Raw genomic sequence first — 57,671 nt, 5'->3', positions numbered from 1 at the left:
AAGCTGATGCCATCCTCATTTCCGGTCACTCTGGCGGCACAGGGGCCAGCCCGCAGACATCCGTGAAATATGCGGGCCTGCCGTGGGAACTGGGTCTGGCGGAAGCGCATCAGGTGCTGATGCTCAACCGTCTGCGCCACCGCGTGAAGCTGCGCACGGATGGCGGTATCAAGACCGGGCGTGACGTGGTGATTGCCGCCATGCTGGGCGCCGAGGAGTTTGGTATTGGCACGGCCAGCCTTGTGGCCATGGGCTGCATCATGGTGCGGCAGTGCCACTCCAACACCTGCCCGGTGGGTGTGTGCTCTCAGGATGAAGAACTGCGCAAGAAGTTTGAAGGCACGCCGGAGAAGGTGATCAACCTGTTCTCCTTCATTGCGGAAGATGTGCGCAATATTCTGGCGTCTCTGGGCTTCCGCACCCTGAACGAGGTGATCGGCCGGACCGATCTGCTGCGGCAGGTCTCCCGTGGTGCGGATTATCTGGATGATCTGGACCTGAACTCTCTGCTCTCTCAGGCAGATCCGGGGCCGTTTGCCCGTTACTGCACGCTGGATGGCCGGAACGAGGTGCCGGACACGCTGGATGCGCAGATGATCAGTGATGCCAAGCCGCTGTTTGACCACGGGGAGAAAATGCAACTGCACTACAATGTGCAGAACACGCAGCGCGCCATTGGCACGCGCATGTCCTCGCTGATTGTGCGGCAGTTTGGCATGAAAACGCTGGCACCGGGCCACCTTACGGTGCGGTTGCGTGGGTCTGCCGGGCAGTCTCTGGGGGCGTTTGCCGTGCAGGGCATCAAGCTGGAAGTGCTGGGCGACGCCAACGATTACGTGGGCAAGGGCCTCTCCGGTGCCACCATCAGCGTGCGGCCGTCTCCGTCCTCGCTGCTGGTGTGCAACCAGAACGCTATTATCGGCAATACAGTGCTGTATGGCGCCACGGCGGGCGAGCTTTACGCCGCAGGCCAGGCCGGTGAGCGCTTTGCGGTGCGTAACTCTGGCGCGGTTGCCGTGATTGAAGGCTGTGGGTCCAACGCCTGTGAATACATGACAGGCGGCACGGTGGTGATCCTTGGGCCTATTGGTGACAATTTTGGCGCGGGCTTTACCGGCGGCATGGCCTTTGTACTGGATGATGACGACAGCTTTGAACGCAAGGTGAATCCGGAGTCTCTGCTCTGGACGCGCGTTGCACAGGGCGAATGGGCCGATAAACTGAAAGCATTGGTGGAACGCCACGTTGAAGAAACGGGCTCCCCCTACGCCACCATGCTGCTGCACAAGTGGGATGAGGTTCTGCCGCGCTTCTGGCAGATTGTCCCGCAGGATTATGCGCGGATTATCGGCTTTGAGGTGCCGCAGGAAGCGCAGAAACAGTCTGCCTGAACAGGCCGCAAGGCACACTGAACAGGCCAGCCGCAAACGGGCGGGGCAGGGGGCGAAAGCCTTCTCCCCGCCCGTTCTGTTTGCAGTGTGATCCGTCTTGCATTCTGTGGGGTCGCGCGTAGCAAAATTGCGCGTTACAGTGGCCCCATGCAACACATGACGCTTCTCCCCCGTTTTCAGCAGTTTCCGGCTCTGGCCGCTGAAACGGCTGTGTCTTCTCCCGCCTCCGCCGAGGCTCCGGCGCTCCCCCGGTGGGACCTTTCCGCGCTGTATGCCGGGATGGATGATCCCGCCCTGACGCAGGATCTGGCTACGGCTGAAAAACAGGCCAAAGCCTTTGCTGCCCGGTATCAGGGCAAGCTGGCAGACCTGTCTGGCGCGGATCTGGCCAAGGCTATTGCGGAAGGGGAAGCCATTGAGGAGCTTCTGGGCAAGGCAGGCTCCTACGCCTCCCTGCTGTTTGCCGCCAATTCATCCGATGCGGCCATTAGCCGGTTCAGTCAGTCCATCAATGAAAAACTGACCGATATCTCTGCTTATCTGCTGTTCTTCACCTTGGAGTTGAACCGCATTGAAGATGCGGATCTTGAGCAGAAGTTGCAGGACCCCGCACTGGCGCACTGGAAGCCTTTCCTGCGTGATACGCGCCTGTTCCGCCCGCATCAGCTTTCTGATGAGGTGGAAAAGGTACTGCTGGAAAAATCCGTTACCGGAGCGCAGTCCTGGTCCCGCCTGTTTGATGAGACCATTGCCGCCCTGCGTGTCACGCTGGATGGTGAGGAGGTGACGGTTGGCGATGCGCTGAACCGGCTTTCCGATTCTGACCGCGGTGTGCGTGAACGCGCAGGCAAGGCCGTTGGGGCCGTATTCGGGGCCAATATTCGCCTGTTTGCGCTGATTACCAATACACTGGCCAAGGATAAGGCTATCTCTGATGGTCTGCGTCATTATGCGCGGCCCACATCCTCCCGCAATCTCTCCAACATGGTGGAAGACGAGGTGGTGGATGCGCTGGTTTCCGCCGTGCGGCAGGATTACCCGCGTCTGGCGCACCGCTATTACGCGCTGAAAGCCAAATGGATGGGGCTGGACAAGCTGGAGCACTGGGACCGCAATGCACCGCTGCCCGGCTGTGAAGACCGCAAGATCCCGTGGGACGAAGCCAAGCAGATTGTGCAGAAAGCCTATGATGGGTTTGACCCGCGCATGGGCAAGGTGATCAACACCTTCCTCACCCATCCGTGGATTGACGTGCCACCTGCCCCCGGCAAGTCACCGGGTGCGTTCGCGCACCCCACCGTGCCGTCCGCGCATCCCTTCATCCTGCTCAACTATCATGGCCGCACGCGGGATGTGATGACGCTTGCGCATGAGCTTGGGCATGGCGTGCATCAGGTTCTGGCAGCCAGGCAGGGTTACTTCCTGTCCAACACGCCGCTTACACTGGCTGAAACGGCCAGTGTGTTTGGTGAAATGCTCACTTTCCAGTCCCTGCTGGATGCTGAGCAGGACCCTGCCCGCAAGCGCACCCTGCTGGCTGGCAAGGTGGAAGATATGCTCAACACCGTGGTGCGCCAGATTGCGTTCTACGAATTTGAAACCCGCGTGCATGATGAACGCAAAAGCGGTGAACTGCTGCCCGAACGCATTGGCGAGATCTGGCGGCAGGTGCAGACGGAAAGCCTTGGTCCGGCCTTCAACTTTACCCCGGACTATGATGTGTTCTGGGCCTATATTCCGCACTTCATCCACTCACCGTTCTATGTGTATGCCTACGCGTTTGGGGACTGTCTGGTGAACGCCCTGTATGGTGTGTTCACGGATGGCGCTCCGGGCTTTCAGGACAAATATATTGCCATGCTGGAAGCCGGTGGCACGCTGCGCCACAAGGAACTGCTGGCACCCTTCGGGCTTGATGCGTCCGACCCCAATTTCTGGCGCAAGGGGCTGGATGTGATTTCCGGCTTTATTGACCAGTTGGAGCAGGCCTGAGCAATGGCAGAACGTGATCTTGATAACAGCGGCATGTTCGGGGAACTGCGCCGCATGGTGCAGACCACGGGCACGGTAGGCGGCATTGCCGCCCGCATGGCCGGACACAAGATAGGCCTGCGGTCTGGCGGCGCGTCCCACGCGGAAGATCTGAAATCCATGCTGGGGGGGCTGAAAGGCCCGCTGATGAAGGCGGCCCAGCTTCTGTCCACCATTCCCGGTGCCCTGCCGGAGGAATATGCCAAGGAACTGGCCGAACTTCAGGCCAACGCCCCGCCCATGGGCTGGAACTTTGTGCGCCGGCGTATGGCAGCGGAACTCGGCCCGGGGTGGGAAAAACATTTTCGCTCCTTCGGGCGGGAAGCAGCGGCGGCTGCCAGTCTGGGGCAGGTGCATCAGGCCGTGCTGACAGACGGCCGCCGTGTGGCGTGCAAGCTGCAATATCCGGACATGAAAGCCGCCGTGGAGTCCGATCTGCGGCAGTTCCGTATGGCCATTGGTGTGTATCACCGGCTGGATAACGCCATCCGACAGGATGATGTGGTGGAGGAACTGGCCGAACGCCTGCGGGAGGAACTGGACTACACGCGGGAGGCCGCCAACATGCGGCTGTATCGCGCCATTCTGGCAGACTGCCCGGAGATCACGGTTCCTGCGCCGATTGATGAACTTTCCACCCATCGCCTGCTGACCATGGAGTGGGTGAGCGGCCGTAGCCTGAACGCCGCGATTGAAGCAGGACTGACCGAGGAGCAGAAAAAGAAGATTGCCCGCTCCCTGTTCCGCGCATGGTATCTGCCGCTGTATCAATATGGCGTGGTGCATGGTGACCCGCATATGGGCAACTTCACCCTGCGCGATGATTACGGGCTGAACCTGCTGGATTTCGGGGCGATCCGTATTTTCCAGCCGTCCTTTATCAAGGGGAACATTGACCTCTACCGGGCCTTGCAGAGTGGCGATAAAGCCATGGCGACCGAGGCTTACGCCGCCTGGGGCTTTACGAACCTGACGCCTGAAAAGGTGGACGTACTGAACGAATGGGCGGGCTTCCTGTACGCTCCGCTGATGGACGACCGTGAACGGTTCATTCAGGAAGACAGCAACCCTGTGTTCGGGCGCGAAGTGCTGACAAAAGTGCATGAAGGTCTGCAGCGCACGGGCGGCGTTCGCCTGCCGCGCGAATTTGTGCTGGTGGACCGTTCTGCCGTGGGGCTTGGTTCAGTCTTCATGCGCCTGAAGGTGAAGATGAACTGGTATCAACTGTTCCATGAAATCATTGCGGAATTTGATGAGCAGGCCTTGGCTGAACGCCAGAAAGCTGCCGTGGTAGCCGCACGTTTTCCTGAAACGCCGATAACGTAATAGGTTAGCTGGCGCAGGAGAGACGGCAAAGGCCCGTGCTCTTTCAGTCTCTCCTGCCAATCGGGTTCTGCCTTCTTCATGCAGGTTTGTTTGAAACGTCAGCCAGATCAGCCGGGCCACGTTTCTGGGGGCTGAGTGTGTTGGATGAGTATCCCAACAACGTTTCATCAAGCCTCCAAATTTTCTGTTTTTGATTCCCCAAAAGCCCGCAGTAATTTCCAACCATTGAGTTTTTAACCAGACTTTTACGGGAGGAACGGCAGGAATATTGGCTCACCCGTAAAAAGAGGGGGACCATATTTCGAGGTGGACTGGGGTGCCCCCATGCGAAATTTGATTCGCTGGTGGTAAGGGTGGCTTACAGGTTTGCCGTGCTGCATTGCCGGGAAGAAAACGGCGTGGCTCATAAAATCCAGTCCGGCCTGATTGAAATAAGGGTTGGTCCCTTTTTCAATGTGGCAGCCATGGGCTTTCCCTTTTTCATCAATGTCGCATCCCACTATCGCCATACCGGTAATGTTCCGTTGCTCCATGAGCGTCGGGTAATAGGGTGGGGGGGTGGCTAGTTTGTTGAGGTGTGGTCCACGGTTATCATCCACAAAGCCATTATACTGTGTAGGCGGGGGCGGCGCAGGGTGTGGTGTCGGCTGTGTCATCCCCATCACCAGCACATACAGCCCGCAGCATGCCGTTGCGGCGGTCAGTATCCAGCTTTTGGCATTGGGGGCCTCTTCCTGCTTCTGTAACAGCGGATGCGCGGCTGGTTCTGCCGGAGGCGGCTGATGTTTTTGGGTTTCATCAGGATCAGGCGGGGCAGAAGCCATGAAGCAGCCTCGTCAGGAGAGCGGAGCAAGAGGACAGGCTACCGGCAGAGACTACTCTGTTTCAATAAAAAGCGTACAGGGCCATCCTCACGTTTTCTATAGTTCCGTTTTTACAAAGAGCACTCAAGAAAATCGGTCTGGGTGGGCGAGTGGCTCTTTCTTCTATGGGCTGCACCTGATTTCTTGTTTCTTAAATACTCGTGCTTTTCGCAGACTTTTTTTCACGGAAGATAAGGCAGGAGAGTGGAGCCGCCGGTAAAAAGCGGTGGTCCATATTTGGCGAAGGACTGTGCCTGCTCCGGCTTTATGCCGAAAAACAACCGCATACGAAAATGCCGTGTAACCGGTTTGCCGTGCTCCATGGCAGGAAAGAAAACCGCGCGGGCCATATACTCCATGCCCGCGCGGTTGAAATAAGGATTGGTGCCCCGTTCTATACGGCAGGCATGGGCCTTGCCATCTTCGCCAATATCGCACCCTACAATACTGATGCCGGAAATACCTTTGTCCCTCATTTCTGGTGGAGCGTGCAGGCGTGGTGTTTCTACTCTGTTCAGGACAGGCTTGTGATTGTCATCCAGAAAGGCGTAGCTGCCGGATGATGCGGATGTCTGGGTTGGAGACGTATCGGGCCGATGGGCGATACCCATAACCAGCATATAAAGACCACAACAGGCTGCGGCAGCGCTAACAATCCAGCTTTTGGCATAAACCGCTTTCTTCTGCTTCTGGGTCTGGGCAGAGAGCACAGGCTGCTCATCCTCCTGCGGAGAACGGCCAAGGGAAGGCGGTGGATCAAAAGGCGCGGGAGCCATCGACAGGCCTTATGCTGGTAAGATGGACGTGAGACTACAGGAAGAGATCAGTATTTTCCAAATGAAAGCATCGTGCCACAGGTATACATATATGAGGATGATGATCTTGCAAGGAAGGTGGCCTTTGTCAGTGAAGGGGAGTGACAGGTTAACTCCAACGTCTGCTTATAGCAGGCGTTTATGATTCAGGTGTGGACTCTTATATCCTGTAAAGAATGTTATTAAAAACGAGCATCTACAATGTGGCTTTCAAGATAAGGCAAAACTTGAGAAAGGAATGGGTGATTTTTCTTGTAAAAGTCTGTTTTTACGTTTGGTCTGTTTAAAATTGACATGATTTCTCGTCCCAGGTCATGGTCGGAAGCGTCTAAGCCTACATGTATGAATGCTTCCGCAGTCTGGCCAGCCCAGCCCTGACCTGTCCAGGTTGTCGGCTTCATTTGAAAGCAATCAAAAAGCATATTCATATTTAAGAGGGTATCTTTTGATGACGCTTTATTGACTTTCGGCCCAAAGGCTTCTGAAAGTCTGGTTTTAAGAAGGTCATGTGCCAGCTTATGCCGCTCATTTATTTTTACAATAAATGCATGAGGATAAGATTTTCCATCCCACAGACACTCATAATCATGTACTTCCATCAAGACTTTTCTGGCAGCTGACCCAAGTTGACTTTCCAAGCAAGGTTTAGGCAGAATAGGCCACTCGACATCAGGATCGTCGAAAGCTGGAGCTGCCAATCGGCCGGTTATGAAATAACAGTATTTGTTCATATATATCGAAATAGACCGGGGTTGAATAACCCCTTTGTAAGTATGATAAGGGTTTAATATTTTGCTTGCTGCGGGACGGGCAACAAGCTCAAAATTATTTAAACGAACTGGCCATTTGTCTTCTTTCCATAGCCCATTTTTTTGTTTGTAGGCAATGATGCCAAAAGGGGAATCTTGCCTGTGGGCTGTTTTGCGATGCAGTAGAAGAACGGGAGATCTATTCAAGAAATACGAACCATGAAGATCTCTCAGTAAAGTTTTATTTTCGTGAGGCAAGATTTTTCTTGCGCGCAAGAGGTCTCCTACCAGGAAAACTTCGGGATTACTCAAATGGACCTCCTGATTTCTCTTTTGAAGAGACAATAACGTTATGGGATAATATACCGTCTATAGAAATTTTATCCTAAATTTTTCCTCGATAAATAGAAAAATTTCATTGTTGTTAGGAATATGTATAGTCTGTGGGTAGCGTATTCTGCTTATAGAGATAACCTTCCCTATGAGGCGTAAGTCTGATTGATAGAGGTAGAAACACGTTTTTAATAATATTGTAATAAAAATATATAATATTTTTCGCCCTAGAAAAATGTTACTATTCAACTGCTAAATATTTTTACATGCTTCTACACGATGTGTTAGAAAATTTTCTTTGCGCCTTATTTAATATACGAATCATTTTTTGGGGAGCCCGAATAGAACGGGAGAGCGCAGATAATGGCAATAGATATGATTGATTCTGATCTGGCTATAACACGCATGGTTCTTTTTGAAGTCGGTCAACTCGAACGCCCTTTGGTTCGGTGGATTGCTGAAATGAAACAGGTTGACCCGCGGGTTTTTGATAAGCTCCAACAAGCCTGGCTTGAGCGTTATGAGCAGAAAATATCCTCATGCTATAAGATAACCCAACAGCCTTTATTGCAGAATGTAACGTTGGCGCACATGCCACTGGCTGCAGCCATGATGCCGGAATTGCTCAATAGACAGAGTCTGCCTCGGCCGCCTGCATGGTATAGAAGTTTTGCGCGTACGTATCAGACAAATGCGCTTGGTTTCATAACGTCAAGTTTTTTGCCAAAACCCGTCCGAATGTCGGATGGCTCATATTATAATAGAACGCCAAACAATCTGCGTGAGTATTTCTACAGTTTCAGTGATTCAGGTACGAGCCTGCCTGATGAAAAATGGTTTGATCAGGCGTTGCAGGATTGTGAGAAGATGGAACGGGATATACCACATCTTCTCTGGTTGGCGCGTGAAATGGTTTTGCGGGAGGATGCCGCAAGTTCCACAGAGTCAATGGATTCACGGTTGGAGCTTTTCCAGGTTCCAGAAGCCCCTCAACCATCGTTAAAAACGCTTGCACGTTATAAAGAGCATCTCGCAAAACCAGAGGGGATAAAAGATCTTGAATTTGCAAGATCGTTTGTTCGAGAAGCTTTTGAGTCTTCAGAAAAGATATTAACCTCTTGGCACTTGTTGAAACAGCCATCCCTTTATCGGGCTGCTATTTTGCCAAGATTTGTTCGGTTGGTTACAGGAGCAGTTTCCAGAACACAGTCTGTTCGGAAGGTTGCTGAAGCATTTCTTCTCTCCCCTTCGCTTTATTCATTTCGTTTTGGTGGTGGCGAAAATAACGGCATAATGAGGTTAGGGCGTCAAAAGGGACTGCGCTATAAAAATCCACCTCCCGTCAAATCTGTAAAGCCAGATTGTCATCCATGTTCCTCTTCATTGTCATCCCCGACAATTTCCTCTGATATCATAGCAGGTTGTTTGTGGATGATCGCCGCTGCTGCGGATGCTGTGGATCTTGAATGGCTTCTTCCAGCCTGTAAAAAGGCTTTGGCAGCGGAAGATGTGGCTATTTTCAATCGTCTGGTTGCAACGGTAGGTCTGATTGGAACACCCGACGCCATTCGGGGAATGGTCCGCTTACGCGCGCGTGTCAGGCATGCCACAATGTTCAATGCTCTGGAAAGATCTTTGGCAAAAGCGGCCGCAGCTTCAGGGCTTACGACAGTTGAGGCGGAAGAACTTCTTGCTCAGGAATACGAACTCGATTCAACAAGTTGTCATCGGTTGAACTTGCCGGACGGTTACGCGGCCGTCCTTTCTATTGCTGGTTCCGGTCAGGGTTCGATTTATTATGAGGGGGAAAAGGGAGATCGCATTTCAAAACTGCCGCCATTTGTTCTTGAACAAGAAAAATGCAAGGCGCTCCTGAAAAGTATGCGGTCAGATGCCAAGGCAATTTCGGCGGATATGCTGGTGCATCGTTACAGGTTGGAGCGTTCATGGCTGACCGGCCAAACCTGGACTTTGAGGGCGTTTATCGAAAGATGGTTAAACCACCCGCTTCTTGGTTGGCTGGCGCGTCGGCAGATATGGCTTGTTGCTGAACCGGGAGGTTCTATTAGAACATGTCTGTTTGGAAGGGAGGCGACCACAGTATATGATCCAGATGGTAATAAAGCGTCTCCGCTTCATCCCGATACTCTTCTTAGCTTGTGGCACCCACTTCAAAAAATGAGCGATGACTGCAAGGGGAGTGTTGTTGCACGGTGGCGGGAGACACTGGAGCGTTTGGATATCCGGCAACCTATCCGTCAAGTATGGCGTGAGACCTACACAATAACCCAAGCGGAGCGAGAAAGCTCTCCTTCCTCCTACCGTTATGCACAACGTATTCTTGGTCAGGCTCAGGTAATAGAAATTGGGCGTAAACGCGGGTGGCGCATCCGAACCCTTACCGCGCATATTCCATCCAGCGAGGGCGCCCCGTGGTCTTTAATCATCCCGGCGCATGGCATTTATGCGGAATTCCGAACAGGAGGAGTAGGGTATAATGACCTCGGTCGATCTGCTCCAGCTTTTACGCATGTCATGACTGATCGAGTAAGGTTCTGTATTCTTAAAGATCGTGGAGACTGGCGATTTGATGGAGGGCGAAAGCTGACGCCCATGAAAAAACCAGTTCGACTGGCAGATATAGATCAGATCGTATTTTCGGAAGTTATGCGAGATCTGGATCTTATGGTGAGTGTTGCCGCAAGTAACCTGAAGTTTGATGCATCTTCTATTCAGGCTGTGCCAGAACTAGGAAAATGGAGACGCCAGCAGGGTTTGTCAGATATAGCATTGCCAGATGAACCCCATTATGGTGGGCTGGCCCAAAGCAGGCGGCAGATTATCGAAGCTCTGCTGCCTTCTTTACAAGAAAAGGGGGCTGTAACACTGGACGACCGGCATGTTATCGTTACCGGTAGGCTTCACCAGTATCGTATTCATCTTGGAAGCGGTGAAGTCATTATGGTCCCTCAGTATCGCCACCTCACATTAGAGACACTCTCGCACTCGACACGTGAAGAAGATATTGGGGATTATCAGCCTCTATATGATGACGATATCCTGAATTCCATTCTCTATCGGATCGCCTTGTTGCAAAAAGATCATAAGATTAGAGATAAAAATATTTTAGAACAACTTCGTGACGGATGAAAAATATAAACTATTCTTTCTCATCGTGTCATAAAATTTGTGATGATATCAGTCAGCTTTCCAAACGGGGGCTGGAGGAGGGTTGCGGCGTTGAAGCGGCCCTGTTTGTAAATGCCACGTGGGTGGGTGAGGGCCATGAAGCCTTCCTTTCCGTGATAGGCTCCAATGCCGCTTTCTCCCACGCCGCCAAAGGGCAGATCTTCCTGAGCGTAATGCAGCAATGTGCCATTGACCGTGACATTTCCTGAAACGGTATATTTCAGAACCCTGTTGAGTTCATGGCGCTTTTTCCCAAAATAATACAGTGCCAGCGGGCGAGGGCGTTCGTTGATGAAGGCGATGGCTTCATCGGGATGCCAGTATGTCAGAACAGGCAGGACAGGCCCGAAAATTTCTTCCTGCATGACGGCCATTTCGGGTGTGGCGTCCAGCACAAGAACGGGGGCGAGGAGATGATCGGCAGGTGAATCATCTCCCAGCCGGATAACACGCGCCTTAAGCGTTGTGGCGTCCTGAATCAGGCGGTTCAGCCGTTCATAATGATGCTGGTTGAGGATGGCTGTATAATCGGGAGATCCTGCATAGCCGTGTGGATAAAGCTTTTTAGCGGCCGCCTGAAAGGCTGCGGCAAAAGCGTCCTGATCCGCTTTATGGACCAGCACATAATCCGGTGCGATGCAGGTTTGTCCGGCATTGGTCAGTTTGCCATAGGCGACACGCTCCGCCATGTCCTTCATGGAAAAAGCGGGTTCTATAATCACGGGAGATTTGCCGCCCAGTTCAAGTGTAACCGGGGTCAGGTTGCGGGCCGCTGCCGCGGCAACCTTCTTGCCAACTGCCGTGCTGCCAGTGAACAGGATATGATCAAAGGGCAAAGCGGAGAATGCAGCCCCCACCTCGGCATCTCCCGTGACCACGGAAACCTGATCTGGTGGGAAGATGGCCTGAATGATTTTTTCGATAACTGCTGATGTCGTCGGCGTAAGTTCCGAAGGCTTGAGCATGACGCGGTTGCCGGCGGCAAGTGCCGTAGCCAGAGGAACAAGGGCGAGAGAGAGCGGGTAATTCCACGGTGCGATAATGCCCAACACCCCAAGCGGCTGACGGATGACCCATGCGCGGCCACATTGGAAATAGGGTGCGACATGCCGACGTTCCGGCTTCATCCAGTGCCTTAGATTTCGGATGAGATAGGTGATTGAATGCAGCAGAGGGATCAGCTCCACAATGGCGCTTTCCCGCACGGAGCGATGCCCAAAATCCGTATTCAGCGCCTGAAGAATCTCTATTTTGTGCTTCAGAATTTCCGCTTTCAGACGGCGCAGATCGGCGCGCCTCTGCTCCAGCCCCGGTGGTCCATCATTGAGGAAGGCAGCCCGCTGGCGGTCGAGAATGCGGGAGAGATCAGATGGCTGCGCAGGCGTTGAAACAGTATCGGACATTGCGCCCTCCATGTTTACAGGAGAAACTTATCTTGGCAGGATATGAAGCAGAACGATTGAGTGTCAATGAAAGTTTCTTGTGTAAACATGGACCTCACGAATGAGTGACATAAAAGAGCGCCCTTATCATCATGGTGATCTGCGCCGCGCATTGATTGAGACAGCGCTTGCCATGCTGGCTACGGATCAGAACTGGGCCTTCACATTGCGGGAAGTGGCGCGGCGCACGGGGGTGAGCCATGCTGCACCCTACAAGCACTTTCGTGACAAAGACGTTCTGCTGCGTGAACTGGCGCGAATTGGTTTTGAACGGCTAGGGCAGACCATGGCCGAGGCAACGGCTTCCGCCCGTGGGGCTATGCGTGGAAAATTTGTTGCGGGTGCGCAGGCGTGCATCGAATTCGCTCTCCATAACCCCGGTCTGTATCGTCTGATGTTCAGTTCCGATGCGGACAAGGCAGCGGACCCCAACTTGCATGACGCCGCCATGAACACATTCGGGATTCTTCTGCGCCTGCTGGAAGAGGGCCAACGGAGCGGGAGCTTCCGTCCGGTTGCCATCAATGCGCTGGCGGCCGCAAGCTGGGCGCAGGTGCATGGTCTGGCCATGCTGGCTATCAATGGTCAGCTTCTTGAAGAGAAGGTCGGACCGGAACCGATCCGTGCTGCTCTGGACGTGCTGCTGGATGGCGTGTGTTGCGGAGAGTGAGAGGTTCTGCGGCTCCTTCTCATCCGTCTCTTTCAGAGTGGCTTCTGTTGCGGTGCGTGGCCGAAATTTTCTCCACGATTAAAAGCCAACTGGTGCCTGATGTACTGGCGGGTACGCTGGAAATTCCTACGGCATATATGCGTCCCATTGGCGAGGCGCTTGCTCTGCGTGAGGCACGTTTCCTCTGGTGATAATCGGGGTGGTTGCGTGTTCACAGGTCGTTCTTGTGAGGCCACGTAGTCACGCAAAAGTGGCTGGGGTCAGGGAGCGGCGGCACGGAACGGCGGGGGACGCTGAACCTGGCAGACCATGGCGCGTTATCATCCATGAAGGGGCTGGTTTGATCAGCCCCACCAGTATTGAGGAGAGCATCCATGGGTGAGTTTTCTGACAAAGTAAAAGGTGCCGCTGACAAGGTTGTGGGCTCTGTGAAGGAAGGCGTTGGGAAAGTGACCAACGACAAGGAGCTTGAAATCAAGGGCAAAGCGCAGAAGCTCAAAGGCGAGGCCGAAAACGCCAAAGGCACAGTCAAAGGGAAAATCAACGATCTCTGAGTGATTTCATCAGAGAATGGTGAGGAAAGAGCGCTCTGTAAGGGCGCTCTTTTTTTGTGAGGGAGAGGCTTCTCTTCCGGGGATATTTATCTGCTGATGGGGCGCACTGTTGGCTTGCTTGCCACGCGCATAAACCCTAGCGGATCGCCCTATCGCCCTATCGCCCTATCGCCCTATCGCCCTATCGCCCTATCGCCCTATCGCCCTATTGCCCTGTCCCACAATAGAGGGAAGATCAGGGCGTTCTTGTTGGCGTTGGCGGCAGGAGGGGCGTGTTCAGGCACAGCAGCAAACCGTATCCTCCTTTTTCAGGCAGGGTACGGTTTGGTGGTATTGGGCCTTAGTAGGCCTGATAGTCCACTTTTTTCAGGTGTGTTTCATTGTAATCCAGTTGGTCCTTGGTCAACTGGAAGCCCACTTCAAAGCGGTAGTCGGATTCCGTGTTCTTGGGCGGAATGGGCAGATCAACCGTCACCACATGCGTATCTGTGGTGTAACTGGACAGATTGGCCGGGAACTGGAACGTGTGGTGGAACACGTGCTTGTTTACAATTTTATCGCCATGCACCACGGCAATGAACCACGGCAGGGTGACCGTGCCATCATGCGCGGCCATGCCACGGCTGACCACAAACCGCAGCGCGATTCGGGTTTGCAGGTCCTTGCGGCCTGCGGCCAGACAATCACCCTGCAACTTCAGAATGCTGGCACGTGTGACCAGATGCGGGAAGGTAAAGGTTTTGCCTTCATACTGGTAGTAATCCGCCGCTTCGGGGGGATATGGGTCAGCGGGCAGCTGGGCGCGAATGAGACGGACTGGCTTTCTTCATCTCCACATCCGGCCAGTGCGGTCAGCAGGCCAAGTGCCACAAAGCCGGACAGCGCAACGCGCGGTAGCAGGCGGTGTGGGTGGGAAAGGTCATGCGGCATGTGCGAATCCGGGCTCATCAGTTAAAGGGTTGAACAGGCAGAAAACAGGACCAAAAAAGGACTAAAGACAGACACACCTATCAAACGTGGGGCTCCGATGCCCGAAAACGGCTTGCATCCGCCCCGCGCTTTGCGTAGGCCATGCGCACGGTTACCGTGCCTTCTCCGGGTTTCGGGCATAGCCTTTTTTCAATATGCTTTGTCATAGCCACTTCTTCTATACCGTCCGCCGCAAGTTTGGGGAACACCATGCCCGATCAAACTCAAACCCTTGCCACAGCAGAGACCGCCACGGCCTCTCATGGCAAATCTCTTAAAGTGCTTCTGGCTGGCCCGCGCGGGTTCTGCGCCGGGGTCGATCGCGCCATCCGTGTGGTTGAGGAAGCCATCCGCCGTTATGGCGCGCCGGTATATGTCCGGCATGAAATTGTTCACAACCGCACGGTGGTGGAAGAGCTGGAAGCCCAGGGCGCCATTTTTGTGGAGGAACTGGATGAGGTTCCGCCCGATGGCCATGTTGTGTTCTCCGCCCATGGTGTGCCCAAGACCGTTCCGGCTGAAGCTGAGCGCCGCAATCTGCTGTATCTGGATGCCACATGTCCGCTGGTGTCCAAGGTGCATCGTGAAGCGGAGCGCCACTTTGCCGGTGGTGGCCCGGAAAGCCGCCATATTCTGATGATTGGCCATGCGGGCCACCCGGAAGTGGTGGGCACCATGGGCCAGTTGCCGCCGGGTGCCGTGACGCTGATCAATGATGCGGATGAAGCCCGCAGCGTGCAGCCTGCTGATCCTTCCCGTCTGGCCTTTATCACCCAGACCACCCTTTCCGTTGATGATACGGCGGAAATTGTGGATATCCTGCGTGAGCGGTTCCCGCTGATTGAAGGCCCCCGGCGTGAGGATATCTGCTACGCCACCACCAACCGCCAGGAAGCCGTGAAGGCCATTGCGCCGGAATGTGATCTGGTGATCGTGATCGGCTCTCCCAACTCCTCCAACTCTCAGCGGTTGCGGGAAGTGGCGGAACGTTCTGGCGCTACCCGTGCGCTGCTGGTGCCGCGCCTGAACGCGCTGGACTGGTCCGTGCTGGAAGGCGTGGACACGCTGGGCATTACGGCCGGGGCTTCCGCGCCGGAAGCGCTGGTGCAGGAAATGGTGGCGGAACTGGCCAAGCGGTACACGCTGTGCATTGATGAACGCACGGTGAAGGAAGAAAACGTGACCTTCCGTCTGCCGGCCCCGCTCGGTTAAAAAGAGGCTGCTGCTGCTATATGGCCGTTTACACGGATGTGAGTGACGAGGCGCTTGAGGCGTTTCTTGCTGACTATGCCATCGGGGGGCTGGTTGCCTTCCGGGGCATTGCCGAAGGGGTGGAAAACAGCAACTTTCAACTGCGCACCACACAGGGGGATTTTATTCTCACCCTGTATGAAAAGCGGGTGAATGTGCGTGAACTTCCCTGGTTTCTCGGCCTGATGCAGCATCTGGCGGTGCAGGGGGTGACCTGCCCGCAACCTGTGGCAGATAAAACAGGCACCACTCTGAAAACACTGGCGGGCCGTCCTGCCGCCATTACCACTTTTCTGCCCGGCGTGTGGCCCCGTAAGGTCCGCACCTGCCATTGTCGCCCATTGGGGCGGGCGCTGGCCCAACTGCATGAGGCCGGACGCAGCTACGCTCCCGTGCGGCACAACAGCCTTGGGCCTGCGGCGTGGCAGCCATTGCTGAATTCCTGCCGCAGTGGGGCAGAAACCGTTCAGCGGGGGCTGGAGGCAGAGCTTGATGCCGCTTTTGCCCATATTCTGCCCCTCTGGCCGGGCCGTGACGGCAACCCGGACCTGCCGCGCGGGCAGATTCATGCTGATCTGTTCCCGGATAACGTGTTCTTTCTGCATGATAGCGTTTCCGGCCTGATTGATTTCTATTTCGCCTGCACGGATATTCTGGCCTACGATATTGCCATCTGCCTGAACGCCTGGTGCTTTGAGGTAGATGGCTCCTTTAACGTGACGTTTGCCCGCCAGCTTTTGCAGGGATATCAGGATATTCGGCCGTTAAGCGCGCCGGAACTTGCGGCCCTGCCTGTTCTGGCCCGGGGTGCCGCCATGCGCTTTTTGCTGACGCGGCTGTACGACTGGATCAATACCCCGGCGGATGCGCTGGTAACCCCCAAAGACCCGCTGGATTACCTCAAGCGGCTACGCTTCCATCTGGCGACGGAGAATGTGGATGGATATGGCGTCTGAAAACGCACCGGCAAATGCGCCAGAAGCCACGCAAGATGTGGTGGAAATCTGGACGGATGGCGGGTGCCGCCCGAACCCAGGCCCTGGCGGCTGGGGTGTGCTGCTGCGCTTCAAGGGCACGGAGCGGGAGCTTTCAGGCGGGGAGGCGGAAACCACCAACAACCGCATGGAACTGACCGCCGCAGCCGAGGCGCTGGAAGCGTTGAAGCGCCCCTGTGTGGTGCGCCTGCACACGGACAGCGAATATGTGCGCAACGGCATTACCCGCTGGCACACGGGCTGGGTGCGTCGCAACTGGCGCAATGCTTCGGGTGATCCGGTTGCCAATATGGATTTATGGCGCAGGCTGCTGGATGCCGCCAAACAGCATGATGTGTCCTGGCACTGGGTGAAAGGCCATTCCGGCGTGCCGGAAAACGAGCGTGTGGACGTTCTGGCCACGGAAGCCCGCAAGCTGATTGAAGAAACGCTCTCCTGAAAATCTGAAAGACAGCGTGAAGCGTCTTTCAGGGGAGTATGAAGCGGGTCCTTTTGCGGCTGAACGCACTGGATTTTCGTCCAGCCAGACCCGCAGCATCTGATCAAATCCGCCTTTTCAGACTCGAAATCCCTCGCGGTTCTGACGCGCTGATTCTCCATATGGCCTTTAAAGCTGGCTTGCTGTCGCTGATGGTGCGGGTACTATCTGCGTGACCTTGAACCCTTCCTTGCTCAACAGGGCGGGCAGGCCGTTAGGGCCGCTCATATGCAGGGCACCGACCGCCACAAACAGCTTATGGCCGCTGGTGTGCATCTGGATGATTTTCTTTGCCATTTCTATATTGCGGTCATCCAGCATGGCTTTGGTATGGGCTTTTTCCTGCGTGGTCTTCAAGCAGTCACACCACTCCCGATAATGCTCAAGTTTGTTCAGGTCACTGTTGGCCCACATGGTGGCTATGGCCAATAGCTCCTTACGGCCTGTATCAGAGCTGAGATCATGCAGGGCGTCATCAATCAGGGCATCTTCTTCTGCTGCGGTGGTCCCAAGCAGTAACTGCCGCTGGGCAGTGGCTGTTTCAAGCGGCACAATGGGTTTGTGTACGGAACGGGCATATCCCTGTATGACGGAATCAATGGCGTAATCAGGATAAATCCCATCCTTGCGGCCACTGAGGGAAACAAGAGCGGCAGCTTCCATTCCTGTGGCAAGCGCATCAAACGCATGAGGCGGCAGGCATTGCTGTGCGGCAATCTCATCCAGCCGGGCCTTGCGGTGTGTTTCAACAAGATGTTGAAGGCGGGCAGGGTCTTCTTTATCGCGTAATACCTGCAAGGTGGCGGGATCAGACAGGGAGAGCTCCACGGCAATGGTGTCGCTCTGGCGGAGGGCTGCCCGTATGAGGGGGCCGGGAAAGGCCCAGTTCAGCTTGGCCGCATGTATGGTGCCATACAACCAAGAGGAATGACCGTCGCTGGTCACCTGCCATAAAAACCCCCGGTCTGTGGCCGTGCGGGCAATGTCCTTGAGTTCTGGGGCAGAGGGCATGTGCGCAGCGACAGGGCAGGAGGATGATGCGGCTGGCGGCGGCGTGGCGGCTTGCCCCCATGCTGCGGAGGAATGAAGGCCCATGCCGGTGCTGAAAAGGGTGGTGACTGAAAGAACAGCTGTAATAACGGTGCGCTTTGAAAGGGATCTCATAAAAAACCTATTCTGGCTCAGAGATAAGGACACTGTTGAGTGTGTATCCTGTTGAAATACCAGATGCGCGAAAGAACTGTGTGAAAACTTTATTTTATGCCTCTGCCTCGTGTGTGTTGGAGGCAGAGACGACTAACAGGCTGTTTGGGCTAACGCTCTTTGCGGCGGGTTCTGCCTGTTGGCATCCGTTCCTGCATGTGCAGGCCGCTTCTCAGCGGTCTGTCAGGCGGAATTCAATACGGCGGTTGCGGGCGTAGGCTTCTGGCGTGTTCTGGGCGTCGAGCGGCTGGTAGTCCGCAAAGCCGGTGGCCGCCAGACGGTGCGGGTCAATCCCTTCCGCCACCAGCAGCTTGACCACGGTAATGGCGCGCGCACTTGAAAGCTCCCAGTTGCTGGGGAAGGCAGTGTGAATGGGCTGCCGGTCTGCATGGCCATCCACACGCAGAATCCATGGGATATCTGCCGGGATATGGGCTGTCACCTCTTTGAGCGTATGCGCCAGCGTGGTGATTTCCTTCCTGCCCTCAGCAGAAAGATCAGCACTACCAACGGGAAAGAGCACCTCGCTTTGGAAGACAAAGCGGTCTCCCACCACATGCACGCCCTTTTGGTTGTGCAGGATATCCCGCAGGCGGCCAAAAAATTCCGAACGATAACGGCTGAGTTCCGTCACCTTGTTCGCCAGTGCCGTATTCAGTTTTGCGGCCAGATCCGTAATTTTGGCATCACGCGCCTGCACGTTTTTTTGCGAGACATCAAGCGCCTCACCCAAGGCGGCCAGGCGAGCGTTGAGGTCTGTCAGCGTATCATCCAACTGGGTGATGCGTGCCTGATCGGCCACGGTCAGGGCCGTGGCGGCATCGGCTGTTTTTTTGGCGTTTTCAATGGCGGCGGCATCAGCGGCCAGGGCTGAGGCATCTTTCTGGTGCTGGGTTTGCAGGCCGGTTACGGTATCGCTCAGCGCATGGTTGCGGGCGTGTTCCGTATCAAGCTGGCGGGAGAGTTCGGCTGCCTGTCCCTCCAGCTTTTCCAGCACATGCTCACGCCGGTTGAGCGCTGCGGAGAGCAGGGTCTGCCCCATCACAAACACCAGCAGCACAAAAATAACCACCATCAACAGGGTGGAAAGGGCATCCACATAACCGGGCCATGCATCCAGGCCGGCATGCAGTTTTCTGCGGCGGCGGGCCATGGTCAGGGTGCTTTCGGGGTATGAGGCGCGTTATCGGCCGCGGCCGCAATGGTGCGGGCCAGCACGCGCAGATCATTCCGCAAATCCGCTGTCATGCGGGTGCGGCCTTCTTCTGAAGTCTGCACCAGTATTTGCAGCAGGCGTTCAATATTGTGCAGGGTCTCCGTCTGGGTGGCCGTGCCTTCCAGCCGGTCAGACAGTTTGCTTAGAACAGCGCTTTCCTTCTCGCGCCGGGCTTCACTCACCCGCACCAGATTTTGCAGGGATTCCAGATTTTCCGCTGTCTGTTCAAGCAGGGCCTGAATATAGGCGGGAATGGGCGCACCGCCTTCCGTGGCGGGGGCCGATGCGGAGCCTGTCGCGCCAAAGCGGGTCTGTTCGGCCAGCCATTCTTCCAGTTCGTTGAAAAAGCGGTTCTGGGCCTGTCCTGCCGTCAGGTCCAGAAACCCAAGCACTAATGCACTCGCCAACCCGAACAGAGAGCCGGAAAACGCCGTGCTCATGCCGTGCAGCGGTTTGGCCAGCCCGGTTTTAAGCTGCCCGAACATGGCGTCCAGATCCCCACTGCCAACGGACATGCCCGCAATTACATCGGCAATGGCGGCCACTGTCAGCAACAGGCCATAGAAGGTGCCCAAAAGGCCCAGAAAGATCAGCAGGCCCGTCATGTAACGGGAGACTTCACGCCCTTCATCCAGCCTGCCGGAGACGGAATCGAGCACGGCCTGCATGGCCGGTGTGGAGAGCGCAATGGGTTGCCCGCGATGATCAGGACGGGAGCCCAGCGCTGTGGCCAGTGGCACCAGCAGGCGGGGTGCGGGGGCAGTTGTCAGCCCGGCGCGGGACTGGCGGATGGTTTCCACCCACCGCACTTCCGGCATCAGGCGGCGGACCATCATCATGTTCCAGCCCACGCCCACGGCCAGAATGCCCAGAATCAGGCCGTCAAGCAGAGGGTTGCTGAAGAAGGCATCCCGCAGGGGCCGCCAGAGCGTGGCGGCCACAAGCGCCACGCAGACGAGGAACCCGATCATTCTGAACAGATACTGTGTAGGACGGGTCATGCTCTTCGGTTCCGATTTTTAGAGGGGAATCGTCAGGGGACGGCGTCAGATTGATAAATGTCCATGTAATCCTGCACGCCATCCGGAGCGGGTGTTTTGGGCACACCAATCACACGGAGATAGATACGGGTGGAGGGCGTGCCGCCATTCATCAGCACGCTGCGGGCCGCCAGCCCGCGCGCCAGCGCCATGCGGCGCGGCAGGGAGGGATCATCCGCAGCGCCGGAGCTGTAAACATCAATCAGTGCGCGGACATGGGGTTTGTCAGACAGACGCTGCCCAAACGCCAGAATGGCCTGATGGGTCTCCGGGTTCAGGGCGGAAGAGCCCGGCGCAAAGGTCAGCCTTACGCCGCCGGGAATAGTGGTGACCGCACCCTTTGCGTTCAGATCAACCGCAGGCTGCGGCGGCACGGGGAAGGGGTGGATCTCGATATCCGGCGGGGCCGGGGTCAGGGTGGGTTCCGGCGGTGGCGCAGGCGGAATGGTGGGTGAGGGCGGTACATCGCCGTTGCTAGGCTTGCCTGCTTGTGTGGCGCTCTGCCCTGTTGTCCGTCCTGCCGCTGGTTGCGCGGTGGTTGCTCCGGTCGCCTGCCCGCTGTTTGGAACAGAGGAACTTGTGTGTCCCGGTGAGGCAGCGTGGCCTTGCGTGCCAGTGCCAGTGCCAGTTGAGGGTGTGGTCTGCGGCTGGGCAGGCTGGGTGGTTTTGGAGACCGAACTGCTGTTGGTGCGGCCGGATGACTGGGTGCCTGCCGTAGCCGGAGCCGTCTGCTGGGATGGTGCTGCAGGGGCGCTGGTGAGTGGCGGCTGCATGACCGGCTTTTGCGCCACAGGCCGGTGCCCGGCGGAGGGACGCGCCGGAGCCTGCGGTGTTTTGGTCGCGGGGGCGGCCTGCTGTGCGGGGGCGCCGCCCAGAGCATCCAGCGCCTGAGAATTGGTGACAACCTGAGCCTGCGCGCCAGCGGCGGGCAGCAGGAGGAGGGCGCACAGCGCAGCGAGACGCGGCGATGGGAGAAGGGTGCTCTGCATTACGGGCAAGACTAAACCAGAAAAGAGGCCGGGTGGAATGGGTGAACGCATTTTCCGCCCGCAAAGGGGCGAATATGCGGCATCAGGCTGAGAACTGCTCGGCCGTAATGCGTTCAGAAAGGGTCTGGCCGGGGTCAAACAGCACGGTTACGGCCAAACTCCGATCTTCATGCACATGAACGGACACAACATCCCGGATCTCGATCGAATCTGCCACGGCGGCAACGGGCCGTTTCTCATGTTCCAGAATGGTGAAGCCCACATGCGCGGTAGAGGGCAGTAGCGCGCCCCGCCAGCGCCGGGGGCGGAACGGGCAGATGGGGGTTAGCGGCAGCATATTGCCCGCCAATGGCACAATGGGCCCATGGGCGGAAAGGTTATAGGCGGTGGAGCCTGCAGGCGTGGCCACCAGTGCGCCATCACAGATCAGTTCGGGCATGCGCACCATGCCATCCACATCCACCCGCAGTTTGGCAGCCTGCCGTGTCTGGCGGAACAGGAACACATCATTCAGGGCAAGGGCTTCAAAAACCTCGCCAGAAACCTGCGTGGCCTTCATGCGCAACGGGTGCAACTGGGCCGCTTGGGTGGTGGCCAGCCGCTGGGGCAGATCTTCCTCCAGCATGGGGTTCATCAGAAACCCGACGGAGCCGCAGTTCATGCCATACACCGGCACCTTCAGGTTTTCTTCCAGCACCACGCGCAGGGTTTCCAGCATGAAGCCATCGCCCCCCAGGCACACAATCACTTCGGCCTCGCCGGGGTGCACGTTGCCATACTGGCGGGCCAGACGGTCAAATTCATGGCGCGCGGCCTCGGTGGGGGCGGCCATGAAGGCAATGCGGGTCGGAACATCCTGTGCAGCAGGCAAGGGCGGCTGGGCCGGGATCGGGCTGAAGGTCATGGCAGTCGCCCCAAGGCTGATTGTGCGGAAAACAAAGGGTTTTCCTTATCCTGCAACGGCGGTGGGGTGAAGGAGGGGGAACGCATTTTTCTCCGCTTCCGCCTGCCACTGGGCTTCCGCCACATGGAGGGCGAACTGTTCAGCCAGGCAGGTGCCCAGAATGTCATCATATACGGCAAGGGTGGCGGTCTGCATGGTCAGGGTGGTGTAGTGTTCCAGCACCATGGCGCGGGCGGCTTGCCCCATGGCCAGCCGTCCTTCTGGCGTGGCATGCAGCACGGCGGACAGCGCATCTGCCAGGGCCTCGGTATCACCGGGCGGCACACTCAGGCCCGTCATGCCGTGCTGCACGGTTTCCAGCGCGGCACCATGGCTGGTGACAATCACCGGGCGGCACATGGCCTGGGCCTCTACCACCACACGCCCGAAGGGTTCGGGCCGCAGGGACGGAATGACCACAGCGGTTGACAGTGCGAGGGCCGCTGGCATGTCCTGACAATGGCCAGCAAAACGCACCTGTTCGGCAAGGCCCAGCGTCTCGGCATAGGTGGCCAGTTCCTGCCCGTAGCTGCTTTTGGCGGGGCAGGAGCCTGCAAACACGCAATACCACGGCAGGGTTGAGGTCTGTTTTTTCAGGCGGGCGAGGGCATCAAGCAGAAACCGCTGGCCTTTCCACTCCGTCAGCCGGCCGGGCATCAGAATAACGGGCGTATCTGGCGGAAGCGCCCATGCCTCGCTGAGGGTATGGACACGTTGGCCGCTTACGGCTTCCGGGCTGAACTGCCGGATATCCGCGCCACGGGGAATAACGCGCAGCCGGTCTGGCCCCACATGATACTCCTCCGCCAGCCGCTGGCCGATATGGCGGCTGATGGCGATCACACGGTCCCCTGCGGCCAGAACGGCGTTATAGCGTTTCTTGCCGGGAAAAGAGTTGGCATGCACGCCATGCCAGGTGGTGACAAACGGTGTGTCCGTGCGGCGGCACGCCAGCCGTGCCACCCAGGCTGGCGCGCGGGAGCGGGCATGAACAAGAGAGACCTGATGCTCCTGTATGATGCGTGCCAGATGGCGGGCATTGCGCATGATAATAAGCGGGTTCTTGCTGCCACAGGTTGGCAGCATGATATGCGTGGCCCCCAGCCGCTCCAGCGCGGGCACCAGCCGCCCCCCGGCGCTGACAACCACCGCTTTTGCCCCGGCCTGGGTGATGGCATCCGCCATTTCCAGCGTGCCCCGTTCTACCCCACCCTGATTCAGCGTAGGCAGGATTTGCAGGATAACGGGAGAAGATGGCGGATTAGTCATGTTCGGCTGTTAGCATGGTTTTCACGCCACAGACCACTCCGCAGTGTGCCTGCGTTGCCAAGTTGCGGGTTGACCGGTACGCAGGCTTGTTTCCCTATGGCGGGTGTGATGTCTGATTTGTCTTTTTCCGTGCGTGGTTCGGCCTTGTGCGTGCCGTTGGGGTTGGGGCTGTTGCTGGTGGCCCAGCCAGCCCGCGCCCTGCCGCAGGCGGATAAAACCCTCAGCACCCTCCATGTTCATGAACAACCTCGTGCGGCGTCTCCGGGGCAGGCAGGTGACCGCTCCGCCTCTACCGGGGCAGGGCATGCAGCGGCTGCATGGACGGCTGACGCGTGTCTGGCCATGGTGGGGGAAGATCCGTTTGGCGCACGGGATTACGCGCAGGACTGGCTGCACCATGGGGGAGATCGCGCAGCCCGGCACTGCCATGCTCTGGCGCTGATTGAACTGGGGGATGAGCAGACAGCCGCGCAGGAACTGGATGATCTGGTGACCAAGGAGCCATTTTCCGGGCCGGATAGTTCGGCCAGTGTGCGGGCCATCATGGCGGTAGAAGCCGTGGATGCGTGGCTTGCCGCCGGGATGCCGCAGAATGCAGTGCGGGTGGCGGATTACGCCCTTGCCATTCGCCCCGGAGATGAGGCGCTGAGTGTGGCCAAGGCGCGGGCCTTGCTGGAACTGAACAACCCGCAGGCGGTGGTGGCGGAACTGGGCGCACTGGTGGCGCATACCCCCACAGCGGGAGCAGAGGCTTATGTGCTTCTTGCCTCGGCCGAGCGGCGATGCGGCCAGTTGGACAAGGCGCGGGAGCATGTGGCCCGTGCCCTTGCCCGTGCGCCAGAAAACCCTGCTGCCCTGCTTGAGGAAGGGATCATCCGCGAGCAGGTGGGCGATGCCGTGGGCGCACGGACAGACTGGCAGCGTGTGCTCGATCTGGCCCCGGATGGGCACGAGGCCGATCTGGCCCGGCAGGATCTGGCTGTGCTGGCGGCAGACCCTGATGCTGCGGATGCGGAGTCTCCGTGAAAACGCAAGGGCAGGGTGTCATGCGGGGCGGGCCACAGAAGACGGAGCCAGAGCGCATTCTGGTGATCCGGCTAGGCGCGCTGGGAGATTTTGTGCAGAGCTTTGGTCCGTTTCAGGCCATTCGGCAGGCGCACCCGGGTGCTCATATCACGCTCCTGACCACGCGACCGTTTGCAGAATTGGGCAGGCTCGCGCCGTGGTTTGACGCGGTCGAGGTGGATGCCCGTTCCCGCTGGCGCAACCTGAAAGGGGTCATGGCCCTGCGCGGGCAGTTGCGCGGGTATGATCGGGTTTATGATCTTCAGACCTCTGGCCGCACGGCCCGGTATTTCTGGCTGGCGGGCCGGCCGGAGTGGTCAGGCCATGTGGCGCGCGCCGCACTGGCTCATGCCAATCCATGGCGGGATGACATGCACACGCGCGCCCGCCAGCGTGATCAGTTGCGCATGGCCGGGATTGAGGATATGCCTGTGCAGCCGGATGTAAGCTGGCTGGCCGGAAGAGGGCCGCATCTTCCATCCCCTTACGCTGTGCTGGTGCCCGGAGCTGCGCCGCATCGGCCTGCCAAGCGTTGGCCTGCGCGCCGTTACGGAGAACTGGCGCAGAAAATGGTGGCGCAGGGGCTTCTGCCCGTGGTGGTGGGGGGCGCGGCGGATAAACCGCTTGCCGAAATGATCCACCAGTTATGCCCGCAAGCCCTTGATCTGACCGGCCAGACCAGCCTGCCCGATCTGGCCGGTGTTCTGGGCCGTGCCGCAGTGGCAGTGGGGAATGATACTGGCCCCATGCATGTGGCCGCCCTGATGGGGTGCCGTTGTGTGGTGCTGTTCTCTGCCGAGAGCAATCCGGCCCTTACCGCGCCTTTAGGGGCCGCGCCGGGGCAGGTTTGTGTGCTTTCTGTGCGCGATCTGGCTCTACTTTCTGTTGATAGGGTTGCAGCCGCGCTCGCGTGGCGTCATTAAGAGGCTTGTTTGAGACACCTGTCAGCGTGGTCTGGCGGGGCTTTTTGCGTCTGAATGCGTTGGCTTTTTGTCCCGGTGTTTCGCATCGGGCTTTCAGAATCCGTCCTTTCAGCCCCCAAGCCCTCTCCCTGCCGCCGGTTGCGGGTGTATCAGACGGTTTCTGAACGTTTTTTTCATCTTTTCAGTATTCTGGAGTTCTTCCATGCCTGCCATCACCTTGCCCGACGGATCCGTTCGCAGTTTTGACGGGCCGGTAACGGGCACGACCATCGCCGGGTCAATCGGCCCCGGTCTGGCCAAGGCGGCGCTTGCCATGGAAGTAAATGGGGCGTTGCAGGATATCAGCCGTCCGATTGAACAGGACGCATCCATCCGCTTCATTACCCGCAAGGACCCGGAATCGCTGGAAATGATCCGGCATGACGCGGCCCACGTGCTGGCGGAGGCTGTGCAGTCCCTGTTCCCCGGAACTCAGGTCACCATCGGGCCGTCCATTGAAAACGGTTTCTATTACGATTTTTACCGCAACGAGCCGTTCAGCCCGGAAGATTTTGCCGCCATTGAAGCGCGGATGAAGGAAATTGTGGCCAACGCGGAACCGTTTGTGCGGGAAGTGTGGCCACGGGATAAAGCCATTGCCTTCTTTGAAGAAAAAGGCGAGCGCTTCAAAGCCGAACTGATCCGTGATCTGCCGGAAGATGAAGATATTTCCATCTACCGTCAGGGCGAATGGCTGGATCTGTGCCGTGGGCCGCACCTGCGCTCCACCAAGGATGTGGGCACCGCTTTCAAGCTCATGAAGGTGGCCGGGGCCTATTGGCGTGGGGACCATCGCAACCCCATGCTGACCCGCATCTACGGCACGGCGTGGCGTGACCAGAAGGAACTGGATGCACACCTGCACCAGCTTGAAGAAGCTGAACGGCGCGACCACCGCCGCATTGGGCGGGAAATGGATCTGTTCCATTTTCAGGAAGAAGCCGTGGGCCAGATTTTCTGGCACGCCAAGGGCTGGCGTCTGTATTCCGCTTTGCAGGACTATATGCGTCGGGCCCAGACCCGCAACGGCTATCAGGAAGTGCGCACGCCGCAACTGGTGGACCGCGCCCTGTGGGAGGCCTCCGGCCACTGGGACAAATACCGCCACCACATGTTTGTGGCCACGGTTGAGGATGAGGACAAGACACTCGCCCTCAAGCCCATGAACTGCCCGTGCCATGTGCAGATTTTCCGCCATGGCCTGCGGTCCTACCGTGAACTGCCCTTGCGCATGGCGGAATTTGGGGCCTGCCACCGGTATGAACCTTCAGGCGCGCTGCACGGCCTGATGCGTGTGCGTGGCTTTACGCAGGATGACGCCCATATCTTCTGCACCGAAGACCAGATTGCTGATGAAACTGTAAAGTTCGTGCACATGCTGCATGCGGTTTACAAGGATCTGGGCTTTGAACATGTGCGCGTGAAGTTTGCTGATCGCCCTGAACAGCGGGCCGGAAGTGACGCCACGTGGGACAAGGCGGAAAGCGCGCTGAAAGAAGCCTGCACCGTGGCTGGCGTGGACTATGAATATAACCCCGGTGAAGGCGCGTTCTATGGGCCGAAGCTGGAATTTGTGCTGCGTGATGCCATTGGGCGGGACTGGCAGTGCGGCACCTTGCAGGTCGATCTGGTTCTGCCGGAACGACTCGATGCCAGCTATATCGGTGAGGACTCCGCGCGGCACCGCCCGGTCATGCTGCATCGCGCCATTCTGGGGTCCTTTGAGCGGTTCCTTGGTATCCTGATCGAACAGCATGCGGGGCGCTTCCCGCTGTGGCTGGCACCTGTGCAGGTTGTGGTGGCCTCCATTGTGAGTGATGCCGCACCCTATGCCGAGGAAGTGACAGCCGCCCTTCGGGAGGCTGGTCTGGCGGCTGAGGCTGACGTGCGGAACGACAAGATCAACGCCAAGATTCGCGAGCACAGTGTGGCGCGTGTGCCGGTTATTCTGGTTGTTGGCCGGCGTGAGGCAGAGCAGCGCACCGTGGCTATGCGGCGGCTGGGCAGCACGGATCAGGAAAATCTGGGCTTTGATGAGGCCGTTACCCGTCTTGCCGCAGAGGCCACACCGCCGGATATGCGCAAAAAAATGTAAAAACCAGGGTGCGATCTGGAACAAGGCAGGGATGACGGCGTTTTCTGCGCGGACACGCTTGATAAATGCCCCGGAATTGCGCACATAATACTGTGCAGAGCGGAAGCACCCAAGCGGGTGCTTTTGTTTGTTTATTGAATCCATGACAGGAGCTGACCATAGCCAGACCCCCTATTCCCGCGCCGCCCACCCGCGAGGGACCACGTGTTAACGAGGAGATCCGTGTACCGCAGGTTCGTCTGATTGACGAAAACGGCGAGATGGCCGGTGTATTGACCACCCGTGATGCGCTTGCGCGTGCTTACGGCGTTGGGCTTGATCTTCTTGAAATCAGCCCGAACGCTGAGCCGCCCGTTGCCAAGATTCTGGATTACGGGAAGTTCAAGTACGAGCAGCAGAAAAAGCGCAACGAAGCCCGCAAGAAGCAGAAGGTTATCGAAATCAAGGAAGTCAAGGTTCGTCCGAATATCGACGAAAATGACTACCAGGTTAAGATGCGTTCCGTGAAAAGCTTCCTGGGGGATGGCGATAAGGTCAAGGTGACCCTCCGCTTCCGTGGGCGTGAAATGGCGCATCAGGAACTGGGGATCAAGGTTCTTGAGCGTATCCGCACGGAAATGGATGAACTGGCCAAGGTGGAGCAGATGCCGCGCCTTGAAAACCGCCAGATGATCATGGTGCTCGCACCACGGTAACAGGGTGTAGGGAGGTGCCTGAAGCTCCCGGATCAGGAGGGCTGGCCTCAAAAAGGGGCGAGGTCAACGGTATTCGGGATAGCCGCTTCAGGCACGTGTCTGACTGAGATTAAAGAAAAGCGCGTTGTGCAGATTATATGCACAACGCGCTTTTTTTCGTTTGGCACGCTGGCTGGATCGTGCGTGGTGCAGCCAAAAGCCAAAAGCCAAAAGCCAAAAGCCAAAAGCCAAAAGCCAAAAGCCAAAAGCCAAAAGCCAAAAGCCAAAAGCCAAAAGCCAAAAGCCAAAAGCCAAAAGCCAAAAGCCAAAAGCCAAAAGCCAAAAGCCAAAAGCCAAAAGCCAAAAGCCAAAAGCCAAAAGCCAAAAGCCAAAAGCCAAAAATTGAGAAGGTGACGTGGTGCAGGCCGGGTGAAGAGGGAAGGGGCTGGTTCAGAAATCGCCCAGCTTAATCTTACCTTCTTGTTTATGCCTGTCTGTGCTGTGTTTGTGTCCTGATGTATTTCAGCGCAGCGGCATAGTGACCTTCTTTCGGCCTTGGGAATGCTCGGTCAGTCCTCGCTTCCCCACTTTGAGGATGCTTCGTAAGCCTAGCAGGTTGGGGGCCATCGGGAAGCAGTTTCCACGCTGGATAAAGGCCGGAGCGTGGGAAGATGTTTGGCTGACAGGAGGGAGAGGGCTGGCTGTCATGCGCCAGCCCGTTGGTCCGTTTGTTTAGGGTGCGAGAAGCACAGTGGCGTTGGCGGAGGCCCGAACGGTTTGCGTCTCCATGGTGCTGGATGGCGGCGGAGGCGGTGCGGGGGCAACTTCAGCGCGGGCTATCATGGCGGACATGAAGACGGGGCGCGGAAATGGCGTGCCAGATACAGACACGGTGGCAAAGCGCACCACATGCAGCCCAAGTGAGGTTGCCAGTGTTTCGGCCTGTTTTTTCAGATCAGCGACGGCAGCTTTTTCGGCTTCAAGCTGGAGAGTTTTCTGTTTCTCGGGGGAAAGAGACCATTCCAGCCCTTCCAGCAGCAGCCCATTGGCCTGAAGCTGCCCAGTGAGGGGAAGCAGGGTTTTGCCATCCGCCGCAGTGAAGGTCATGGTCTGGCTGGCCGCCCACGAGGGTGCACTTTTGTCTTTTTCGCCCCGAATTTCGGAAACTGAATAATGCAGAATGGCGGCAGTCACGCCATCGGCTTTTTGCGCGAGCTCAGCGGCTTTCTGCACCTGTTTGTTAACGGCCTGCTGGGCCGTTGCAGCACTGTTATCGCGGCTCTGGGCCCGGAAACTGGCCGTAAGCTGATCAGGTGCCGCCTTTATTGAACCGGTGCCTGTCAGGTCCAGTTTGGTGTAGGTGTCCTCTGGCTTGGCGTTCTGGGCGTGCGCCGCACCGATGCTGAACACGGCCATGGCGCAGGCAATTGGCGCTGCGTGACGGAGAGAAAAGATGCGGCTCATGCACTCTTGTCCTTATTAAAACGCGGCATAGGCACAATTACAGACAGCATGAAAGCGTATCTTCCACGCCAGCCTTGGCCGCCGGGTGCTGAAATTGTCTTCAGGTCTGACCCTACAGGAAATCCGTGGCGGAAATCTGTGAGAGCCGCCTTTTTTACGGCTTCTTTCAAAAAGCAGGATGAGAAGAGGCAGAAAGAGGTGCCGAAAATACGGATGCCGCTGAGCGATTCGGCTGGCTCGTGGGCATAACCTCTCCGTCCTTTTGGGACGTGGGATGAGGGCCAGAGAGAGCGCTTTTAATGCCGCACGCGAAGAAAGCTTTTCCTCGGGCTTCGGCTCATGGGTGTGCGGCGGGAGAGCGGTGCGGAACCTTCGGGGTGAAGGCTCCGCACATGCGAGTAGGTTGCAAAAACAGGACGGATTAACGCCCCGTTCCGGGGTAGGACCAGCTTCTTTTGTAGAAAAGACTATTCCTGAAGCATGTAGCCAGCATTGCGGATGGTATGCACCAGAGGCCGCCCGAACGGCTTGTCTATTTTCTGCCGCAGGCGGGAAACATGCACGTCAATTACGTTGGTTTGCGGGTCAAAATGGTAATCCCACACGCCTTCCAGCAGCATGGTACGGGTGACCACCTGCCCGGTGTGGCGCATCAGAAATTCCAGCAGCCGGAATTCACGCGGCTGAAGGTCTACCCTTTGCCCGGCCCGTTTGACACCGCGGGAGAGCAGATCAATTTCCAGATCCCCCACACTCAGGCGGGTCTGGGGTTGGATCTCGTTTCTGCTGCGGCGCACCAGCGCCTCAACGCGGGCTTCAAGCTCAGCAAAGGAGAAAGGTTTGGTGACATAGTCATCCGCTCCGGCCTTCAGGCCAGCCACCTTGTCTTCCACCTCTGCCAGGGCGGAGAGCATAAGCACCGGAGTCAGGTTGCCTTGCCCACGCAGGGTTTTGAGAAGATGCAGACCGTCCACCCCATTGGGAAGCAGACGGTCCAGAATGACGATATCGAATTTCTCACTGATGGCCAGCGCAAGACCATCTTTGCCGTTGTCAGCCTGCTCTACCAGATGTCCGGCCTCTGATAAGCCTTTCGCGACAAAATTACTGACCGTGAGGTCATCTTCAATAACAAGAATGCGCATTACCTGAACTTTGACTCCGGAACGAATTACCAAATTATTACGGTGTTCCTACTCCAGTGTCACGATAACGTTTCTATACGCGTTCGTCATCTGCTAACGGCGGCGTGAGGCCGTCAAAAATGGCAAGAAGTGCGGCAGTAAGAGGCGAGGCAAAGATCAGACCGGGAAAGCCGAGAATGGCCCCGAACAAGGTCTGGGACAGAATGGTAATGGCCGGAGGCATCTGCACCGCGTGGCGCTGGATGACGGGGGCTAGAATATTACCTTCAACAAACTGGATTACGCTATAAAGCGCAGCCACCATGATGGTTTCACGCGTGCCCAGAGAAAGTGCCAGCAACAGGGCCGGCACCGCCCCCATGATCGCTCCGATATACGGGATGAAGTTGCACAGCCCTGCCAGCACGCCCAGCGCCAGCGCCAGCGGCACCCCGATAAACCACAGCCCGATGCCGGATAATGTGCCCACCACCAGCATGTCCAGAGATTGTCCGGCCACCCAGGCCCACAGGCTCTGGCCAGCACGCAGCATCAATGCTTTTGCGCGGGGGCGCTGGGGAACGGGCACCAGCCGGAGCGCGCCGTTGGCATAGAGGGTGGGAGACATGGCAAAATACAGGCCCGCGATCAGAATCACCACAATGGTGCCCAATACACCAAAGGCAGAGCCCACAATGCCCGTCATGGAGCCTGCAATGCGGGAGCCGATGGACGCCAGACTGCTACCGCCGCCCTGCTTTCCGCCAAGGGATGAGGGCAGATAGTTCAGGATCATCTGGCCGGTGGGGTTGCTCTCCAGCGTGGCGCGAAGAGAAGATTCCTGCTGGTGCAGCGCGTCCTGCAGGCGGGAGGCTTCACTGACAATAGCGGGACCACTGCCCCAGATCAGAAGAACAACGGCCCCGATCAACCCGAGCGTGACGGCAGAAAGTGCCCACCCGTACCGCAGATGCAGGTGTTTGACGAGAATACGGGACAGCCCATGCAGCACCACCGCAAACAATGTTGCGGCAAAAATAACGGTCAGAACATCGCCAAGCAGCCAGACAGTCAGGGCAATGACGGTAAGAGCCACCGCCAGACGCAGAATATGCGTGATGCTGCCCAGCCACGCGGAGGGGCTGTTATCAGGATCGGAGGGGAGGGTCGCAGGGTCTGCCGCAGTATCTACAGTGGAAGAAGTAGGGTCGGACGTCATAAAAAGAAGCTCTTTCACAATAAGGCGTAGGTCACACAACGGCAGAACAGGCGCCTTGGGTGCATTACGGACTGTAATAAAGTCATATATTCCGTAAAGGAGTGTCGTTTTTGAAACAATTTGCGGGATATATTCCCAAAACCAGTGCGGAAATGTCTGGCGGGAAAGAGCAGACACTTCAAGGAATTTTCTGCGTCCCTGTTGTGGCGGGCCTGTTGTAGCGGGACGGTGTGCGGGGGGCAGACCCTGACAAGATGCGCGCCCGATACAGGCAAAGGAATCGCCAGACGGACGGAAAACGGACGTAAGAAGACCGGCTACATAGTAAACCGGCTCTATATTAAAGGTGAGTAGGGGGCACGGAAGCTGAGCAGCCGGGCCGCCCCCCGGCGCAGGGGCGGCTTTGCCTGCTTTTTCAGTCTTCCTCAGCGTTGGCGGCTTCCAGTTCCGCTTCGGCTTCCAGCCAGCGTTCTTCAACCTCTGCCTGTTCCTTGCCAATGGCGGCCAGCCGGGTGTTCAGGCGGGTGACGTCTTCTGCCTTGCCATCCGTATAAAGGGCGGGGTCTGCCAGCGATGCTTCTATCTTGGCGCGTTCGGTGGCCAGTTTGGCCAGCCGGGATTCGGCATCCTTGATGATCTTGCGCAGGGGGGCCTGCGCCTTGCGGGCCTCCGCGCGTTCGCGCCTGTCATCCTTCCGGCTTTGCTGGGAGGCTGTGTCCTGCTGTTTGGCGCTGCGGTTGGCGGAGCGGTTCTGTTCAATCAGCCAGCTTTTGTATTCCGCCATGTCGCCTTCAAAAGGCGTCACCTTGCCATCTGCTACCAGCCACAGGCGGTCCGCCACCAGTTCCACCAGATGCGGATCATGGCTGATAAGCAGCACGGCGCCTTCAAATTCAGAAAGGGCACGTACCAGCGCATCTCGCGCATCCAGATCAAGATGGTTGGTCGGTTCGTCCAGAATCAGCAGCTGGGGCGCATCCCGTGTGGCCAGCGCCAGCAGCAGCCGGGCTTTTTCACCACCCGAGAGGTCGCGCACAGGGGTTTCCGCCCGGTCCGCATCCAGCCCGAAGCGGGCAAGCTGGGCACGGATAACGGGGGGCAGCGCTTTGGGCAGGGCGCGAGCCATGTGGTCTATCGGGGTATCGTTCAGCACCAGTTCTTCGGCCTGATGCTGGGCAAAATAGCCGATCTTCAATCGCGGATTGCGTTCCAGCGTGCCTGAGAGCGGTTCAAGTCGCCCCGCCACCAGTTTGGCGAAGGTGGATTTCCCGTTACCGTTGGCACCTAGCAGAGCAATACGGTCTTCCATATCCAGCCGCAGCGAGATGTTGGAGAGCACAGGCTTGCCGCCATAGCCCACACTCACGCGGTTCATGGTCAGCATGGGGGGCGGAAGCTGTTCCGGCTCCGGGAAGGCAAAGCGGGTGGGCGCATCTTCCACCACGGCTTCAATGGCGGGCAGTTTTTCAAGCGCTTTCAGCCGTGCCTGTGCCTGCCGGGCTTTGGTGGCCTTGGCGCGGAAGCGGTCTACAAAGGACTGCATATGGGCCCGCTGGGCCGCAATTTTTTCTGCCTGCCGGGCTTGTTGCAGGGCGTGCTCGGTGCGGATTCGTACAAAATTCTCGTATCCGCCGGGGGTCAGGGTCAGTTTGCCTTTGTCCAGATGGGCAATGGCATCCACGCACGAATCCAGAAGGCCGCGATCATGGCTGACAATCAGTGCCGCACCGGCGAATCGGATCAGCCATGTTTCCAGCCAGAGGGTGGCTTCAAGGTCCAGATGGTTGGTTGGTTCGTCCAGCAGCAGCAGGTCGGGCTCCAGAAACAGGGCCGTAGCCAGAGACACACGCATCCGCCAGCCGCCCGAAAAGTCTGATACAGGGCGAAGCTGGGCTTCTGCGTTAAACCCAAGCCCCGCCAGAACAGAAGCCGCCCGGGCAGGGGCGCTCTCCGCCCCGATGGCGCGCAGGCGTTCGTGAATTTCGGCAATGCGCACGGGGTCTGTTGCGGTTTCAGCCTCGGTCAACAGGGCCGTGCGCTCGGTGTCTCCGGCCAGAACCGTCTCGATCAGCGAGGCACCATCGGCCGGGGCTTCCTGCTTCACCCGGGCCATGCGCGCGCGGGCAGAGAGGCGGATTTCCCCGCCATCTGGCGCAATATCGCCCGCAATGGCGGCCAGTAGGGTGGATTTTCCGGCTCCGTTGCGCCCCACAAGCCCAACCTTGCGGCCTGGCTCTATGGAGAGGTCAGCCTGATCAAGCAGGGTGCGGCCTGCAATGCGGAGGGTAAGGTCTGAGATGACAAGAAGACTCAACGGGGCTCTCGTTTCTGCTGCAAGTGTCGTTTGATGAGGGAAGTACCTACCAGCCTGCGCGAATATGCTCTAGAGGAGCAGGCTGAAAGGCCGCGTTTCTGGCGGCTGAACCACAGAGGAGAACCCAAGATGGCGACAGAACGCACTCTTTCCATCATTAAGCCCGACGCAACCCGCCGCAACCTGACCGGCAAGATCAACGCCGTGTTTGAAGACGCTGGCCTGAAAATTGTGGCTCAGAAGCGCGTGCAGCTGACCCCGGCCCAGGCTGGCGCTTTCTACGCTGTGCACAAGGAACGCCCGTTCTACAACGATCTGGTGTCCTTCATGATCTCCGGCCCGGTTGTGCTGCAGGTTCTGGAAGGCGAAAACGCCGTTGCCAAAAACCGCGAAGTGATGGGCGCTACGGACCCGAAAAAGGCCGAAGCCAGCACCATCCGCGCTCAGTTTGCTGAAAGCATTGAAGCAAACTCCGTGCACGGTTCTGACAGCGCAGAAAACGCTGCCAACGAAATCCGCTTCTTCTTTGCGGAAACCGAAATTCTTCCCTGAGAAGAATTGAGGCACCGCGCCTGATGCCCTGAACAGGGCGCAGGCACGGTTCAGCAACAGGCCCGGCCGGGCATTCTGCGCATGATGCGTCAGGATGCCAGGTGCGGGCCTGTTCTGTTTTTGGGCCTGTGCTGCACGCAGAAGTTATAAGTGACATGCATCCACGGATCGGCGCGTGCGTTTTATAAGGCGGCCAAAAGTAAAATCTTTCAAATCAAGGCATTATTGTCTTTTTTGATACACCCTTCAGCAAGGTGGCCGTCAGATGCATGGGTGATGGCAGGTTGTCTCCATGTTCCCGCAGGCGAATAGTTTATAGTTTGCGCCTTCAACTCTTGCTGACACATTCGGCCCGATGCTGCGTTTGCATCTGCCGCTACCGAAAGGAATGGCATGAAAGTTCTGGCGGTTCATCCCAGTGCTCTGATGTACACAAAAGTGTTTCTCAGGCTCGAACCTCTTGGCCTGGAACTGGTGGCCGGGGCGGCGCGTGATGCCGGGCACGATGTCCGGATTATTGATCTACAGGTTGAGACCCATAAGGATTACTGGAAGCTGGTGCATGATTTCCAGCCTGATGCGGTTTGTTTTTCAGGCAGTTATCTGGCCAATGTACCGGAAATTATTGATCTCTGCCGCGCAACGCGCCTGCATTATCCCAATATTTTCCAGTTCATTGGAGGGCACTCCGTCTCCTTTATCGCGCGGGATGTGCTGGCGCTGTCTGAAGGGGCGGTCAACTGTATCCTGAAAGGGGAGGGTGACGCATCCGTTGGCACGCTGCTGAAGGCGGTGGAAGACGGTACGGATATTCTGGAAGTGCCCGGTGTGGTCACCATGGATGGGGAAGGCCCGCCGCCCACTTTTGTCAAATCCCTTGATGATATCCGCCCTGCGCGTGATCTTCTGCGGCACCGCAACAAGTATTTTATCGGCACGCTTGATCCGGCGGCGTCTATCGAATTTGCGCGTGGCTGCCCGTGGGACTGCACATTCTGTTCCGCCTGGACCTTCTATGGTCGCTCCTACCGCACTGCCAGCCCACAGGTGATTGCGGACGAACTGGAGGAAATCAAGGAGCCAGGTATCTTCATTGTGGATGACGTGGCCTTTGTGCATGAAGAGCACGGCATGGCCATTGCCAATGAGATCAAGAAACGCGGCATCAAGAAAGAATACTACCTTGAAACCCGTGCAGACGTGCTGCTGCGCAACAAAGAAGTGTTCAAGGTCTGGAGCGAAATTGGTCTTTCCTACATCTTCATCGGCATGGAAGCGGTGGATGAGGAAGGGCTGAAGCAGTTCCGCAAACGCGTCTCTCTCGACAAGAATTTTGAAGCGCTGGATTACGCCCGTTCACTGGGTCTGATTGTGGCGATCAACATTATTGCTGACCCCGATTGGGACCGTAGCCGCTTTGAAGCCGTGCGCCAGTGGTGTCTGGAAATTCCGGAAATTGTGAATATTTCCGTCACCACCCCCTATCCGGGCACGGAAATCTGGCACAGGGAAGCGCGCCGCCTGACCACGCGTGACTATCGCCTGTTTGATATTCAGCACGCTGTTCTGCCCACCAAGCTGCCACTGCCTGAGTTTTATGAGGAACTGGTGAAAACCCAGCAGGTGCTCAACACCAAGCATATGGGGTGGCAGGCGCTCAAGGATACCGCAGGCATTGCCGGACGGCTGCTCCTGAAGGGGCAGACCAACTTTGTCAAAATGCTGTGGAAGTTCAATTCGGTCTTCAATCCCAAGCTTCAGCTTGCCGACCATATGCGCAAGGCCCGTTACCTGATGCCGATCCAGCCCGACGTGGTGAAATCCATCGACCGCAAGGATCTGTATGTGCACGGCCCCGGTGGACGCAAAACCCGTGCGCTGGATGACAAGACAGAAAAATTTGTGGACGAAACCCGGATGGGCGAAAACGTCTGAACGGAAAACGAAACTGCCATCTGAGACCTGCCGGAGCCTGTTGACACAGGCCCCGGTCTAGTCAGCACGCTTCAGACGATCAGACGATCAGACGATCAGACGATCAGACGATCAGACGATCAGACGATCAGACGATCAGACGATCAGACGATCAGACGATCAGACGATCAGACGATCAGACGATCAGACGGGGTGCGGTCAGTTTTTAGTCTGGTCGTCCGGCATGTCAGGCGGCGGAAAGTGAAAGGCCGCGCTGGTATAGGTTTCAATCACGGCGCTGAGTGGCAACCCATCGGGCTGATGCAGCACGGCCTGATGGCGCAGGGTTTGCGGTGGCATATCCAGAGTCTCGCCTGTCCCGGCGGGGATAGGGGTGTTTTCCCATCCCTGTGGCAGGGGAGACCACAGCCGTTCTGCCACCACCAACTGCCGGGTGAATGCGAGATCTGCAATGGCACGCCCGAATGGGGTGTCTGTGGTTTCCAGCTCTGTGTTCATCTTTGCCGTCAGGCGCTCAGGCAGATACCAGTTTTCTGCGTCGGATAGCACCAGACTGCCGCACATCAACCGCACATGCCGATAGCGCAGAGCCTTCTCTCCTTGTGCGGGAAGGGCCAGATGCACACGTAAACTATCTGGGCAGGGGCGCTGGGGGGTATCCACAAGAATTGCTCTGACAGCGGGTGCGGCAGGCGTGCCTCCGGCAAGGTGATGGGTGCGGCACCATTGTTCCAGTGTGCGGGTGGCGCTGTCTGTGGTGAGCAGCGCGTTATCCAGCATGTTCAGCAAAGCTGTGAGCATCAGCCGGTGGGGCGCGGTATCTCGCCAGGCAGACGGAAGCGCGGAAGCCGATGGGGAAACAGAGCGAATTTTCTGCATAGGCTGGTTTTATCGCACCTGTGGCACGGCGCACAGGGGATGAAAGTAAGGACCCCGCTTTAGGCAGGCCAATAAGTGCGGTATGCTGCATGCAGTCATGACAAAATGGGAGGCGAATGGACTTATGGCTACGGCAAGTTTCATTGTCGAAGGAATGTCCTGCGACGGGTGTGTTTCTGCCATCAAGCGCGCGCTGGCCGCCGTGGATGGGGTGCAGGATACGGATGTTAATCTGGCAACAGGAGAAGTGAAAATTCAGTATGACCCTCAGCGGGCTGGAACGTCTTCCCTACAGAACGCCATTCGAGGTGCCGGGTACGACGTAAGCTGATGCATTGTGGCTCCCATTATGGGGCCAGAACGTGCGGATAACATCCGGTGCAGTAAAGTCCTCCTTGGGCATGACATGTCATGCGGTGTGCACGGGGGGGATGTGCCAGCCGGTGCTCTATGCTGCGTGCAGCAGGCGTGGCAATGTGACGCCGGTAAGGCTGGGGCAAAAGCCCCATGGCGCACGGAAATGGTGAGTTTGGTGGGAATGCGAGCAAAAAAGACCCTCGGCCTTGGCATGATGCTGGGTGGATTGGCGCTGCTGGGCGGCTGTTCTTCTGAAATTGGACGGGTGCCGCTGCTGGATACGGATGTGTCCTGCCTGCGCAAGCAGATGAAGGGCCCCATGTTTCTCAGCTTTCCGCTTGCAGCCAATACCTGCCAGCGTATGAGCAACCATAATCTGGTGTTGGGTGAGAAAAACGCACACCCGCTGCCCCTGAACCTGAAAGATGCGCCAGACCTGCAAAAGCAGGCGGATGAATACGGTTACAGCTATACCAAATAAGCGCCGAAAGGCGGTTGGGCTGTTGCCCTAGCTTTCCAGTTCCGTGTCCCAATACAGGTAATCACGCCAGCTTTCGTGCAGATAGTTTGGCGGGAAAGCGCGCCCGTTATCCTGTAACTGCCATGATGTAGGCCGTGCAGGCCGTGCGCGGGGCAGCATACCAATAACATGCGGCAGATGCGGGCCTTTGCGCAGATTACAGACACCGCAGGCCGTTACCACGTTTTCCCATGTGGTGCGTCCACCTTTGCAGCGCGGAATCACGTGGTCAAACGTCAGATCATGTGTGGGGAATTTGTCACCGCAATACTGGCAGGAAAAATTATCCCGCAGGAAAACATTGAAGCGGGTAAAAGCTGGTTTCCGGGCGGCTGGAACGTAGTCTTTCAGCGCAATAACGCTGGGGAGGCGGAAGGTGCGGTGGGGGGAATGAACTTCAGCATCATATTCGCTCAATACAGAAACCCGGTCCAGACACACGGCCTTCATTGTGTCCTGCCAGGACCAGAGCGAGAGCGGAAAGTAAGAGAGCGGACGAAAATCCGCATTAAGGACCAGTGCCGGAAAATTCAGCGTACTGCCATCAGCCAAAACCCGCCTCCCTGTTTCTCGTGAGGGCGCAGCTTCAACACTGGCGTTATAAACTCTGAGCGGAACGCCGTTGGAGGTGCGTCGTCGAGATCACTTTGTGTCAACAGTATTGCAGATAACCGGGCTTGCAGCAAGAAAACGCGCAAGTATTTCATAAAACAGTATTATTTCTCTATTGGCGTCATCTGGAGGCTGTTTGAAAAATTTGTCAGGGTAGTCGGGCAGGTGTGTTGGTGGCTGATTGTCTTGGTGTGTCGTTTCGATGTCAGCCACCCTGCTGGCACATCTGGTTTTTCAGCCCCGGAGGGCGATCATCGGCCTTCAGACACCGGCTTTTCAAACGGCATTTTGGTGGGAAGGGATTGTTGCAGACTGTAAAGGGGAAAGTGTGAATGTGGGTCACCCGTTTTGCACCGAGTCCAACCGGGTTCCTACATCTTGGCCATGTGGCGTCGGCTTTGTTCGGGTGGCGATACGCAAAGCCGGGCGGCCGCTGGCTGGTGCGGATGGAGGATATTGACCCGCAACGCTGCCGCGCTGAATACGCTACCGCCATTCTGAAAGATCTGGACTGGTTGGGCCTGAAGCCGGATGGCGCAGTGCTATATCAGTCGGCCCGTATGTCCGCTTATGCCCGCACTCTGGCGGAGCTTGACCGGCTGGGGGTGTTGTATCCGTGCTTTTGCACCCGCTCGAAAATCGCACGGGAACAGGCGGGGATGTTCTCCGCCCCACATACTGCCCCGGATGGCAGTCTGCTCTATCCCGGAACCTGCCGTCACCTCAGCGGGCCGGAACGGGCACGGCGTCTGGCGGAGGGCAAGCCACACGTTCTGCGGCTGGATATGGAAAAAGCGCTTGCCTTGGTGCGTGAAAAAGCCAGCCTGGAAGCAGAAGCAGAAGCAGAAGCAGAAGCAGAAGCAGAAGCAGAAGCAGAAGCAGAAGCAGAAGCAGAAGCAGAAGCAGAAGCAGAAGCAGAAGCAGAAGCAGAAGCAGAAGCAGAAGCAGAAGCAGAAGCAGAAGCAGAAGCAGAAGCAGAAGCAGAAGCAGAAGCAGAAGCACTTCCCGCACGATCACAGTGCGGGCATTCTCCGCATGCATCAGAGCGAACGCAGAGGTGGGGCGAGGGGCAGCAACAGGCGCGCACTGGCGGCACTGAGCAGGACCATTTTCAGATGACGCGTTCCGTATGGCCGCTGGTTTATGAAGATCTGGACCGGGGCCGGGTGGTCTGCACGCCGGAATTGTTTGGCGATGTCGTGTTGGCGCGTCGGGATGTGCCTGCGTCTTATCACCTTTGTGTCACGCATGATGATGCCATGCAGGGTGTCACGTTGGTGGCACGGGGGGAGGATTTGCGCCCGGCCACGGACCTGCACCGGCTGTTGCAGGCGCTTATGGGGTGGCGCACGCCCACTTATGTGTTTCATCCGCTTTTATGTGATGCGCAGGGGCGGCGGCTGTCCAAACGGGATGGTGCGGCGTCTGTGCGGGAGATGCGCGTAGCGGGCATGACACCGGAAGCCGTGCGGGCCATGGCGGTGTTTGCAGGTTGCTCCACCTGAAAAAAGCCGGGGCAACGCGAGAAGAGCCGCGCCTTACGTAAAAATCATGGCAGAAAGGCCTTTCTCCGGTTCCGCCGGAGGCAGAAGCGCATTACTGTGCCGCGCGAAGCGGGATTTTTGGAATCATCTCCCATCATGCTTCGGCCGCCTGAGGCGGCGAGAATGAAAAATTGAGTCAGGAAGTGTGGAAATCATGAGCATTGTCGCTGACCGTCTGAACAGGATCAGCCCCAGTCAGACGATTGTTATTTCGACCAAGGCCCGCGCGCTGAAGGCGGAAGGTCGGGATATTATCAGCCTTTCAGCCGGAGAGCCGGATTTCCGCACCCCGGACAATATTGCCCGCGCCGCCATGAAGGCGATTGAAGACGGCAAAACCCGCTACACCGACGTTGCGGGCACCCCCGAACTGCGCAAGGCCGTGGCGGAACGCTTCCGCATGGATAGCGGGCTGGATTACACGCCCGAGGAAGTGATTGTTTCCACCGGCGGCAAGCAGGTGATCTACAACGCCATGATGGCTTCCCTGAACCCTGGGGATGAAGCCATTATTCCGGCTCCATGCTGGGTGTCCTACCCCGATATTGTCACGCTGGCGGAAGGCGTGCCGGTGATTGTGCCCTGCAAGCGTGAAAACGGCTTCAAGCTGACCGCTGAGGAACTGGAAGCCGCCATTACGCCGCGCACCAAATGGTTCTTCCTGAACTCCCCGTGCAACCCCACGGGGGCAGCTTATTCTGCTGAAGACCTGCGGCCGCTGTGTGATGTGCTGCTGCGCCACCCGCATGTGTGGGTCTTTACGGACGATATTTACGCCAAGCTGGCGTATGATGGTTTCCGTCCCGCCACATTTGTGGAAGTGGAACCCCGCCTGCGCGCCCGCACCGTGACCATGAACGGTGTTTCAAAGGCCTATGCCATGACCGGCTGGCGCATTGGGTTCTCTGGCGCGCCGGTGGAAATGACCAAGGCCATGAACAAGTTGCAGGGGCAATCCACCTCCAACGCGTGCTCCATTGCACAGGCCGCTGCGGTTGAAGCGCTGACCGGCCCGCAGAACTTTATTGGCGAGATGGTGACAACCTATCAGGGCCGGCGTGATCTGGTGGTGTCCATGCTCAATCAGGCAAAAGGCTTGCAGTGTGACAAGCCGGAAGGCGCGTTTTACGTGTTTCCGTCTCTGGAAGGCTGTCTGGGCAAGACCTCTGCCGGTGGCCACAAGCTGGATACGGATGAAGCGTTCGTAACGGCTCTGCTGGAAGAAGAAGGGGTGGCTGCCGTGCATGGCTCCGCCTTCATGTATCCGGGCCATATGCGGATTTCCTATGCCACGGATACGGAAAGCCTGCGGGAAGCCTGCGCGCGCATCCAGCGGTTCTGCGCGGGGCTTGTGTAAGCATGGTCCGCTCTTTTGCCCGCCGGATGCAAGGGCTGCCCGCGCCTGCCACCATTGAAATGGCGCGGCGCGCCCGTGCCCTGCGGGCAGAAGGCAAACAGGTGATTTCTCTGGCGTTGGGGGAACCGGATTTTCCCACGCCAGCCGCCGTGGTGGAGGCTGCGCATCAGGCAGCGCTGGCCGGGCAGACCAAATATCCGCCAGTTGATGGCACCCCGGCGCTGAAGGCGGCAGTTGCCCGCAAGTTCAGCCGCGAGAACGGGCTGGACTATGCCCCGGACGAGATCATGGTCTCCAACGGTGGCAAACAGGTTATTTTCAACGCCTTCATGGCCACCCTGAATGATGGGGATGAAGTGGTGGTACCCGCCCCTTATTGGGTGAGTTATCCGCTTATTGCCCGCATGTTTGGCGGTGTGCCGGTCTATGCGCCCTGTCGGGAAGAAGATGGCTTTCGCCTGAAAGCCGAGGCGCTGGCTGCGGCCATGACCCCCCGCACGCGCTGGGTGGTGCTGAACTTCCCAAACAACCCTACCGGCGCGGTGTGTGAACAGGCTGATCTGCACGCCGTGGCAGAGGTGCTGCGGCAATACCCGGATGTATGGATCCTGTCTGATGAGATCTATGAACATCTGGTTTTTGATGGCGTGCAGTCGGCATCGATTGCGGCCGTAGCGCCCGATCTGAAAGACCGCACCATCACGTTGAATGGTGTCTCCAAAGCCTATGCCATGACCGGCTGGCGCGTAGGCTTTGCCGGTGGCCCGAAAGATCTGATTGCCGCCATGCGCGGTGTGCAGGGAAACGCCACATCCGGCATCTGTACCATTGCACAGGCCGCCGCTGCCGCCGCGCTGGATGGTCCGGCTGATCTGGTGCGCACCATGGCCGAAACATACAGCCGCCGCCGTAAGATGGTAGTTGAGGCTTTACGTGCTGTGCCCGGCTTGACCTGCGCCATGCCGGAAGGGGCATTTTATGCCTATCCGGGTGTGGCGGGTTGCCTTGGCCGCACAACAGCAGGCGGAACCCGGCTTGAAACCGACCATGATTTTGCAGTGGCTTTGCTGGAAGAAGCGCATGTGGCCACGGTTCCTGGTTCAGCGTTTGGGCTGTCTCCCTATCTGCGCCTTTCCTGCGCCACCCGTGATGAAGACCTGAAAGAAGCCTGCACCCGCATTGCCCGGTTTGTGGACGATCTGCACTAAGCTGTTCTGGACAGCCTTCTGAAGAAAAACTGGAAGAAAAATATTAGGAAGGACGTGGAAACTGCTGTCTTTCAGCATAATTCCGTTCTTCCTGATAAAGGCAATCTTGGATCGGGGGATATACCTGATGACAAGCTACAGGTTCATCATCTTGTTCTCTGACTCTTAAGGGTGTTGACCCGGCAAGACGTATTCCTGTCGATAAATGACATTTGAACAGTAACGCTCTGGCAAATACATCTATCCTGCTGCGCTCCTATCACGAGCAAGTGGTTCATGGCGGGATCGGAGCTTTCAAAAACTATTCTGGTCAAATAAATTCAATCACGGAAAGTGTTGATGAACTTACCAATGATGCAGCCCGAACAGGCGGGTTTGAGGTTGGGTAGTCCATAATCCCTTGTGCGTTACGAGATTTTGCAGAAAACTTGCTAGGGACAGTGGCGACGCACAGACAGAACTGCTGCAGGACGTTATTTCGGGTGCCGATATTCTTACCAACGGATAAAGAAATCTACGATGTCAGAAATAAACGTCTATCGTGTCAGCAGTAATCTTCAATACGGTCGCATTTCACCCGCAGCAAGAATAATGGACGGTAAAAGACAACCCGTCTTCCCCAATGATATCGCTTTGGAAGACTGGGAACTCTATCCAATCCGCTTGAGTAAATTCACAACAGATGTGGACTTTATCCCTTATTATGCGGGTAACGAATTTATTCTTGATGAAACGGCAAAATCCCTGCTTCAGCATCTAATAGAGGCGTGCGGTGAGTTCCGGCCCGTCAAAGTCGGTGAACGCCTTTACTGGTGGTTCAAATGCACTGCCCACTATGACTGCACGGTCAAGGGAAAGATTGAGGGAAGAATAGGGATTGAAAAACTAAATTTGTGGTCTGAAGTCAATCGATGGGTTTTTGATCCGAGCCGACTGAGAGAGGCACCTGCTATTTTTATTCCTCATGAAGATCCGATCATGAGACTTTGCACAGATGTCCTGAAAGACGAGGTTGAAAAATCCGGGCTGATTGGACTGACTTTCCAGCATCTCTGGAATTCCACCACTGGGGGAGAATGGGTTAAGGAGCCTCCTGTTCTTGGCCCGATTGCAGCAAAATTGGGCAAGGAACTTGAGGACAAATGGGAAAAGAATAAAAAGAAATATGGCCTGCTTTATGACAAATTAAAAGATAAAGAGGGGATCAAACTGATCTGATGGGTCAAGCAACATTAGGGGCGCACGGATAAACGCACCACACGTTCTGATCAGAAACTCTGTCATCCTTGACTGCCGCCAAATCAATGCCCCCTGAAAGCCGATCTCTACTTTTCTGGCAGAATGAAACTGCAGAGTTTTTGAGCTTTTCCTACATCTGAGGTTTCCGTCTGACAGGCGTCCATTCTGTCCAGATTGTCATCCACAAAGCGCCTGCTCCACCCACGAGTTGTCATGTTTCAGGATTATCCACCGCTCTCATCTGGGCACCCATGTCTGCGGTTTTTTCTTCGACACCACAAGATGCGGCCCTTGTTGCAATGCCTGACGGCAGAAGAGAAACCACAACAGGGCGCAGGCAGAATCCCAATTACTGTAAAGTAGTGGGTGGTCACTCACGCTACAGCGCGTGGCAATAAGAATGTGCACTGATTGGCATCTTTGTTTTGAACTGTGGTCGCGCAAGTGCAGGTAGCGCTTGCGGATGAAGAACTGCTTTTAAAGCTAGTTTGTATTGTAAGAGACTGGACGGATACCTGAAGATCAGGACGACACAGACCGGATAAAGCGCAAAACGCTGTTCCCGACATTCTGATAGGCGTAGTTCTGGGCGCTGCTATAGATGGTGAAGTCATTGGTCGGCACAATCTGGCTTTCCGTGTCAAAATCCAGCCGCAACGTCCCTTGCAGCACAAAAATCATTTCATGCCAGCCTTCCGGGTCTGGATCAGCCGTGTAGCGCTCGCCTACTTCCAGAGACCACAGCCAGAGCTGGGTATCATGCCGGGCAGGGGCGGCCCCCAGCAATGTGGCCTGGCTCTGTGGCCCTACGCCGCGCCACATCACTTCCTCCAGCCGCCGGATTTCACGCTCGGGGTTGCTGACCAGTTTCAGGAAGGACGTGTTCAGGGCTTCCGCCAGGCGGTCCAGCGTGCCCAGACTGATATTGGCGTTGCCGGTTTCCAGATTCACAATCATGCGGCGGCTGATGCCAGAGGCCGCTGCCAGAGCTTCCTGGCTCAGGCCCGCTTCCTTGCGCAGACGGCGGAGGTTTGTTCCGACATGGGCAAGAACATCGGAACGCGGGGCTTGATTGTGCATTATAGTGCCCATATATGCTGAAACCTATGAACCGAATTCATCCCACCTCTGAGCTGCCAGTCAAGATGCTCTCTCGTCAGGAGATGATTTTGATTGGCATTACCATGTTGTGGGGGGCAACGTTCCTTATCATTCATAACACCCTGCGCCATACCGGGCCGCTTTTTTTTGTTGGGGTACGGTTCATAACGGCGGGTATCATGTCCGTGGTGCTGTTCCATAAATCGCTGGGCGGATTCCGGCGGCATGAGGTCAAGGCCGGGGCCTGTATCGGGGTGGCGGTGTTTCTGGGCTACAGTCTGCAAACGCTGGGGCTGAAAACCATTCCCAGCAGCCAGTCCGCCTTTATTACGGCATTGTATGTGCCAATGGTTCCGTTTCTGCAATGGGCGGTCCTGCGCCGCAGGCCCCATGCCATGAGCTGGGTTGGCGTTGCCTGCGCCTTTGTGGGGCTTGTGCTGCTGACAGGCCCGAGTGCCGCCACCGGCCTACAGTTCAGTGCCGGAGAAATCTCCACGCTGTTGTGTGCATTGGCCATTGCCGTGGAAATTATTCTGATCAGCCGCTTTGCGCCGGGCGTGGATAGCCGCCGGGTGACCATGGTGCAGCTTCTGGTGGCGGGGCTGCTGGCCTTTTGCACCATGCCGCTTGCAGGCGAGGCTGTGCCGCCCTTTTCCTGGACATGGGTTGCCGCCGCTGTTGGGCTTGGGGCCATGACGGCCATTATCCAGTTTGCCATGAACTGGGCGCAGAAAACCGTTTCCCCTACCAGAGCCACCGTTATTTATGCGGGCGAGCCCGTATGGGCCGGGCTGGTAGGACGCATGGCGGGAGAGGTTCTGCCTGCTTCCGCTATGGTTGGGGCGGGGCTGATTGTTGCGGGCGTGCTGGCGAGCGAGTTGCGCCTGCCGCGCTCGCGGAAAGCGAGAGTTACCCGTTCTGCCGAAATGGAAGAAGCGCGTTAGCCTCCGCAAGCTGCGGCAGGGTTGTTACCCTCGCAACACGTTGCGCGTGTACGTTTTTGCCAGATCCGCGGCGCTCTCGGTTTCCGGTAATAGAGAGATCAGTTGCAGTTCATCGCAATACTGGGCCATCTGTTCGCGCAGGGCGTGGCCGGTAACGGGGCGGATTGTTGGCTCACTGTTCAGCATGGCCAGCACGTTGTCTGGCGTCATGGTCGGGGTATCATCCGCCACCAGGGTTGCGGCTTCGCTCCGGTGCGTGTTGGTCCATTTTGCGGCGTCCCGCAGGGCGAGGGTCAGGGCCGTTGCGGCATCCGGATCTTCTTCAAAAGCGCTGTTGCTAACACCCAGAATCAGGTTTGTGCGGTCCGCATAATGGCCGGTGTTGCTGCTGACCAGTTCCGCAAACAGACCATCACTCTGGTTGAGCAACTGCCACGCCAGCGGATCATGCGCCACAACGGCATCCAGTTCCTTGCGCTGTGAAGCCCCCAGAAGCTCTTCGGCAGGCAGGGTTTTCCAGTTCACGCCAGACATGGCGTTAATGCCCTTGCGGCGCATCATGATGGCAAAGAACAGTTTATCCGCGGCATTCAGGTCTGGCACGCCTACGGGGCGGTTCATTAACTGGTCTAGTCGGGTCACGCCGGAGCCACGCCGCACCAGCAGGCGGAACACGCCGGGCTGAATGCCCAGCACAAGGCTGGCTGACAGGCCCGCATGCAGGCGCGGCAGCCATGTCAGGGCTGGTGCAACGGCATAAGTGGCCTTGCCGTGCTCCAGCGCATCCAGTGCTTCAGAGCCATCCAGAAAGTCCCCGGCGGTTTCCAGTTCCAAGCTGTAGCGGGCAAAAAAATCTTTCTGATACGCCACAGCCAGCACAGGGGCCGTGGTGGCATGCGGCCACGCAATGGTGAGCTTTCTGTAACGGCCGTCGGGTTGTTTGTGCGGTGGACGGTTGGCGCGGTGGAGTTCATAGGCGCTCACTCCCCCTGCCACGGCCAGCCCCGCAAGGCTGCTTAACAGAATACGGCGGCGGAAAACCGGGGTGGAAGAAGATCCGTTCATGCTCATGAAATCCTTCCTACACCGTGTTTTTCCGGGTGTCGTCCTGCAAGGGAAACCGGAAATGAAAAAAAATGAAAAAAGGGGGTTTACGACCCGCCGGGAACCCGGTTATACAGTGCCTCGCTGATCCCGAATAGCTCAGTTGGTAGAGCAAGCGACTGTTAATCGCTGGGTCGTAGGTTCGAGTCCTACTTCGGGAGCCAGCCAGATTTTCCCCTGACAATTTGAACGCACTGCCTTGTCTAGCATAAAATTATGCTTGCATGTGGGCGAATAAAGCCGCCGCTTTGTTGCGGTTGCGGTTGCGGTTGCGGTTGCGGTTGCGGTTGCGGTTGCGGTTGCGGTTGCGGTTGCGGTTGCGGTTGCGGTTGCGGTTGCGGTTGCGGTTGCGGTTGCGTGGGGTGGAGGCAGCTTTCAGAAAAGCCGCCCCCTTTTGGTCCTGCTGCTTAGCGCAGGGCGGCGATGCCTGTCAGTTCCACGCGCCATGCGGGGTTGGCCAGTTTGGCTTCCACAGTTGCGCGGGCCGGTTTGTTGTTGCGGTCAAGCCATGCATCCCAGGCGCGGTTCATGGCGGCCATATCGCTCATGTCAGCCAGAAAGATCTGAACAGAAAGTAGGCGGCTTTTATCCGTGCCAGCCTTGGCCAGCAGGGCGTCCACCTGCCCCAGAATATCGGCCATCTGGCCCTCGGCATCCAGCGAGGCATCATCGGCTACCTGTCCGGCCAGATGCACAAGGCCGTTGTAAATAACGGCACCCGTCAGGCGTTCTTCGGGCTCAAGGCGTGTAATGGTCATGAATAAGGGCTTTCTTGGTGGGGTTGGGGGTGGCTGGAACAGAATTGGCTCAGCACAGGGGCATGTTATCAATCAGCCGCACATCGCCAAGGCTTGCAGCCACAAACAGGCGTGCGGAAGGGTCTGATGGCTGTGTGGCCTGTAGATTTTTACTGGAGCGCAGTTCAAGGTAATGCACCGTGAAGCCTGCTTCTTCCAGATCCTGCCAGCAGGTTTTCAGGCAGGTTTCCGAATTTTTCCCTGCCTTCAGTTCCGCAATGCATGTGTGCAGGCTGGCGGGCAGGTGGGCGGCGCGGGCTCGCTGAACTGGCGTTAGCCGCCTGTTGCGGGACGAAAGAGCAAGCTGGTCAGCCTCACGCACGGTGGGCACGGGCAGAATGGAGACAGGCAGATCCAGATCCTGCACCAGACGGCGCACAATGCAGAGCTGCTGAAAATCTTTTTCACCAAAAGCGGCGATATCTGCACGGGTTTGCATGAACAGTTTGGTGACAATAGTGGCTACGCCATCAAAATGGCCGGGCCGGTCCCCCCCACACAGCATGGCGTCCAGCCCGGAAACAACCACGCGGGTTGAAAAGCCCGGGGCGTAAATCTGTGTCTCGTCTGGCGCGTAGAGTATATCCACGCCCCCCGTTTCTTCCAGCAATGCGGCATCAGCCTCCAACCCACGGGGGTAGAGGTGAAAATCATCCGGATTGTTGAACTGGATGGGGTTTACAAAAATGGTCACAATACGCCGGGTGGCCTTGCCATCCAGCGCCTTGACCAAGGCAAGATGGCCCGCATGCAGGGAGCCCATGGTGGGCACCACGCCAATGGTTTCGCCCGCACGGTGCCATTGTGTGACAATATCAGCCAGTTCCTGTCTGGTTTTGACAAGCTTCATTAATGCGTCCTGATGAACATAAAGAAAAAGGCCGCCACGGGGCAGGATGGCGTGCTTTCCATACCCCGTGTTGGCCCGCAATGCGTGCGTTTTACGGCTTTTCTGTAAAAGGCGCCAGAAGCAGGCGGTCGGCGGGGCTCAGGCGGGCAGCGGCAGTGCTGGCCTGATGCCAGTAAGGATAAAGCAGCGGCGGTTTGCTGGCCTCATCCAGCCGTTTGATCTGATCTTCAGAAAGCGTGAGGCTGGCAGCTTTCAGGTTATCTGCAAGCTGTTCATCCGTGCGGGCACCAATAACCACGGATGTTATGGCCGGGCGATGCATGGTCCAGGCCAGTGCCACCTGCGCGGCGGAGACGCCCAGTTCTTCCCCCACAGCCACCAGCACTTCTAGAATATCAAACAGCTTTTCCTTGTCATGCACCGGGGGTTCGCCCCAGTTTTCAAGCTGCCGCCCTTCTGGCATGGGCTTGTTGCGCCGATATTTGCCCGAGAGAAGCCCCCCGGCCAGCGGGCTCCAGACCTGCACGCCAATGGATTTATCCACCGCTATGGGCAGCAGTTCATACTCTGCTTCACGTGCTTGCAGGGTATAGTGAATCTGCTGGGCCACCGGGGCGATCAGGCGGTTCTGCTCAGCAATGGAGAGCGCCTTCATTAGATGCCAGCCGGAGAAGTTTGAAACACCAGCGTAGCGGATCTTGCCTGCTTTTGTCAGCGTATCCAGCGCTTCCAGCGTTTCGTCCAGCGGGGTGATGCCATCCCACTCATGCAGGTAGTAGAGATCAATGTGATCACGCCCCAGCCGTTTCAGGCTGGCTTCACAGGCGGCAATCAGATGATAGCGGGAAGAGCCCTCTCCATTTGGTCCATCATTGGTGCGGAAGCGGGCCTTGGTGGTTACCAGCGCTTCCTTGGTGCGGCCCTTGAGCGCCTGCCCCAGAATGATTTCTGATTCGCCCGAGGAATAGATGTCCGCCGTATCAAACATGTTGATCCCGGCATCCAGACATTGGTCAATCTGGCGGGAGGCACCTTTTACATCGGTGTTGCCGGTCTTGGCGAAGGTGCCTTTGCCGCCAAAGGTCATGGTTCCCAGTGTGAAGGCGGACACAAGCAGACCGGAACGGCCTAGCTGACGATATTGCACGTTTTTGTACTCCGTCACGTTTTTGTAAGTCCATACCCTTGGGGAGGGGGCGTGCCATGGCAAGGGCAGGGCAGCGTAACACACGGGTTTTTGAGCCTGATGAATGGCTGCTCCGCAGAGCTTGCAAGGGCGGAAGAAAGTGGGCTGGCTCTGTTTTCTGTGGCTGCTGTGTCAGCCCGCACGGTCACAGAAGGCTGTAGGCGGGCGACATTGGGCCCGGAGGAGAAGCGCATGGGGAATGGCGCAGGTGTCTCCCCTTCCGCATGGTTTCCGCGTGCATAAAAAAGAGGCCGCATGGGGTGCCAAATAGGGGCCTGCAAGAGGTGAGATTTCGGGCGGGCTGTGGTAGGACCAAAGGATGTCTTACGCTGATTTTGTCCATCTCCGTGTTCATTCCGCTTACTCCCTCAGTCAGGGGGCCATTCGTGTGCCAGAACTGGCGGGGATGGCGAAAGACATGCAGATGCCTGCCGTGGCCATTACGGATTCGGGCAATCTGTTCGGGGCGTTGGAATTCTCACAGTACTGCACCAAATCCGGCATACAGCCCATTATTGGCTGTCAGGTTGGTCTGCCGTCCCGGAATGACAAACCCGGCAGCCCGGCGGAGCCCATTGTGCTTCTGGCCCAGAACGAGGTGGGGCTGACCAACCTTCAGTTTCTCTCCTCCGAAGGGTTCAAGGAATCTGATCCGTCTGACCCGACTGTGCAGTTGGAGACACTGTTCGAGAAATCGGAAGGGCTGATGCTGTTTACGGGCGGCACACGGGGCCCGCTGTTCCAGATGCTGGCGGAAGGGCAGAAGGAAGAGGCCGAACGCTGGCTGGCGCAGATGCATGAAGCGTTTGATGATCGGCTGATTGTGGAACTGCACCGCCACAATCTTGCTATTGAAAAGGCCGTGGAGCCCGGCGTTCTGGCTCTGGCCAATCAGTTCGGCCTGCCGCTGGTGGCGACCAATGAATGTTTCTTCCCCAAGCCGGAAATGTATGAAGCCCATGATGCGCTGATCTGTATTGCGCAGGGCCGCACCATGGCCGAGCGTGACCGCTGGCGCGTGACGCCGGAACACTGGTTCAAGCCACCTGCCGTCATGCGGGAACTGTTTGCCGATCTGCCGGATGCCTGTGACAACACGCTGGAAATTGCTCGCCGCTGCGCCGTGAAGGTGGAAACGCGCAAGCCGCTGCTGCCCATCTGCCCCAAGGTGCGTGAAGGGGCTACGGAAGATGAAACCCTGCGCGCCATGGCGTGGGAAGGGCTGGAAAAACGCCTTGCGGGCATGAATGTGGATGAGGAAACCCGCAAGAAATATAGTGATCGTCTGGCATTTGAGCTGGATATTATCTCCAAGATGGGCTTCCCCGGTTACTTCATGATCGTTGCGGACTTCATTCAGTGGGGGAAGGCGCATGATATCCCGGTGGGGCCGGGGCGTGGGTCGGGTGCAGGTTCTCTGGCCGCATGGGCGTTGACCATCACGGATATTGATCCGCTGCCGTTCAATCTGCTGTTTGAACGGTTTCTGAATCCTGAACGTGTGTCCATGCCTGACTTTGATATCGACTTCTGTCAGGACCGGCGAGACGAGGTGATAGCCTATGTGCGGCGTGAATACGGGGCGGACCGTGTGGCGCAGATCATCACGTTCGGAAAATTGCAGGCCCGTGCTGCGGTGCGTGACGTGGGGCGTGTGCTGGGGCTGCCATATGGCATGGTCAACCGCGTTGCGGAACTGATCCCCAACAACCCCGCCAAACCTGTTACCCTGAAGGAAGCCATAGCGGGCGAGCCCAAATTGCAGGAAATGCGTGAAAGCGATGAATCGCTGCGCAGGCTTCTGGAAATTGGCCAGCAGATTGAAGGGCTTTTCCGCCACGCCAGTACACACGCCGCAGGTGTTGTGATTGGTGACCGCCCACTGGTGGAACTGGTGCCACTCTACCGAGACCCGAAGAGTGACATGCTGGTCACCCAGTATAACATGAAGTTTGTTGAACAGGCCGGGCTGGTCAAGTTCGACTTTCTGGGCCTGACAACCCTGACCATTTTGCAAAGGGGCGTTGGTTTCCTCAAGAAAATGGGTATTGAGGTTGATCTCAGCCGCATTCCGCTGAATGACCCTGCAACGTATGAAATGCTCAGCAAGGGTGACACCGCAGGCGTGTTCCAGTTTGAAGGCGCGGGTATGCGCGACGTTCTTAAACAGATGCGTCCCACCCGGCTGGAAGACCTGATTGCCGCCGTGGCGCTGTATCGTCCGGGGCCGATGGCGAACATTCCCGATTACTGTCGCCGGAAACATGGGGAGGCGTGGGAGCCCCCGCACGAGGAAATCCGCGATATTCTTGAAGAGACCTACGGCATTATGGTCTATCAGGAACAGGTGATGCAGATTGCCCAGAAAATGGCGGGCTACAGCCTTGGTGGTGCTGACCTTCTGCGTCGCGCCATGGGTAAGAAGATCCGTGCGGAAATGGATACGCAGCGCGAAATCTTTACGGAAGGGGCCGTAAAACGCGGCATTGACCGTGACAAAGCCGTTGAGGTGTTTGACCTCATGGCAAAATTTGCTGACTACGGCTTTAACAAATCTCACGCGGCGGCATACGCGCTTGTTTCCTACCAAACGGCGTGGATGAAGGCTAACCATCCTGTTGCCTTCCTTGCAGGTTGTATGTCTTTGGCGCGGGAACGCACGGAAAAACTGGCGGCCCTGCGGCAGGAAGCCGAGCGTATGGGCATCAAGGTGTTGCCGCCGGATGTTAATAAATCGGAAGCCGATTTCTCGGTTGAGACATTGCCTGATGGTACCAACGGTATTCGCTACGCGCTGGCTGCCATCAAGAAGGTGGGGTTTAGCGCTATGGAGGCGCTTGTTGCCGCACGGGGCAACAAACCGTTCAAGGACATAACGGATTTTGCCACACGGGTGGACCCGAAGCAGATCAACCGCATGCAGATGGAAAATCTGGCCAAAGCGGGGGCCTTTGAGTGTCTGGATAAAAACCGGGCGCGTGTGTACCGCTCTGCTGATACCATTCTGCGGCGGGCGCAAAGTCAGGCGCAGGAAGCTGCGTCCGGCCAGATTGGCCTGTTTGGCGGTGGTGGGGATGTGGAGCCCCTGCGCATGGTGGATGGTTCCGACTGGCCAGAGTTTGAACGGCTGGCCATGGAAGCAGAAGCCATTGGCTTTCACATGACGGCCCATCCGCTAGACGCCTATGGCCCGGTTCTGCGCCGGTTGGGGGCAACAAAATCGTCAGCTCTTCTGTCTGCGGCGGAGGCCGGGGTAGGGCGTGTCAGCATTGCCGGATGTGTGGTGGACAAGAAAGAACGCCCCACGCGCACGGGCAACAAGATGGCATGGGTGCGCTTGTCTGATGCTTCTGGCGGGTGTGAAGTGACCGTGTTTTCTGAAGTGCTCGGTCGGGTGCGGGAAAGTCTGGTGCCGGGCACAGCGGTTCTGGTCAAAGCGGACCTGAAACTGGAAGGCGAAGCCCTGCGTATTACGGCCAGTGATATTATGGAACTGGAGCAGGCCGCGGCACAGGGTGCGAGCGAAATGCGCGTGTGGGTGGAGCGGGAAGATGCGCTGGCCCAACTGAGCGCCCTGCTGAACGAACAGCGCGGCGGTCCCGGCCGCATTGTGTTGATGCCGGGGCTGGATGAAACCTGTGATGTGGAAGTGCGCTTGAAAGGTGGCTACCGCGTGACCCCTCTGCTGGGCCAAAAACTGAAGACACTACCGGGTATTTCCCGTGTCGAGCAGGTGTGACGCCAGCAAGAAAAATGGGGTCGGGGCTCTCTGTTTATAGCGCGGCGTATTGGGCGAATGCACCACGCCTTTCAGGTGAGAGAACAGGCGTGAAAGACAGCAAGCCTACGGCAGAGAGGACTGGGCGTTGATCTCCTCCTCAGGCGCTTTTTATGATTTTCCGCACAGGAGCCCGAAGGGAGCATGAAGAGCGTGCACGTATGGGCGCGTGAAGTGCCATGGCGGGAGCCGGAAACGGTTTTTGCCGCATGGGGGGAGGCTCCATGGTGCGCGTTTCTGGATAGCGGTGGTCCGGTGGTGGACAGAAGTCGCTGGCAGATTTTCTGCACGGCGCCACGCCATGTTCTGAGCGTGAAAAACGGTCTGATTATTCAGGATGCCGAACCTGCCGTTCCCTTTACACCCTCCGATCTCTTCGCTCGGCTGAGGCGCATCATGCCTGCCGCCATGCGGGTGGACGACGAAACGGGTGCTTATGCCCTGCCATTTCATGGGGGATGGATTGGTTTTGCAGGCTATGGGCTAGGGCAGGCTCTGGAACAGATCAGGGTGGATCATCGTGTTTCAGATGAACCGGATTTTGCCGCCGGGTTTTATGATCACGCATTTCTGTGGGATCGTCTTGAAAAACGTGCCTTTATTACCGGGTTATTCACCAGTGAAACGGAGGGCGCTCCAGCCTCCGAACCATGGCAGGCGCATGTGGCAGCCTGGCATGATCTGCCTACGGTTTCTGCTTCCCATGCGCCGTTGCCAGCCGTCACGTTTGTGCCGGATCAGACGCGGGAGTCCTATTGCGCGGCGGTGGCGCGGGCGCGGGATTATATTGCGGCGGGTGATATTTTTCAGGTGAACATCACAGGCCGATATAGCAGCCATTTTTCAGAAGATTTTTCAAATGTGGCGCTTTATCTGGCGCTGCGTCAGCATGCTCCGGCACCTTTCGGGGCGTATCTTGGGTGCGGGGTTGGCTATGCGTTGCATTCCACATCGCCAGAGCAGTTTTTGCAGGTGAACGCGCAACGGGGCGTCACGTCCCGTCCTATCAAGGGCACGGCCCCACGCGGGCGCACGCCGGAGGAGGACAGCGCTTTTGCCGCCGCTCTGGCGCTGGATGAAAAAGAGCGTGCCGAGAACCTGATGATTGTGGATCTGATGCGTCATGATATCGGACGGGTGGCGCGGGTAGGGAGCATGAGCGTGCCGGAGTTTCTGGCGGTGGAACGTTTTGCCCATGTGCATCATCTGGTGTCTGAAGTGCGGGGGGAGTTGGCCGCGGGGCGGGATGTGTTTGATCTGCTGCAAGCCACCCTGCCGCCGGGGTCTGTGACCGGCGCGCCCAAACATAGAGCCATGGAAATTATAGAAGAACTGGAAGCCTCTCCACGTGGAGCATATTGCGGCAGCGTGTTCTGCATCGGGGTGGAGGGCAGGATGGAAAGTTCCGTCATTATCCGCACGGTTACGCGCGTGGCAGACCGCCTGACGCTGGCATCGGGTGGGGGGATTACCATTCTTTCCGATCCTGAAAAGGAATATGAGGAAATGCGCTTGAAGCTGGCTCCCTTCTTTTCCTTGTTTGGTGGTGCGGCATGACGTTTGTCTGGCTGAACGGGCAGGTGTATGAGGCCGCGCAGGCCCATGTGAGTCTGGCGGACAGAGGGTTGACGCTGGGAGACGGCCTGTTTGAAACAATACGTGTCAAGAACGGAAATCTTCTGCATCTGGACAGGCACATGCAGCGTTTGCAGGAGGGAAGTGCCGTGCTGGTTCTGCCCGTCCCTTCAGGCGAGGAGGTCGCGCAGGCTGCAAAAGCACTTCTGGCAGCAACAGGGCTGCAAAACGGCTCAGCACGCCTTACGGTGACGCGTGGCGTAGGGCCGCGTGGCCTTGCCCCACCGCAGGATGTTCGGCCGACTGTTTTCATGACCGTTGCGGCAGGTACAGCGCGTGTGGCGTCCGTCTCGGTCATGACCAGCCAGTTGGTGCGCCGGGATGAGCAATCTCCGTTGAGCCGTATCAAAAGTCTGAATTATCTGCCCAACATTCTGGCACGGCAGGAGGCAGAACGGGCCGGGTACGGGGATGCGTTGCTTCTGAACGTGCAGGGGCGCGTGGCGGAAACCACTGTCAGCACGTTGGTGCTTCAGGAACAGGAAAAATTTGTCACGCCGTCTGTGGCGGAGGGAGCGTTGCCGGGGGTAGCGCGGGGCGTGCTGTTGCAGACGGGCCTGATGACGGAAGAAAAGGTGGAGCAACCACGTTTGCAGCAGGCGACCGCACTCTATCTGGTTAATAGTCTGGGGCTGCGGGTGGTTTCTTTGCTCAATGGGCAAGAAATGGCGCACTGTTTTTCTGGTTTGCGCACATTATGCGCAGCGCTGGATGTTGCTCAGGATTGATACAAGGGTACGGATTGGTTCCGTTGCAAGCCGAGAGTCAAAGGGCATGATCCCGTTTGCGACAATGGCCTCTGATGCTGAGGATTTTCAAACCGTGCTTTCAGGAGAAAACATCTTTTCAAAGGAACTTCTGTAAAACTGGTCAGTTAGGTCAGGAGAGTTGTCTATTATAACAGCAGCACAGAGAGACCAACCATGGCTATCCGCTTACATTCGCTTCTGCTGGGAGCAGCACTTATTACAGCCCCGGCATTTGCTCTGGCCCAGGACGACAGCAGCAAGCCGCCTACGGCTGATTCCGCAGCATCACAGGTTGGCAAACCGCCTCCGGCAGCGGTGGATAAAAACGGCAAACGGATTGATCCTTCCAAAAAACTCTGGACCAACCCGCGCACGGAGGCCGAACAGCCGGGCACCCAGCCTCCGCCCAATGACAAACCTGCGGGAACAACGGAAAGCAACAAGCAATCCACCACGCCACCGCACGCCTATCAGCCCGGCAAGTATCAGAACGGCAAATATAGCCGCCAGCGGCCAACGCCCCCACATACCGAAACTCAGCCGCAGAACTGAGGGCGCGCTCCACTGTTAAGGAGGGAGCAGGCTTCTTTTGGAAGCTGTTCCCACCCGCGGGCGGTGTTTCGAGTGTTTCCCGTAATTCCTGCCAGACAGGCTGCCATTTCCGTTCTGCATATGGGCTTGCCCTGCGGGA

General features: G+C 57.3%; 51 protein-coding genes and 1 tRNA gene (1 of these 52 only partly in view). 28 read left to right on the top strand and 24 right to left on the bottom strand.

Annotated elements, in window-relative coordinates:
* The 3 genes from gltB to ASN_RS02980 all read left to right on the top strand — a co-directional run.
* On the top strand, positions 1–1,391 hold the final stretch of the coding sequence (gltB, locus tag ASN_RS02990) for a glutamate synthase large subunit (protein ID WP_058987160.1). 3,166 nt of this gene lie to the left of the window's left edge; the window shows 1,391 of its 4,557 coding nt (coding positions 3,167–4,557); its start codon lies beyond the left edge, outside the window; it ends in the stop codon at positions 1,389–1,391.
* A gap of 156 nt (positions 1,392–1,547) precedes the next feature.
* Positions 1,548–3,383 carry a M3 family oligoendopeptidase gene (locus tag ASN_RS02985; RefSeq protein WP_058987159.1) on the top strand — a complete coding sequence of 612 codons (1,836 nt, stop codon included), beginning with the start codon at positions 1,548–1,550 and terminating at the stop codon, positions 3,381–3,383.
* A 3-nt stretch (positions 3,384–3,386) separates the two neighbouring features.
* Positions 3,387–4,748, top strand: coding sequence for an ABC1 kinase family protein (locus tag ASN_RS02980; protein WP_058987158.1), 1,362 nt, complete (start codon positions 3,387–3,389; stop codon positions 4,746–4,748).
* A 245-nt stretch (positions 4,749–4,993) separates the two neighbouring features.
* On the opposite strand, the gene ASN_RS02975 is transcribed toward ASN_RS02980, so the two are convergent.
* The 3 genes from ASN_RS02975 to ASN_RS19430 all read right to left on the bottom strand — a co-directional run bounded on the left by ASN_RS02975 (position 4,994) and on the right by ASN_RS19430 (position 7,487).
* Positions 4,994–5,572: an energy transducer TonB gene (locus ASN_RS02975; RefSeq protein WP_006558308.1), complete on the bottom strand. Its 579-nt coding sequence runs from the start codon at positions 5,570–5,572 to the stop codon at positions 4,994–4,996.
* Between the two features lie 221 nt (positions 5,573–5,793).
* Positions 5,794–6,387: an energy transducer TonB gene (locus ASN_RS02970; RefSeq protein WP_058987157.1), complete on the bottom strand. Its 594-nt coding sequence runs from the start codon at positions 6,385–6,387 to the stop codon at positions 5,794–5,796.
* A 221-nt stretch (positions 6,388–6,608) separates the two neighbouring features.
* Positions 6,609–7,487, bottom strand: coding sequence for a hypothetical protein (locus ASN_RS19430; RefSeq protein ID WP_157765086.1), 879 nt, complete (start codon positions 7,485–7,487; stop codon positions 6,609–6,611).
* Positions 7,488–7,883: 396 nt separating this feature from the next.
* Between ASN_RS19430 and ASN_RS02960 the strand changes: the two genes are divergently transcribed.
* Positions 7,884–10,658 carry a DUF4132 domain-containing protein gene (locus ASN_RS02960; RefSeq protein WP_231948344.1) on the top strand — a complete coding sequence of 925 codons (2,775 nt, stop codon included), beginning with the start codon at positions 7,884–7,886 and terminating at the stop codon, positions 10,656–10,658.
* Between the two features lie 20 nt (positions 10,659–10,678).
* Here the strand turns inward: ASN_RS02960 and ASN_RS02955 are convergent, their stop codons facing one another.
* Positions 10,679–12,112, bottom strand: coding sequence for a coniferyl aldehyde dehydrogenase (locus ASN_RS02955; RefSeq protein WP_197603327.1), 1,434 nt, complete (start codon positions 12,110–12,112; stop codon positions 10,679–10,681).
* 88 nt (positions 12,113–12,200) lie between these two features.
* On the opposite strand from ASN_RS02955, the gene ASN_RS02950 reads away from it, so the two are divergent.
* A complete protein-coding gene (locus tag ASN_RS02950) occupies positions 12,201–12,809 on the top strand; it encodes a TetR/AcrR family transcriptional regulator (RefSeq protein WP_058987153.1) in 609 nt (202 codons plus the stop codon).
* A gap of 374 nt (positions 12,810–13,183) precedes the next feature.
* The gene (locus tag ASN_RS02940; protein ID WP_006558300.1) at positions 13,184–13,363 is read left to right on the top strand and encodes a CsbD family protein; all 180 of its coding nucleotides are present in this window, start codon (positions 13,184–13,186) and stop codon (positions 13,361–13,363) included.
* A gap of 340 nt (positions 13,364–13,703) precedes the next feature.
* Here the strand turns inward: ASN_RS02940 and ASN_RS20120 are convergent, their stop codons facing one another.
* The 3 genes from ASN_RS20120 to ASN_RS19425 all read right to left on the bottom strand — a co-directional run bounded on the left by ASN_RS20120 (position 13,704) and on the right by ASN_RS19425 (position 14,544).
* Positions 13,704–14,057 carry a hypothetical protein gene (locus ASN_RS20120; protein ID WP_231948342.1) on the bottom strand — a complete coding sequence of 118 codons (354 nt, stop codon included), beginning with the start codon at positions 14,055–14,057 and terminating at the stop codon, positions 13,704–13,706.
* Positions 14,058–14,059: 2 nt separating this feature from the next.
* Complete coding sequence (locus ASN_RS20115; protein WP_231948340.1) at positions 14,060–14,293, bottom strand: hypothetical protein; 234 nt, start codon at positions 14,291–14,293, stop codon at positions 14,060–14,062.
* Positions 14,294–14,373: 80 nt separating this feature from the next.
* Positions 14,374–14,544, bottom strand: coding sequence for a hypothetical protein (locus ASN_RS19425; protein ID WP_006559973.1), 171 nt, complete (start codon positions 14,542–14,544; stop codon positions 14,374–14,376).
* Here ASN_RS19425 and ispH point away from each other — a divergent pair.
* The 3 genes from ispH to rnhA are packed head-to-tail and all read left to right on the top strand — an operon-like array spanning position 14,543 to position 17,017.
* Positions 14,543–15,544 (top strand): 4-hydroxy-3-methylbut-2-enyl diphosphate reductase, encoded by a 1,002-nt coding sequence (ispH, locus tag ASN_RS02930; RefSeq protein ID WP_006559972.1) that lies wholly within the window; start codon positions 14,543–14,545, stop codon positions 15,542–15,544. The genes ASN_RS19425 and ispH overlap by 2 nt on opposite strands.
* 20 nt (positions 15,545–15,564) lie before the next feature.
* Complete coding sequence (locus tag ASN_RS02925; protein ID WP_058987151.1) at positions 15,565–16,539, top strand: homoserine kinase; 975 nt, start codon at positions 15,565–15,567, stop codon at positions 16,537–16,539.
* Positions 16,529–17,017 (top strand): ribonuclease HI, encoded by a 489-nt coding sequence (rnhA, locus tag ASN_RS02920; RefSeq protein WP_058989083.1) that lies wholly within the window; start codon positions 16,529–16,531, stop codon positions 17,015–17,017. The genes ASN_RS02925 and rnhA overlap by 11 nt, the downstream gene beginning before the upstream one ends.
* Before the next feature lie 168 nt (positions 17,018–17,185).
* On the opposite strand, the gene ASN_RS02915 is transcribed toward rnhA, so the two are convergent.
* The 6 genes from ASN_RS02915 to ASN_RS02890 form a co-directional block, all read right to left on the bottom strand.
* Complete coding sequence (locus ASN_RS02915; RefSeq protein ID WP_231948339.1) at positions 17,186–18,220, bottom strand: TraB/GumN family protein; 1,035 nt, start codon at positions 18,218–18,220, stop codon at positions 17,186–17,188.
* Positions 18,221–18,431: 211 nt separating this feature from the next.
* The gene (locus tag ASN_RS02910) at positions 18,432–19,412 is read right to left on the bottom strand and encodes a peptidoglycan -binding protein (RefSeq protein ID WP_006559968.1); all 981 of its coding nucleotides are present in this window, start codon (positions 19,410–19,412) and stop codon (positions 18,432–18,434) included.
* Positions 19,413–19,414: 2 nt separating this feature from the next.
* Positions 19,415–20,476 carry a hypothetical protein gene (locus tag ASN_RS02905; protein ID WP_006559967.1) on the bottom strand — a complete coding sequence of 354 codons (1,062 nt, stop codon included), beginning with the start codon at positions 20,474–20,476 and terminating at the stop codon, positions 19,415–19,417.
* Between the two features lie 32 nt (positions 20,477–20,508).
* Positions 20,509–21,504, bottom strand: a complete 996-nt coding sequence (locus tag ASN_RS19150; RefSeq protein WP_058987150.1) for an OmpA family protein — start codon at positions 21,502–21,504, stop codon at positions 20,509–20,511.
* An 82-nt stretch (positions 21,505–21,586) separates the two neighbouring features.
* Positions 21,587–22,408 (bottom strand): NAD kinase, encoded by an 822-nt coding sequence (locus ASN_RS02895; RefSeq protein WP_058987149.1) that lies wholly within the window; start codon positions 22,406–22,408, stop codon positions 21,587–21,589.
* 45 nt (positions 22,409–22,453) lie between these two features.
* On the bottom strand, positions 22,454–23,716 hold the full coding sequence (locus ASN_RS02890; RefSeq protein ID WP_058987148.1) for a glycosyltransferase family 4 protein: 1,263 nt from the start codon (positions 23,714–23,716) through the stop codon (positions 22,454–22,456).
* A gap of 108 nt (positions 23,717–23,824) precedes the next feature.
* Between ASN_RS02890 and ASN_RS02885 the strand changes: the two genes are divergently transcribed.
* From ASN_RS02885 to ASN_RS19420, 5 genes are all read left to right on the top strand, one after another.
* Positions 23,825–24,742 carry a tetratricopeptide repeat protein gene (locus tag ASN_RS02885; RefSeq protein ID WP_231948337.1) on the top strand — a complete coding sequence of 306 codons (918 nt, stop codon included), beginning with the start codon at positions 23,825–23,827 and terminating at the stop codon, positions 24,740–24,742.
* Positions 24,743–24,762: 20 nt separating this feature from the next.
* Positions 24,763–25,704 (top strand): glycosyltransferase family 9 protein, encoded by a 942-nt coding sequence (locus ASN_RS02880; RefSeq protein ID WP_058989081.1) that lies wholly within the window; start codon positions 24,763–24,765, stop codon positions 25,702–25,704.
* A gap of 202 nt (positions 25,705–25,906) precedes the next feature.
* Complete coding sequence (gene thrS, locus ASN_RS02875) at positions 25,907–27,838, top strand: threonine--tRNA ligase (protein WP_006560201.1); 1,932 nt, start codon at positions 25,907–25,909, stop codon at positions 27,836–27,838.
* A 173-nt stretch (positions 27,839–28,011) separates the two neighbouring features.
* Positions 28,012–28,533 (top strand): translation initiation factor IF-3, encoded by a 522-nt coding sequence (gene infC / locus ASN_RS02870; RefSeq protein ID WP_035382270.1) that lies wholly within the window; start codon positions 28,012–28,014, stop codon positions 28,531–28,533.
* A gap of 137 nt (positions 28,534–28,670) precedes the next feature.
* Positions 28,671–28,982, top strand: a complete 312-nt coding sequence (locus tag ASN_RS19420) for a hypothetical protein (protein ID WP_058987147.1) — start codon at positions 28,671–28,673, stop codon at positions 28,980–28,982.
* Positions 28,983–29,244: 262 nt separating this feature from the next.
* On the opposite strand, the gene ASN_RS02860 is transcribed toward ASN_RS19420, so the two are convergent.
* From ASN_RS02860 to ASN_RS02840, 4 genes are all read right to left on the bottom strand, one after another.
* Positions 29,245–29,976, bottom strand: a complete 732-nt coding sequence (locus ASN_RS02860) for an SIMPL domain-containing protein (protein WP_058987146.1) — start codon at positions 29,974–29,976, stop codon at positions 29,245–29,247.
* A gap of 467 nt (positions 29,977–30,443) precedes the next feature.
* Entirely contained in the window at positions 30,444–31,121 is a 678-nt protein-coding gene (locus ASN_RS02850) for a response regulator transcription factor (protein ID WP_006559906.1), read from the bottom strand.
* A gap of 73 nt (positions 31,122–31,194) precedes the next feature.
* Entirely contained in the window at positions 31,195–32,319 is a 1,125-nt protein-coding gene (locus ASN_RS02845) for an AI-2E family transporter (protein ID WP_081473639.1), read from the bottom strand.
* 415 nt (positions 32,320–32,734) lie between these two features.
* Positions 32,735–34,633, bottom strand: coding sequence for an ABC-F family ATP-binding cassette domain-containing protein (locus ASN_RS02840; protein WP_058987144.1), 1,899 nt, complete (start codon positions 34,631–34,633; stop codon positions 32,735–32,737).
* Positions 34,634–34,762: 129 nt separating this feature from the next.
* On the opposite strand from ASN_RS02840, the gene ndk reads away from it, so the two are divergent.
* Together ndk and hpnR are read left to right on the top strand one after the other, a co-directional pair.
* The gene (gene ndk, locus ASN_RS02835) at positions 34,763–35,185 is read left to right on the top strand and encodes a nucleoside-diphosphate kinase (RefSeq protein WP_058989080.1); all 423 of its coding nucleotides are present in this window, start codon (positions 34,763–34,765) and stop codon (positions 35,183–35,185) included.
* Between the two features lie 393 nt (positions 35,186–35,578).
* Entirely contained in the window at positions 35,579–37,120 is a 1,542-nt protein-coding gene (hpnR, locus tag ASN_RS02830) for a hopanoid C-3 methylase HpnR (RefSeq protein WP_006559911.1), read from the top strand.
* Positions 37,121–37,318: 198 nt separating this feature from the next.
* Here the strand turns inward: hpnR and ASN_RS02825 are convergent, their stop codons facing one another.
* Complete coding sequence (locus tag ASN_RS02825; RefSeq protein ID WP_058987143.1) at positions 37,319–37,999, bottom strand: hypothetical protein; 681 nt, start codon at positions 37,997–37,999, stop codon at positions 37,319–37,321.
* A gap of 124 nt (positions 38,000–38,123) precedes the next feature.
* Between ASN_RS02825 and ASN_RS02820 the strand changes: the two genes are divergently transcribed.
* Both ASN_RS02820 and ASN_RS02815 read left to right on the top strand, forming a co-directional pair.
* Positions 38,124–38,330, top strand: coding sequence for a heavy-metal-associated domain-containing protein (locus tag ASN_RS02820; RefSeq protein WP_035382323.1), 207 nt, complete (start codon positions 38,124–38,126; stop codon positions 38,328–38,330).
* 207 nt (positions 38,331–38,537) lie between these two features.
* Positions 38,538–38,837, top strand: coding sequence for a hypothetical protein (locus tag ASN_RS02815; protein ID WP_035382322.1), 300 nt, complete (start codon positions 38,538–38,540; stop codon positions 38,835–38,837).
* Positions 38,838–38,864: 27 nt separating this feature from the next.
* Here ASN_RS02815 and ASN_RS02810 read toward each other — a convergent pair whose 3' ends face one another.
* On the bottom strand, positions 38,865–39,428 hold the full coding sequence (locus ASN_RS02810) for an HNH endonuclease (protein WP_035382261.1): 564 nt from the start codon (positions 39,426–39,428) through the stop codon (positions 38,865–38,867).
* Positions 39,429–39,820: 392 nt separating this feature from the next.
* Between ASN_RS02810 and ASN_RS20110 the strand changes: the two genes are divergently transcribed.
* From ASN_RS20110 to ASN_RS02785, 4 genes are all read left to right on the top strand, one after another.
* A complete protein-coding gene (locus ASN_RS20110; protein ID WP_231948335.1) occupies positions 39,821–40,993 on the top strand; it encodes a glutamate--tRNA ligase family protein in 1,173 nt (390 codons plus the stop codon).
* Positions 40,994–41,186: 193 nt separating this feature from the next.
* A complete protein-coding gene (locus tag ASN_RS02795; protein ID WP_035380499.1) occupies positions 41,187–42,389 on the top strand; it encodes a pyridoxal phosphate-dependent aminotransferase in 1,203 nt (400 codons plus the stop codon).
* A 2-nt stretch (positions 42,390–42,391) separates the two neighbouring features.
* Positions 42,392–43,597 carry a pyridoxal phosphate-dependent aminotransferase gene (locus ASN_RS02790; RefSeq protein ID WP_058987141.1) on the top strand — a complete coding sequence of 402 codons (1,206 nt, stop codon included), beginning with the start codon at positions 42,392–42,394 and terminating at the stop codon, positions 43,595–43,597.
* A 519-nt stretch (positions 43,598–44,116) separates the two neighbouring features.
* Positions 44,117–44,815, top strand: coding sequence for a hypothetical protein (locus tag ASN_RS02785; RefSeq protein ID WP_157765083.1), 699 nt, complete (start codon positions 44,117–44,119; stop codon positions 44,813–44,815).
* Positions 44,816–45,358: 543 nt separating this feature from the next.
* Here the strand turns inward: ASN_RS02785 and ASN_RS02780 are convergent.
* The gene (locus tag ASN_RS02780) at positions 45,359–45,916 is read right to left on the bottom strand and encodes a helix-turn-helix domain-containing protein (protein ID WP_197603326.1); all 558 of its coding nucleotides are present in this window, start codon (positions 45,914–45,916) and stop codon (positions 45,359–45,361) included.
* Positions 45,917–45,999: 83 nt separating this feature from the next.
* Here ASN_RS02780 and ASN_RS02775 point away from each other — a divergent pair, with 83 nt between their 5' ends.
* Complete coding sequence (locus ASN_RS02775; RefSeq protein WP_231948476.1) at positions 46,000–46,881, top strand: DMT family transporter; 882 nt, start codon at positions 46,000–46,002, stop codon at positions 46,879–46,881.
* A gap of 24 nt (positions 46,882–46,905) precedes the next feature.
* Here ASN_RS02775 and ASN_RS02770 read toward each other — a convergent pair whose 3' ends face one another.
* Positions 46,906–47,952: an ABC transporter substrate-binding protein gene (locus ASN_RS02770; protein WP_058987137.1), complete on the bottom strand. Its 1,047-nt coding sequence runs from the start codon at positions 47,950–47,952 to the stop codon at positions 46,906–46,908.
* 121 nt (positions 47,953–48,073) lie between these two features.
* Here ASN_RS02770 and ASN_RS02765 point away from each other — a divergent pair.
* Positions 48,074–48,149: transfer RNA gene (locus ASN_RS02765), tRNA-Asn, on the top strand.
* A 243-nt stretch (positions 48,150–48,392) separates the two neighbouring features.
* Here the strand turns inward: ASN_RS02765 and ASN_RS02760 are convergent.
* The 3 genes from ASN_RS02760 to ASN_RS02750 form a co-directional block, all read right to left on the bottom strand.
* Positions 48,393–48,743: a RidA family protein gene (locus ASN_RS02760; RefSeq protein WP_058987136.1), complete on the bottom strand. Its 351-nt coding sequence runs from the start codon at positions 48,741–48,743 to the stop codon at positions 48,393–48,395.
* Between the two features lie 49 nt (positions 48,744–48,792).
* Positions 48,793–49,632 carry a pantoate--beta-alanine ligase gene (gene panC, locus ASN_RS02755; RefSeq protein ID WP_058989079.1) on the bottom strand — a complete coding sequence of 280 codons (840 nt, stop codon included), beginning with the start codon at positions 49,630–49,632 and terminating at the stop codon, positions 48,793–48,795.
* Positions 49,633–49,723: 91 nt separating this feature from the next.
* Positions 49,724–50,779 (bottom strand): aldo/keto reductase, encoded by a 1,056-nt coding sequence (locus ASN_RS02750; RefSeq protein WP_058989078.1) that lies wholly within the window; start codon positions 50,777–50,779, stop codon positions 49,724–49,726.
* Positions 50,780–51,137: 358 nt separating this feature from the next.
* Between ASN_RS02750 and dnaE the strand changes: the two genes are divergently transcribed.
* From dnaE to ASN_RS02725, 4 genes are all read left to right on the top strand, one after another.
* Positions 51,138–54,557: a DNA polymerase III subunit alpha gene (dnaE, locus tag ASN_RS02740; RefSeq protein ID WP_058987134.1), complete on the top strand. Its 3,420-nt coding sequence runs from the start codon at positions 51,138–51,140 to the stop codon at positions 54,555–54,557.
* A 183-nt stretch (positions 54,558–54,740) separates the two neighbouring features.
* Positions 54,741–56,153, top strand: a complete 1,413-nt coding sequence (pabB, locus tag ASN_RS02735; RefSeq protein WP_058987133.1) for an aminodeoxychorismate synthase component I — start codon at positions 54,741–54,743, stop codon at positions 56,151–56,153.
* Positions 56,150–56,959, top strand: a complete 810-nt coding sequence (locus tag ASN_RS02730; RefSeq protein WP_058987132.1) for an aminotransferase class IV — start codon at positions 56,150–56,152, stop codon at positions 56,957–56,959. The genes pabB and ASN_RS02730 overlap by 4 nt, the downstream gene beginning before the upstream one ends.
* Before the next feature lie 195 nt (positions 56,960–57,154).
* On the top strand, positions 57,155–57,532 hold the full coding sequence (locus tag ASN_RS02725) for a hypothetical protein (protein WP_006558743.1): 378 nt from the start codon (positions 57,155–57,157) through the stop codon (positions 57,530–57,532).
* The last annotated feature ends 139 nt before the right edge of the window (positions 57,533–57,671 follow it).

Origin of the sequence: Acetobacter senegalensis, from assembly GCF_001499615.1 — a bacterium.
GTDB lineage: Bacteria > Pseudomonadota > Alphaproteobacteria > Acetobacterales > Acetobacteraceae > Acetobacter > Acetobacter senegalensis.
The sequence above is the reverse complement of the archived record's forward strand: the minus strand, read 5'-3'. Positions and strand labels throughout refer to the sequence as shown.

Coding starts and splice junctions, on each gene's coding strand:
- panC (WP_058989079.1), bottom strand. CDS start 49,632: ATGAAGCTTGTCAAAACCAGACAGGAACTGGCTGATATTGTCACACAA.
- ASN_RS02850 (WP_006559906.1), bottom strand. CDS start 31,121: ATGCGCATTCTTGTTATTGAAGATGACCTCACGGTCAGTAATTTTGTC.
- ASN_RS02790 (WP_058987141.1), top strand. CDS start 42,392: ATGGTCCGCTCTTTTGCCCGCCGGATGCAAGGGCTGCCCGCGCCTGCC.
- ASN_RS02905 (WP_006559967.1), bottom strand. CDS start 20,476: ATGACCCGTCCTACACAGTATCTGTTCAGAATGATCGGGTTCCTCGTC.
- ASN_RS20110 (WP_231948335.1), top strand. CDS start 39,821: ATGTGGGTCACCCGTTTTGCACCGAGTCCAACCGGGTTCCTACATCTT.
- ASN_RS02730 (WP_058987132.1), top strand. CDS start 56,150: ATGACGTTTGTCTGGCTGAACGGGCAGGTGTATGAGGCCGCGCAGGCC.
- ASN_RS02775 (WP_231948476.1), top strand. CDS start 46,000: ATGATTTTGATTGGCATTACCATGTTGTGGGGGGCAACGTTCCTTATC.
- ASN_RS02970 (WP_058987157.1), bottom strand. CDS start 6,387: ATGGCTCCCGCGCCTTTTGATCCACCGCCTTCCCTTGGCCGTTCTCCG.
- ASN_RS02890 (WP_058987148.1), bottom strand. CDS start 23,716: ATGACTAATCCGCCATCTTCTCCCGTTATCCTGCAAATCCTGCCTACG.
- ASN_RS02725 (WP_006558743.1), top strand. CDS start 57,155: ATGGCTATCCGCTTACATTCGCTTCTGCTGGGAGCAGCACTTATTACA.
- ASN_RS02820 (WP_035382323.1), top strand. CDS start 38,124: ATGGCTACGGCAAGTTTCATTGTCGAAGGAATGTCCTGCGACGGGTGT.
- ASN_RS02910 (WP_006559968.1), bottom strand. CDS start 19,412: ATGGCCCGCCGCCGCAGAAAACTGCATGCCGGCCTGGATGCATGGCCC.
- ASN_RS20115 (WP_231948340.1), bottom strand. CDS start 14,293: ATGCCGCATGACCTTTCCCACCCACACCGCCTGCTACCGCGCGTTGCG.
- ASN_RS02960 (WP_231948344.1), top strand. CDS start 7,884: ATGATTGATTCTGATCTGGCTATAACACGCATGGTTCTTTTTGAAGTC.
- ASN_RS02785 (WP_157765083.1), top strand. CDS start 44,117: ATGTCAGAAATAAACGTCTATCGTGTCAGCAGTAATCTTCAATACGGT.
- ndk (WP_058989080.1), top strand. CDS start 34,763: ATGGCGACAGAACGCACTCTTTCCATCATTAAGCCCGACGCAACCCGC.
- ASN_RS19420 (WP_058987147.1), top strand. CDS start 28,671: ATGCACAACGCGCTTTTTTTCGTTTGGCACGCTGGCTGGATCGTGCGT.
- ispH (WP_006559972.1), top strand. CDS start 14,543: ATGCCCGATCAAACTCAAACCCTTGCCACAGCAGAGACCGCCACGGCC.
- dnaE (WP_058987134.1), top strand. CDS start 51,138: ATGTCTTACGCTGATTTTGTCCATCTCCGTGTTCATTCCGCTTACTCC.
- ASN_RS02975 (WP_006558308.1), bottom strand. CDS start 5,572: ATGGCTTCTGCCCCGCCTGATCCTGATGAAACCCAAAAACATCAGCCG.
- ASN_RS02760 (WP_058987136.1), bottom strand. CDS start 48,743: ATGACCATTACACGCCTTGAGCCCGAAGAACGCCTGACGGGTGCCGTT.
- ASN_RS02885 (WP_231948337.1), top strand. CDS start 23,825: ATGTCTGATTTGTCTTTTTCCGTGCGTGGTTCGGCCTTGTGCGTGCCG.
- ASN_RS02780 (WP_197603326.1), bottom strand. CDS start 45,916: ATGCACAATCAAGCCCCGCGTTCCGATGTTCTTGCCCATGTCGGAACA.
- rnhA (WP_058989083.1), top strand. CDS start 16,529: ATGGCGTCTGAAAACGCACCGGCAAATGCGCCAGAAGCCACGCAAGAT.
- ASN_RS02825 (WP_058987143.1), bottom strand. CDS start 37,999: ATGCAGAAAATTCGCTCTGTTTCCCCATCGGCTTCCGCGCTTCCGTCT.
- ASN_RS02895 (WP_058987149.1), bottom strand. CDS start 22,408: ATGACCTTCAGCCCGATCCCGGCCCAGCCGCCCTTGCCTGCTGCACAG.
- ASN_RS02955 (WP_197603327.1), bottom strand. CDS start 12,112: ATGGAGGGCGCAATGTCCGATACTGTTTCAACGCCTGCGCAGCCATCT.
- ASN_RS19425 (WP_006559973.1), bottom strand. CDS start 14,544: ATGGTGTTCCCCAAACTTGCGGCGGACGGTATAGAAGAAGTGGCTATG.
- pabB (WP_058987133.1), top strand. CDS start 54,741: ATGAAGAGCGTGCACGTATGGGCGCGTGAAGTGCCATGGCGGGAGCCG.
- ASN_RS02950 (WP_058987153.1), top strand. CDS start 12,201: ATGAGTGACATAAAAGAGCGCCCTTATCATCATGGTGATCTGCGCCGC.
- ASN_RS02915 (WP_231948339.1), bottom strand. CDS start 18,220: ATGAGATCCCTTTCAAAGCGCACCGTTATTACAGCTGTTCTTTCAGTC.
- ASN_RS02815 (WP_035382322.1), top strand. CDS start 38,538: ATGCGAGCAAAAAAGACCCTCGGCCTTGGCATGATGCTGGGTGGATTG.
- hpnR (WP_006559911.1), top strand. CDS start 35,579: ATGAAAGTTCTGGCGGTTCATCCCAGTGCTCTGATGTACACAAAAGTG.
- ASN_RS19150 (WP_058987150.1), bottom strand. CDS start 21,504: ATGCAGAGCACCCTTCTCCCATCGCCGCGTCTCGCTGCGCTGTGCGCC.
- ASN_RS02795 (WP_035380499.1), top strand. CDS start 41,187: ATGAGCATTGTCGCTGACCGTCTGAACAGGATCAGCCCCAGTCAGACG.
- ASN_RS02925 (WP_058987151.1), top strand. CDS start 15,565: ATGGCCGTTTACACGGATGTGAGTGACGAGGCGCTTGAGGCGTTTCTT.
- ASN_RS02985 (WP_058987159.1), top strand. CDS start 1,548: ATGACGCTTCTCCCCCGTTTTCAGCAGTTTCCGGCTCTGGCCGCTGAA.
- ASN_RS02845 (WP_081473639.1), bottom strand. CDS start 32,319: ATGACGTCCGACCCTACTTCTTCCACTGTAGATACTGCGGCAGACCCT.
- thrS (WP_006560201.1), top strand. CDS start 25,907: ATGCCTGCCATCACCTTGCCCGACGGATCCGTTCGCAGTTTTGACGGG.
- ASN_RS02860 (WP_058987146.1), bottom strand. CDS start 29,976: ATGAGCCGCATCTTTTCTCTCCGTCACGCAGCGCCAATTGCCTGCGCC.
- ASN_RS02940 (WP_006558300.1), top strand. CDS start 13,184: ATGGGTGAGTTTTCTGACAAAGTAAAAGGTGCCGCTGACAAGGTTGTG.
- ASN_RS02880 (WP_058989081.1), top strand. CDS start 24,763: ATGCGGGGCGGGCCACAGAAGACGGAGCCAGAGCGCATTCTGGTGATC.
- ASN_RS02980 (WP_058987158.1), top strand. CDS start 3,387: ATGGCAGAACGTGATCTTGATAACAGCGGCATGTTCGGGGAACTGCGC.
- ASN_RS02770 (WP_058987137.1), bottom strand. CDS start 47,952: ATGAGCATGAACGGATCTTCTTCCACCCCGGTTTTCCGCCGCCGTATT.